The organism is Vibrio sp. 10N.261.55.F4 (assembly GCF_041470465.1).
Taxonomy (GTDB): domain Bacteria; phylum Pseudomonadota; class Gammaproteobacteria; order Enterobacterales; family Vibrionaceae; genus Vibrio; species Vibrio crassostreae_C.
The window spans coordinates 57,672-115,342 of sequence record NZ_JBFRMM010000033.1 but is presented as its reverse complement, the minus strand read 5'-3'; the positions used below and the strand labels follow the sequence as shown (position 1 = coordinate 115,342).

Below are 57,671 nucleotides of genomic sequence, written 5' to 3'. Positions count from 1 at the left end.
GCGATCAGTCGTTTGGCGCAAGATATTGAAAGCACGGGTCAGGTAGTAGAGCAACTGGCTTCTACAACTCAAGACATCGGTTCTATTCTGGGTGTTATTCGTGATATTTCAGAGCAAACTAACTTACTCGCATTAAACGCTGCAATTGAAGCCGCCCGTGCTGGTGAGCAAGGTCGTGGTTTTGCGGTTGTAGCGGATGAAGTACGTAACCTAGCAAGCCGTACCGCAGATTCAACGGAAGAGATTCAAAAGATGATCAACCAACTGCAAAGCGATGCTAAAGATGCGGTAACGGCAATGAGTGCGGGTAAGGTGATTACCCTTGAAGGTGTATCGGCTTCGGATGAAGCGGTAGACGTGCTGAGTGGCATTTCAGACCGTATCGTTGATATCACAGACCGTAACACTCAAGTGGCAACGGCAACGGAAGAGCAATCAACCGTAGTTCACACCATCAACCAGAACATTGAAGAGATTAACGCAATCAACGAAGTGACAACGGGCACGGCTGAGCAACTTGCTGAAGCGAGCCAAGAGCTTCGTGATCTATCGTCTCGTCTAGATAAGATGGTTGGTTCATTTAAGCTTTAATCCCTTTAAGCTGTAGCATGGCTTACAAAGATACATAAACTAAGAGCTGGATTCATTTAATCGTGAATTCAGCTCTTTTTATTTACGTGCTTGTTTTCTTCTAACTGACGTTCGCTTGATCTGGTTTCGGGCTTTGCACTCAATCGCCCTAGCATCATAGGGCGTAAATGAGTAAAATCTCGTTAGGTTTAATATTTAGGTAAGTATCATGAGCGATTTTGAAAAAGAACTAGAGCAGATGACTCAAGAGATGGGCGATGAGCCTGAGGTGAAACTGCCATCACTTGAAGAGCAAAAAGCAATTGTTGCTGAGTTCAAGCGACTAGAGGCGGAAGGCAAACTGACTCCTGAAGTGTTAGAGAAGCATTTTGGCCAGTTCAACAAACAGAATGATACGCCAATTCACTAAGTTGATTTAGACAGGTTTCATGTCTGAAAGAAGTGATATTAGCGGTTGGGTTCATAGCCTAACTAACAGATAAAGGTCTAGCGCTTGCTAGACCTTTTTTATTGCCGCTAGCGAAAGACCGAGTGGCTGACTCATGAACTATTCAATGTAAGTGAAACTCGTATCCAACACATAAAAATATCCAGCACATAAAAAAATCCCCCTTACTGAGTAAGAGGGATTCGATATGGGCAAGTTATATCCTAAAAGGCTAAGCGATTAGTCTGTGCCGTATTCTTTGTACAAACGACGACATGCGCGGCCATCGCTGTGGAACAGGTGACAACGGTGCGCTGGAATACCAATCGCCAACTTGTCACCTGATTCGATTTTCAACGTGTCTGGCTGACGATAGATAACATCAGCATCGGCACTTTCAAGGTTTAGGTAAACCTGAGTTTCGTTACCTAGCTTCTCTACCATCATCACGTCAGCTTCAATCGTCGCGTCACCTGATTCAGCAGACATCAAGTGTTCAGGGCGAATACCCAGAGACATACGATCGCCGGCATTAACCGTCGTACCATCAACAGGGATCCAGAAAGTCATACCGTTAGAAAGTTGAACTTGTACGCGTTCTGCTTCAGCTTGTTCAATGTGTACCGACATGAAGTTCATCTTCGGTGAACCAATAAAGCCAGCAACGAAACGGTTTTGAGGGTAGTGGTAAAGGTCAAGCGGCTTACCGACTTGAGATACATAACCACCATCAAGAACAACGATCTTATCCGCCATTGTCATCGCTTCCACTTGGTCGTGGGTAACGTAGATCATGGTACAACCCAGTTGACGCTGTAGCTTGGTGATTTGCGAACGCATTTGAACACGTAGCGCGGCATCTAGGTTTGATAAAGGCTCATCAAGTAGGAATACGTTTGGTTGAGAAACCAGAGTACGACCAATCGCAACACGTTGACGTTGACCACCAGAAAGCGCTTTAGGTTGGCGCTCAAGAAGGTGACCAAGCTGAAGGATTTCTGCAGCATGTTCAACGCGTTTGTCGATCTCAGCTTTATTTGCGTTTGCTAGCTTAAGACCGAAAGACATGTTGTCGTATAGGTTAAGGTGAGGGTAAAGCGCATAAGACTGGAATACCATACCTACGCCACGCTTTGACGGTTCAACGTCATTCATGCGTTGGTCGCCAATGTACAAATCACCAGACGTAATGTCTTCTAGACCTGCGATACAACGTAATAGCGTCGATTTACCACAACCTGATGGTCCAACGAATACTACGAATTCACCTTCGTTGATGTCTAAGGTTACGTCCTTAGAAATCTGTACATCACCATATGATTTATAAACGTTTTTTAACGTGACACTCGCCATCTAGCTTGTCCTCGATCGATCAAATTTTAAGTTTTACTGCTTATCATTATAAGAAATTTTTGGGTCAGCAGTAACTGTAGGAATTGGTAAGTATTGAGTGAGTAAGAAAAAAGTGGGTGAGACTTGGCTTCTTTAACCAAGCCCACCCGTCATAGCCAAACTGATGCCCATTTCCCCCACATCCAGCTAAACCTCCCCCGTGATTCAATCACAGATTTAGCTCGATGCTAATATAAGACACCAGCGGGCAGTGAAGCCAACTAAATGAATAATGCGTCAACGCATAACACTTGCCGGTAAAGGGTTCTTACTATCCACTCTTGGATGAATGCAGTTTCGGTGAATTGGCGTAAGGGTACATCCTCCTAATGGAAAATTAACTAGGGGGAGTAGGAGGGGAGGAGTAGATAAATGGGGTTATTAATAATTGGCGATCCAGTTCAAATAAATCCACCACGTAACGGTGATGTTGATCACGATGAGTATACGTTTTGTGATTGCAGTCTCTAATCTGACCGGATGGCGATCACGAATTTAAGCCATAATAGCTAGGGCGTAGTGGCTGGGATGATGAGCTAGGGTCTGTTTTCTCAGATCATAACCTCCGAAAACTGGCTCGTCTTGGTAGATGTGCCCTACGTATAAATATAAAAAGGATATTCACATGAAAAACGCTCTAAGCGCTGTAGCTCTAGGTACAATAGTTGCTCTGGGTTCTTTTGGTGCAAATGCTGCTATCGAAGAAGGACAACTAACAATCTGGGTAGGTGGTGACAAAGCTTATGAAGGCATGGCTGAAGTAGGTAAACGCTTCGAAGAAGATACTGGTGTTAAAGTAACCGTCGCTTTCCCTGACAAGCTAGAAGAGAAATTCCCTCAAGTAGCAGCAGCTGGCGATGGCCCAGACATGATCTTCTACGCACATGACCGTTTTGGCGGCTATGCAGAAGCGGGACTTCTTGTTGATATCAAACCTTCTAAAGAAACTAAAGAAGGTATCGTAGACTTCGCATGGGACGCTGTTTCATACGAAGGTAAAACAATCGCATACCCTGTTGCTGTTGAGTCAGTTTCGCTAATTTATAACAAAGCGCTTGTTCCTAACCCACCTAAGTCTTGGGAAGAAATCCCAGCACTTGATGCTGAACTTAAAAAAGACGGCAAGAAAGCGATCATGTGGCCTCTACGTGGCGGCGCTTACTTCACATGGCCTCTACTTGCAGCTGACGGCGGTTACGCATTCAAACAGACTGCAGAAGGTTACGACATTAAAGATGCGGGCGTAGCGACTGATGGTGTTCAGAAGTCTCTAGGTTTCATCGAGAAGATGGTACAAGACAAGGTTATCTCTGCAGACATGGATTACTCAGTTGCTGAGTCTGAATTTGTTGCGGGTAACGTTGCAATGACAATCAACGGCCCTTGGGGTTGGGAAAACATCAAGAAAGCTGGTGTAGATTACGGCGTAACAACACTACCTAAGTTCAACGGTAAAGCGTCTAAACCTTTCGTTGGTGTATGGGCAGGTGGTATCAGCACTGCGTCTCCAAACCGCGACCTAGCTGTTGAGTTCATGGAAAACTACCTACTAACAGATGAAGGTATGAAGAGCCTGAACGACGACAAGCCACTAGGCGCTGTTGCTCTTAACTCTTTCCAACGTCAACTAGACAGCGATACTCGTATTGCAGCAACAATGGACAACGCGATGAACGGTGAAATCATGCCTAACATCCCTCAGTTCACAACATTCTGGTACAGCATGGAAGAAGCGATCGGCAACGTAGTTGACGGCCGTCAATCAGTAGACCAAGCACTAAAAGCTGCTGAAGGTCGTATGGTTAAGTAACACCCAGGCACTACCTTTTAAGGAGAGGGTAACCTCTCCTTACTTTTCTATTTTTTTATCTATATCGCTAGCAGGTTCCTCTATGCAGTCAGTTCAAGGTACAGATGCTATCCCAGCACCATCAAGCCTTCCAGGCAGTAAAAGCGTCTTCATTAAATGGGGGTTGCTTGGTAGCGTTGGCTTAATAAACGGCTACGCTACAATTCTAATGTATTCTCGCGGTGAGCTCGCTTTTGCGCTGCTTACAGTGATCTTAACGGCTTTGGCACTTTACATTTTTGGTAGTAAAAAAACTTACGCCCACCGTTATATTTACCCAGGTATTGCCGGAATGATCTTGTTCATTCTTTTCCCATTGGCATACACCGTAGGGCTTGCGTTTACTAACTACAGCGCGAAAAACCAACTTTCTCTAGAGCGTACTCAAACCGTTCTTTTAGACCGTTCTTTCCAAAGCGGTGAGAGCTACCCATTTACTTTGTACAAGACAGATGACGGTCACCAGATCGTTGTAAAAGATGGCGATCAACTGTTAGCGACTGACGTATTTTCTCTAGACAATATGACAGAAACAGAGATGGACCTATCTGTTATTGAGTCTGCGCAAGGTGAAAAAGAGAAGATCAAAGCGATCATTCAAAACCGAGCAGCAATCAGTGGTGTTGATTTCAATCTACCTGACGGTGGTGACATCCGCATGAGTGGCTTACGTAAGTTTGCTTCTGTTGCTCCGCTTTACACGCTACAAGACGATGAAGAAACGTTAATCAACAATGAAACGGGTGAAGTTCTCAAGCCAAATATGGATGTGGGTTTCTACCAGCCTGTTGATGCAAATGGTGAGTTTACGGGTAATACCATCTCTCCAGGTTTCGTGGTTAGCATTGGTACGCATAACTTTGAGCGTGTATGGAAAGATGACGGCATTAAAGAACCGTTTATCAGCATCTTTATTTGGACGGTTATCTTCTCGGTATGTACCGTAGCGTTCACGCTAGTTATCGGCCTTGTATTGGCTAACATCGTGCAATGGGAAGAGTTGAAAGGTCGTTCTATTTATCGTGTTCTACTGATTCTGCCTTACGCCGTACCCGCGTTTATCTCGATTCTTATCTTTAAGGGTCTATTCAACCAAAGCTTTGGTGAGATCAACATGGTACTCGAGAATATCTTCGGCTTAAGCCCGAACTGGTTCTCAGACCCTATCTTAGCGAAAACCATGGTGTTGATGGTTAACACATGGCTAGGTTTCCCTTACATGATGATTCTATGTATGGGTCTGCTTAAAGCGATTCCTGATGATTTATACGAAGCGTCAGCAATCGATGGTGCGAACTTCCTTGATAACTTCAAGCGCATTACGTTCCCATTGATGATTAAACCGCTTACACCGCTATTGATTGCAGCGTTTGCCTTTAACTTCAACAACTTCGTAATGATTCAACTATTGACGAACGGTGGCCCGAACATGATTGGTACTTCTGAGCCAGCGGGTTACACAGACTTGCTTGTAAGCTACACGTACCGAATTGCATTCGAAGGCGGCGGCGGTCAAGACTTCGGTCTAGCAAGTGCTATCGCAACGCTTATCTTCCTATTGGTTGGTGCACTAGCGTTACTAAACCTTCGTTTCACTAAACTGTCTCAAGATTAAGGAGCACGACAATGGCTATGGTACAAGGTAAAGGCCTTAAATACCGAGTGTGGGCAACGCATGCAGTGTTGTGGTGCTTCTTGGCAATGATTATCTTCCCACTACTGATGATCATCGCGATCTCGTTCCGTGAAGGTAACTTCGCAACCGGTAGTTTGATTCCAGATAACCCATCATTGGAACACTGGAAGTTAGCATTGGGTATGTCAGTAACGAACGCAGATGGCTCGGTAACGTCACCTCCGTTCCCTGTGCTAACTTGGTTATGGAACTCAGTGAAGGTTGCAGGTATCACATCGATTCTGATTGTGACACTGTCTACGACATCGGCTTACGCGTTTGCTCGTATGCGCTTTAAAGGTAAGAACACAATCCTGAAAGCGATGATGATTTTCCAAATGTTCCCAGCAGTATTGGCTCTAGTAGCAATCTACGCGCTGTTTGACAAACTTGGTCAATACATTCCGTTCTTAGGCTTGAACACACACGGTGGTCTAATCTTCTCTTACCTTGGTGGTATTGCACTGCACGTATGGACGATTAAGGGTTACTTTGAGACGATTGATAACTCTCTGGAAGAGGCAGCAGCCCTTGATGGTGCAACGCCTTGGCAAGCATTCAGACTGGTTCTACTACCGCTGTCTGTGCCAATCCTAGCGGTTGTGTTTATCCTATCTTTCATCGCGACAGTGGGTGAGGTGCCAGTAGCGTCTATCCTACTTACAGATGTGAACTCTTACACGCTAGCAGTAGGTATGCAGCAGTACCTATACCCTCAGAACTACCTATGGGGTGACTTTGCGGCAGCGGCTGTACTATCAGCACTTCCGATTACTATCGTGTTCTTACTTGCTCAACGTTGGTTAGTTGGTGGTTTGACGGCAGGTGGTGTAAAAGGATAAGCTGTACTCTATAAGAAAGAAAAAGAGCGACCGTTAGGTCGCTCTATATTGGCATTTTTATTACATCATTTGGTTTGGCCGCCGATCAGTAATAAAAATAACCCTCAGGTTACGCATAGCTGGCTACTAATCAGGTTCCTTACGCTATTAATGATTAGTGGTTTTTGTAACTCTAACCCAGGTATTTACTTGGGTTTTTTTATGCCTGCTACTTTTTGTTTTTTGTGTCAGCGTTACTCGTTAACTATCGCGCTCATATCTACTTTAAAACCCAAAGTTTCGAGTTACTTCTCTCCTAAATACCGACCACTTCATTTTGGTTACTTGTAGAAATGAACTAGTCTCACAAATCAGACACTCAGTATAAGTGGCTGTTGTACTATTGATATGTTGTGAATATTCCAATGCGTGATACTTCAATGATTTGTATGCAACAAAACCTGAAATTGCACTGAAAATGTATGGGTAAGCGAGAGGTAGTTACAGAATATTCAAGTGACATTCATGAGGGTTATGGAGGTAGGTTTATTTATGCTTCTGGTTTTTGGTGGGACTTAGAAGTTAGAACTCTTTACTAGAAGGAGCACAACCTAAGTGTTGCAATAGCACATAGATGCTTTCTTGATCGAGTGCCACGCGACGAAATAGATCGGCAAATGTCGGATCTCCACCGAAACACGTTTGGATATAGTGGTTGATTTCATTGCTGTCGTAGCCTTCGACGTACAAAGTTCTAACCCATTGGTACTCAACAGCCTTTAAATTGTTCAGTGTAGACTCGCTAAGAGTGGGGCGTATGACGCTCAAGAGTGGCTCCAAGAAATTCAAATGCATCTATTATGATTGGCGGTATTTAATCAGAGCAAAATGACGACTTTATTACAGTCAAAATAAATCAGTGAACAAGTGCCGATTCATTTCAACCTTTGGCTGGGTATCACGCTCTTATCGTCTGTATTGGGTGTGCAGCGGATTTGGCTGTGTAGAGCACGAAGGTATCAAATAGATCAATGCCAAGCAGGCGCTTGGCATTGTAATAAGGTTTTGTAGGGGGAGGGCAGCTGGTGGACCTTACTTAAGGTACTTCACGTGAGCTTCCATCTCTTCACCAATCTGTTTTCGCATGTTCATTAGGCGAATAGCCGAATCTCGTAATTCGATGTCTTCTGGCGTCTCTGGTATCCACTCTGGCACTTTAGTCGGATTACCATTCTCATCGACAGCGACCATAATAACGATACAGTGAGTTGTTAGGCGGTTATTGAGCTCTTTAGGGTCGCTTGCTTGCACGTCGATAGCGATATGCATTGAAGATGAACCTGTGTAAATGACCTTTGCACTTACTTCCACAAGGTTGCCTACATGAATTGGGGCAACGAATCGAATTCCGCCTGCATAGGCTGTTATACAGTATTTACCGCTCCAACCTGCGGAACAAGCGTAGGCTGCTAAATCGATCCACTTCATTGCTGCACCACCATGAACTTTACCACCAAAGTTCACATCCCCGGGTTCAGCTAAAAAACGCAGAGTAACGTCTCGTTTACCATCTTGTCGGCTATTGCTACTGCTCATCTATCTTCCTTCATTATTATTTTGCTGCGTAACATGCTTGTTACTTGCTAGTAACAATATACTTAAGATGACATAAGTTAAAGCGGATAATCTCATGGTTAAGACTATTTTTTTCAAACAGATGATCAGTTGATGAATATTGGTGCTTAAAGGCGTATCAGGCGAATGGCAAACATGGATGAAGTGATATCAAGCAAGAGAATAGAAATACTGATTAAGTCACTAGATAGGTCGATTGCAAAAAAAACACCTAGCGTAATGCTAGGTGTTTCTAAGCCGTGTGGTACTCATGTCGGTACTTTTTTGTGTTAGCCAACCAACCGCTGTTGATTTGGTTTAGTTAAAGTGGCTGTATCTCAAATACCACTAAAGTGGTAGTGATTATTGTTTTCTTATCAGCTCACTTTTACTGTTTTAAAAAGTATAGATCCTTCGCGTAGATATTTCCTTTCGGATTATTGTTTGGGAAGCCTTTTAGTGTATTTCGCACTAATCGTGTGTGATTGTAATGATATAAAGGTATAACTGCTGAAGAATAGTTGAGTAACGACTCATCGTGCTGATATAAAGTAAAGCGTTTAGACTAATCTTCCGTTTTACTCGCTTGCTGTAAGGGCTCATCATAGTATGGATTACAGTAGCCACTCTCATTTGCTGTGTGAAACGTGAGTTTGAATTTTTACCCTAATGTGAGCGTTGGGTAATGCGTTTAGCTTTGTTGAGGGAGAGGAGCCTCAAGCCTTGGTTTTCTTTTGATTTGAGCAAGGATGACACCGGAAATCACCATCACACCACCAATGATGTGGAACTGGTTAATCTCTTCACCAAGCCATGTCGCGGCTAATACGATCGCAACAACCGGAAGCAAGTTCATGAACATCGCGCTTGAGTCAGCACCAATCGTGTCAATCGCCTTCACCCACATCCAAGGCGCTAAAATTGAAGCGGCAACTGCGGCGTAAGCTATCAATGGGATCGCTTGTTGTGGTGGTAAAAGCTGTTCGCTGGTAAGCCAAAGTGGCGTAAGCATCGCGACAGCAAACAGACCCTGAATGTAAATCACCACCCAGCTACTGATGGGCATTTTCCAGCGTTTCAAGAGCACACAGTAAGACGCATAAACAAAGGCTGCAATTAGCATATAACCATCACCTTGAGTCAATTCTTGATGCATGAAGAACAAAGGGTCGCCTTTACCTAACATCAGAGCTAAGCCTGACAGTGACAACACACCGCCAACAATACTCAAACTAGAAATCGACTTGTGCAACAAAGGAACGCTTAGAAACACGCTGATCAATGGGACTAAAGACGTGATCAAGGCCATGTTGGAAGCGGTTGTGGTTAAGCCTGCGTAGTAACCTAGAGATTGGTTCAATACCATGCCTAAAAATCCGAGGAACGCTAATTTCGATAGGTTTGGCTTAATGACAGCCCACTGCTTCATCACCGGGCGAATACAGAAAGGCGTGAGAATTAACATCGCAAAAAACCAGCGGTAAAAACTCATCGCGCTAGGTTCTATGGTGCTTGCAGCAAGCTTGTTGACGATTGCATTGGCGCCCCAGATACAGACTGTAAAAAATGGTAAGAGATAATGCATGTGAATTCCGTCGCAAATGAGTTGATGCGGCTAGTTTGACAGGTCGTTATACTTACAAGTATCTTTAGAAAGACATCAGGCGCGATAGGAAGACAAGTTTGAAAAAACACTCCAGAAACCTTCACCCATCCTTATCAATTGATAAGGCACCATCCAACGTATTTATGAATTTTGAAGCGTTTCTTTCGAACACTGAAACCCGAGTTCATAGCCACTCATGGGGACAGGTTCAATTGATCAGTGGCGGTATATTAGAGATGGAAGCGGAAAGCACCCGATTTCTAGCACCACCACATTTGGCGATTTGGGTACCGGCCGGGGTGATGCATTGCAGTTATAACCGTAAGCCTTTGGACTACTGTTCGCTAAATATCGCCCCAGAACTCACGCAACACCTGCCAGATAAAACTAGCCTTATAAAGATCACGCCGATTGTGTCTTCTATTATCGATGACTTTCGCGAGCGTGGAATCAATGTTGCAGAAAAAGAGCAAGATCAAAGGCTCGTTCAGGTACTGCTTGACCAACTTGCGCAGCGTGAGGTTGAACACCACTTCTTGCCTTCGACCGACAATAAGTACCTCGCGCCTATATTGGCTTCTGTTGAAGAAAACCCAACCGACGAAGTGACACTGAAAGATTGGGCTGAACGTGTCCACACTACGGAAAGAACCCTTTCTCGCCACTGCCAGACCGAGCTTGGAATGAGCTTTACAGAGTGGCGACTACGAGTGCGCTACCTGTACTCAATGGACTTGTTAAGAAACGGCCAATCGGTCAAAGAGGTCGCTCTTACATTGGGTTATAACCAAGCAAGCCCATTTATCACCATGTTCAAACGTTACGCGAACCAAACGCCAGAGCAGTATAAGAACCGTTTGTTGTAGCTAGCTCGTGTTCCCAAAAGAACGGATGTTTTCACTAGTTAGTGAGTAGATAGACCATAAGTGAATAGATAGACCATAAGTGAATACGTGCAGTAGGAGATTATGGAATCGCACCCAACAGCCCATATATTTCGCTCTGTTGTTCGGTGACATCCTCATAGTATTGATTCAATAGAGCACTGATGCTGCCGACCTTGAACAGTATGTACGTTTCTCCATCGACCTCGAACCAATTGAACGTTCCATGCTGGTTATACGTGGTCATTGTTTTGTTTATCTTCATGAGATATACATCAGCAGCGCAAGACATGCAGACGTACATAAGCCAAAGAAAGAAAAGAAAAACCACGAGCCTAATACTGTTTTTTCTTTTCCTACCTCTTCATTACTTTGCTGCCAACCAAGTTCACGAACCTGAGCCTTGGTAAGGTTTAAGTCTAGTCTTTCTATGTATCTGTTGAGTTCGTCATTGTGTACTGAGCTAATCATGTTCTATCTCCCCTAAGCATTTGATTGGTATTTTAGGGGAGCTCAGTGTTTGGTTAAATTAGATATTTTGTAACAAGCGTTTAGATAAATAGAACATGATGAATGGCAAAAAGCCTCCGTGGTAGAGGCTTTGGTTAAAAGTGGTTTAGTTGATGGTTATCGCGATGTATTTGTTGTCAGATTCCACCTTTATTAATACACGACTTAATACCCAGTCAACTCCATATAGCCAGATCCGGAATGAGAACCTTTAATCATGATTGGCCCCTCCCAATAAGGAACCGACAGCGGCATTTTTGCTTCTGGATTGAGCGCCGAGACGGTCAGTTCTATTTGCTGGCTTGGAATCGAAACTTGCCACTCTGTTGGGTAGTCACGCCCGTCGATTTTAGTTTGCTTGATGGCGGTTAAGCTGATGTCTTGCTGCTTAATCGTGATGCCGGAGCCATCTTGATTCATCAACCTTGCATGGGAATAATTGGCTTTGCCTGTTGTTGAGTTTCGAAGTTGAAATACCACCAAGCTGGTTTCATCACTCAGCCTCAGCGCAAACCAATCCCAACCTTGTTGTGAGTCGAGTAAAAACTGAGAGCTCCACTCTCTGTCTATCCAACCTTTACCAGACACCTGATGCGTGATGCCATCAATGGTTACTTCGCCCGATACATCGATGAATGGTTGGCTGTAGTAATAGGAAGCCACTTTGCCATCGCTACTTTTAGTGCTGTAGCCTTGTTCGCCTTGCTTTTGATAAGGCGCGTTGTTGGTTAACTTAAGCGAGTATCCAAATTGACCCGAGTTAGCGACCAATGTAGCTGGGAACAGGTCATCGGTCGTCGACGTCCATTGCCAGTCATCAAGATAGACACGAAATGGTGAAGCGCTTACTCCTGCCAGTTCTGCTTGGTTACGTGACCACTTTTCATCGGCGTAGTGTTTGTCTCCGGTCGTGACGGCACTATGTGCCATGTAGATCTGCTGACTTTGCCACGCGGTTTTCTTATTACCATTGCCACTGTCCTGTGGTGCAGAGGCGAAGCGGAATTGTGTCCATTGCACGCCTAACGCATTGCCTTCTTCATCAATCAAGTTTGCGGTTAAATACCACCATTCATGACGAAAATTAGGGTGTGCTTGATGGTCGGCAGGGAAGGTGATGTCGATACCTTTTACTACCGGGGTGAATTGCTCAGTCTCTTTTTGTACTTCATTCTCGGTTTGTGCTCCAGTACCGAGTATCGAACCCATATTTTGAGCTGATGGTTGTGTGGACTCCTCGCATCCTAAAAAGAATAAGGGGGTAAGCGTGAGAACAAAAACGCTTATTGCTCGATTCATCACAACACCTCGCTTTGCAAACTGGATACCACGGGTTTACTGACCAAACGCCACAGTGGAATCAAGGTCGCAATCACCGCCACTAAAATGGTGATGGCTGCGATGCTGAGTGCATCACTCCAATTCCACATATAATTTAAACTCCAACCAAAGGCGCGCAGGGTAACGATGTCCGTCAACACATAACCGACCATAGCGCCGAGTGGTAAAGCGATAACCAGAGTGAAGGCGACCAGAACTACGATTTGCCCGACCACCATCGCCATCAATTTTCGCTGACTAACACCGAGCGCGTACAACCTTGCAATAGCGGCTTTGCGTGCATCGAGCAACATGAAACAGGCGCAGAACAACCCTATCACCGCCACCATTAAAGTGACGCCATTAAGCGCCCGAGTGATGGCAAAGGTTTGTGAGAAGATATCTAAAGCGATCGATTTGATCTGTGCTTGATCGTAAAGCTGACTTGGGTGCAGATTGAGTTGCTGGCGTAGCTGTTCGTACACCACTTGTGGGTCGCCAGAAACTTTGATTCCCAAGCTGGTGGGCAAGTCAGTAAATCCACTTTCGAGCCATAAATTAGGTGCAAGCAACACTTCGCCATTCGGTGAGCCGTAATCGTGGAAAATCGCCCCGACGATGAGTGTTTTGTCTTGGATCGCGTCGAGCTTGAGTTGGCTTCCAACGGGCAAGCCGAGCTTCACCGCCGTAGGTTCGCTGATTGCCACGAACTCACCTTGGTAAAAGCGAGTCCAGAAATCATCAAGGTGGGATTGGAATACCATGGTTTGCTCAAGTGTGTCTTTGTCTTTGGTGCCGAGCAAAGTCGGTAAGCCCTGCAAGTTATCGTCGACATAATATTGCTTATAAACGGTTTCAACATTTTCAAACTGCTCTAACGCACGTTCCACATTCGCGATTTCACCTTGGGCAGGGCTAACGTAAATGTCTGCGTGTAATCGCTGTTCTAGCCATTGTTTCAAGGTGGATTCAAAGCTGCCGACTAAGGTATTCATTCCCATGTTAGCGGTGACGGCGAGAAGCAACGCCATCATGGCAAGGGAGAGAGGGGAGATAAGTTCACGCAGCTCAGCGAACAGATATTGTATCAACCCCGATTGGGTACGTTTTTCGCTCCAGTTCGCTAGCACGCTGAGTGTTTTGGGCAAATACAAAGGAATCGACACCACTAACACTCCGAGCCATGCTATGGTGAAGCGATGATGTTCGCTCAGCCATAACCCTGCTAACGCGACAATGGTTAATACTGACCCGATAACAAACAGCTGATTTTCGTTAGACGTTTCCGGCGCTTGATAGAAACCGCCATGGGAAGAGAGGGGTTGTCGCACTCGCTGTTTAAAGTGCTGCCAACACGCGACAAGCGTTGCGGCCAGCGTGAGTAGCAGTGCCTGCACTAACCATTGCCACTGCCATGTGCCGGGAAGCAGTGTTGCACCATAAAGTTGCTCAAGCGTTATCGCGACGGTTGGGTGTAGCCAATGGCTGAGTTGAATGCCGAGAATGAAACCAAGCGACGCGCCCATTGTGACTAAAAGAACCAGCTCGACTAGCAGAGCTGAAAATACGATGCTTGGCGCAATCCCAGCTTGTTGAATTTGCACCAACAGCCGATTACGTTTCAGCAAACTGTACTTCACGCCATTGTAAGCGATGAACAGGCCAACCAAAAACGCCAACAAACTCATGGCGGTGAGGTTGAGGTGAAAGCTATCGGTAATTGAACCGAGATCCGTGCTTTGGTTGTTGGAAATCCATTGCCCCTGTTTGCCGATAAGGCTTTGCCATTTATCCTGAGTATTGCTGTTCGTGTCGCTCTTAGTGTCAAAAATAGCGATGTAGCTCAGTTGCCCTTGCTTGTTAAGCAGTTGCTGAGCGAACCCAATATCCATCAACATTCGGCTACCGAGCTGCCATTCATCTGGCAATACCACGACTTTGGTGAGCACTTCATCCAAAGTGAGTGTGTCTACTTCGTCCAAACTCTGGTGCTGAGATTGGCTCATCATCACAATGGGTTCACCCGCTAAGAGTTGCGGCAAAGGTAAGGCGTTGTCGAACAGGGAAATGTTTGGTTCTTTGGTTTGAGTGTTGCTTTGTTCGTCGACGCGAGCGTGACGAGATCTTGAAGTGAGGGCGGCGATCAACTCACTGCCTTGAACTGACCAACGTCGACCTTGCTCGTCTCTTACTCGCCCTTCTATAACAGGCAGTGCTGCGCTTAATCCGCTTTGTCTTAAGCTGAAGTAGAGCGATTCCGACAAATAGTTTTGCCCTGCTGGTGGAATGATAAGGTTCTGCGCTTGGGCGCTAAGTTGCTCGGTCGATTCTGCATAACTGCGCTTGGCATTGAGGTTGATGGCTTGCACTGCGACAAACAAGGTGACCGCTAACACAATGCCTATCAGAATCGCTGCGGCTTGCAATGGTGATTGACGATAGTGTGCCGCGAATAGGTTCAGAGTCAGTTTGGTATGGGTGAGCTGGTTCTGAACGAAGCCAGTTTGCTTCATTGGATTACTCACAAAGTTGCTGCTCTTTGGTTTTGGTTCGATCTACGTTCTTTAAACAACCATCATCTAACACCAATTTTGTCTGCATAAAGCTGGCACATTCCGGGCTGTGCGTAACCAAAAGCACGGCAGTGTTGCCTTGTGTAGTGATTTCACTCAGCAGTTTCATAACCTCTAACCCTGCTTTGTGGTCGAGGTTGCCTGTGGGTTCGTCGGCAAGCAATAGTTTGGGTTTATGGGCTAGCGCACGCGCTATTGCGACTCGTTGTTGTTGACCGCCAGAGAGTGCAGATACATGCCTATCGAGCAATTCACTGATGCCTAACGCTTCCACTAAGTAATCGCACCAGTCGCCCCATTTTTGTTGATTTAAATGGAGAGGGAAGGCGATGTTCTGTTTTACGTTGAGTGGGGTTAACAAGTTGAACTGTTGAAAGACAACGCCCAAATTTTGATGGCGGAATCGGCTCCACTGTGGATCTTTCCAATCTAATGAGTTCTCGCCATCGAGCCACAACTCACCACCAGATAGAGGTTCAAACCCCGCAATGATGTTCAGCAGAGTACTTTTCCCGCTACCACTCGCCCCTGTCAAAGCCACGCTTGCCCCTGTTGCCAAAGCGAAGTCGACATTTTCCAACACGCTATGAGTGTCTTTACCATCAACAAAGCTTTTGCTGGCATGTGTGAGTGTGACAATTGGGCTTTCCATTTCCTTTCCTTATAAACAAAACCTACCATCAAAAGGTGTCGTTACTTGTGGCAATTACTGAAGCGACAAGCTCTATAAAACTGTAGACAACAATTTGAAAAAGAAAGCGATTTATATCGAATAATTAATAACTTGTACTGCGAAAAGAGAGAAATAGATCAGTGTGAGGAGGAATACAGGTGTTTGTGGGAGCTTAGAGTCACCTCAGAGGCTTTCGAATTTATCGTCAGACGGTTCGTGACCACGTTTAAGTGCAATAAATCATGGTTTAACGTGTTAAAGGTTTTCTTTATGAAAGTGTGTTGGGGGAGGGGGATAGTGCTGTTTCTCTAACTTGTTAATGCCCCCAAGTTTCTTAGAGTATTAATTCTCTTGTTTTTACCCACTTTAGTTAGCCAAGTTCAACTAATCATTGTTTCATGTTTACTTGGTGGATTCTTATTACTGTCTCTGTGCAGACATTTCGTGTCCTCCCCTCTCCTGAGTTATACGCTTTGGTCTAAATAGGCAAGTATTCGCAATATCATTCAATCTATGTAAGTGGTGATTACAAGCTGTTCTAACAATTATAATTCCTTATTAATGAATGACTGTTTTTATAAGTTTCGGGCATTTGTGTTTAATAGTCCACAATATCAGTCACAAATCGGTCAATAACGGGCTTGATGGCGATTTCGTCACAGTTTTGCCATTTTTTCATTGGTAAATTAATAATCAAGCAAGCGGGAGACCATTATGAGAAGCCTACAAATTGTTGAACTAATAAATGATCAAAGAAGTGCAACCGTCGAAGAAATAGCAGAAGCCTTTAATGTTTCTGTGGAAACCATTCGTCGAGATTTAAAAAAGCTTGATGAATCGGGCGCACTTAAAAGAGTTCATGGTGGGGCTATTAGTGTTCAAGAAATTGATGAAGGTCTTTCTTTTCATGCGCGTTCTAAGGACTATATAGAAGAAAAGGAATTACTGGTAAGCAAAGCGTTAGATTATATTAAAGAAGAAATGGTAATAGGTTTAGACGCAAGTTCATCAAGTTGGTGTCTCGCTCGAGAGATTCCAAATATCAGTTGCACTATTATTACCAATTCTCTTCAGAATGTTATTGCCCTTGAAGGTAAAAGTAATATTAATGTAATTTGTACTGGTGGCAGTTATTCCGATAAGTACAGTAGTTTCTATGGTCCACTAGCAGTGGAGACACTGGCTAATATGTCTTTGGACGTCTGCTTCTTTTCCTGCGTTGGGTTTGATTATGACTCAGGAGTTTGGGATTCAAATGAATATAACTATCAAATAAAAAGAAGTTTTATCGATATATCTGATCAAGTTATTCTAATTGCCGATAAATCTAAATACAAAAAAAGAAGTCTTCTTAAAATATGTGATAACGAATCGGTAGATGTAGTAATAACTGATTTGTAATAACGTGAAACAAAATAAACTTTAAAATAAAAATAAATAATTTAATTAATAAATAAGGATATCTTATGAATGATACTCTCAATATAAGTTCGTCTGAAACACAGAGGAATAATAAAGTAGAGGTAATACCAAAGGAAATTAAATTTGCTTTTTGGCTACTATGTTGTTGTTTTGCCATGTGGGGTTTGGCAAATAACATGACTGATGTACTTATTGCACAGTTTCGAAAAGTATTTACTTTAACCGATATGCAATCCGGTTTGGTACAAACGGCTTTCTATGGCGCTTATTTTTGTTTGGCTCTTCCCGCTGCGCTTTTCATACAGCGATACAGTTATAAAGCCGGAGTGCTTTTGGGCCTTGGATTGTTTGCAACCGGCGCACTGCTATTTTATCCCGCCGCGCAAGCAATGGAATATTTACCTTTCTTGCTGGCATTATTTGTTCTAGCTGGCGGTCTCTCCATTCTAGAAACAAGTGCCAACCCATACATATTAGCGATGGGTCCTGAAGAAACCGCAACTCGACGTCTAAATATTGCTCAAGCTTGTAACCCTATTGGTTCGATCACTGGGGTGTTAATTGGCAAATTTTACATCTTATCGCAACTAAACCCTGCAACGGATAGTGAACGTGCGGCCATGGCTGCTGACGAACTAGCGAAAATTCAATCTGACGAACTGTACGCAGTAATGATGCCCTATATGGGCGTAGCAGTTGTTATTGCTTTAATTTGGCTATTGATTCTTAAAACTAAGATGCCGGCCGCAAAGGACACAAGTACTACCGGTGAGTCTACATTTGGTCAGGCGTACCGCCGTATTGTCAAGCGAAGCCACTTCACCAAAGGCGTGTTAGCTCAGTTTTTCTATGTCGGTGCGCAAATTGGTTGTTGGTCATGGACTATTCGTTACGTGATGCAAGAAGTCGGCGGTACAGAAGCAGATGCATCAACATACCTACTGACATCTATTGTGATTTTCTCTGTCATGCGCTGGGTTTGTGTCGCGCTGATGAAACACATTGAACCACAAAAACTACTTGCTGCTTTGGCTGCGATCGCTGCGATTTTAGTCGCTGTAATCATGGTAGTGGGTGGGTTAGCAGGAGCTTATGCACTAGTCGGTGTGTCTGCATGTATGTCTCTGATGTTCCCGACTATTTTTGGGCTATCACTGAGAGATTTAGGGTCTGATTCAAAGTTTGGTGGAAGCTTCTTAATCATGGCAATCCTGGGTGGTGCACTGCTAACCGCCATCATGGGGCAAATCTCAGATGCAGCAGGCATTGGTGCCGCATTTGTTATCCCATTCATTGGCTTCGTTTACCTAGTGTACTACGGCGCAAAAGGTTACCAAGTTAAGTAAAGAATTATCCACAGGGGCAGCATTAACCTGCCCCCTGAATTAAAGAAATAATAAGGAACATCAATGATGTCACAGTTAGTTAAAATCGGTATTCGTCCTACCATCGACGGTCGTCAAATGGGTGTACGCGAATCTCTTGAAGATCAAACTATGGGAATGGCTCAGCGCGCAGCTCATTTTATTCAAGAGAATATTCGCCATGCTAGCGGAGAGAAAGTGGAGTGTGTCCTTGCCGACTCTTGTATTGGTGGTGTAGCAGAATCTGCTGCGACGGCTGACAAATTTAAACGTGAAAATGTGGGCCTTGTACTGACAGTAACACCGTGTTGGTGTTATGGCACAGAAACCATTGATATGGACCCGCATACACCAAAAGCCATCTGGGGTTTCAATGGTACTGAGCGTCCAGGTGCAGTATACCTAGCCGCCGCGATGGCAGGCCACTCACAAGTGGGTTTACCGGCATTCTCAATTTACGGCAAAGAAGTGCAAGACGCAGGAGACGAGTCAATCCCAAGTGACGTACAGGACAAGATTCTTCGCTTCTGCCGTGCAGGTTTAGCCGTCGCGTCAATGCGCGGTAAATCTTATCTCTCGATGGGCTCTGTATCTATGGGCATCGCGGGCTCTGTGGTTAACCCTGAGTTCTTCCAGAAGTATCTGGGCATGCGTAATGAATATGTCGATATGACAGAAATCAAACGCCGTTTGGATCGAGAAGTCTATGACAAGAAAGAGTTTGAACTGGCACGTGCTTGGGTACGAGACTGGTGTAAAGAAGGTAAAGATTATAACGGCACCCCTTTCACCGAAGAGCGTAAAGCAGAGGATTGGGATACCGTCATTAAGATGACCATGATCATGCGCGATTTGATGCAAGGCAACCCAAAACTTGCAGAGCTAGGCTTTGGTGAAGAATCGCTAGGACACAATGCTATTCTGGCTGGCTTCCAAGGTCAGCGTCATTGGACAGATCATTTGCCCAATGGCGATTTTTCAGAGGCCATCTTGAACTCCTCATTTGATTGGAACGGCATTCGTGAACCAATCTGTGTGGCAACAGAAAACGACGCGTTGAACGGCGTAAATATGATGTTTGGTAAGCTACTGACGGGTGAGGCTCAGGTTTTCCATGATGTTCGTACCTACTGGTCTGAAGATGCGGTAGAGCGTGTGACAGGGACCCGCCCAGATTCCGGTTTCTTGCACCTGGTTAACTCTGGCTCAGCAGCGCTCGATGGGGCAGGTAAAGCGAGAACAGCTGATGGTAAGCCGGCGATGAAACCGCACTGGGAACTGACACAAGCCGACGTTGAAGCGTCTCTAAATGCAACGAAATGGTGCCCAGCCATTGAAGAATACTTCCGTGGGGGCGGCTTCTCGTCTCAGTTCCTAACTGAAGGTGGTATGCCATTTACTATGCATCGAATCAACATTATCTCGGGTATTGGTCCAGTGCTGCAAATTGCTGAGGGGCACTCTATCGAACTGCCAGAAGATGTTCATAATACCCTAAATGAGCGCACTAACGCGACTTGGCCAACGACCTGGTTCGTCCCTCGCTTGACTGGCCAAGGCGCATTTAAATCGGTTTATGACGTTATGGCAAACTGGGGCGCTAACCACTGTGTTATCACTTCAGGCCACGTTGGCGGCGATTTAATCTCTCTCGCTGCAATGCTGCGTATTCCGGTATCGATGCATAACGTGGATAGCCAAGACATCTTTCGTCCGCATACTTGGTCTGCATTTGGTCAGGATGTTGAGGGACAGGACTATCGCGCTTGTCAGAACTTCGGCCCTATCTATAAGTAATTCAATAGGTAACTAATTTTGCCTGCCCCAACTTGGGGTAGGCCTTAAAGGGGTGAGTTATGTCGATTGCTATTATTCTTGATTGCGGAGCCACCAACGTCCGCTCTATTGCGATTAACCAGCAAGGTGAAATTGTTGCGTCGCACTATATTGCTAATGAAACGCTACAGAATGGCACTAAACATGTTTGGGATTTTCAACAGATTTGGAAAAAGCTTGTTGAGTGTTCAAAGCAGGTAACGGCTCAAATTAATTCGACGGATATTGTTGCCGTTTCTGTCACTACCTTTGGAGTGGACGGGGCGCCCTTCGATAAAGATGGAAAGCAGATCTATCCCATTATTTCTTGGAAATGTGCTCGTACCGCGCCTGTGATGAGCCAGATCTCGCAAGATATTGACCGCGATGAACTGTATTTGACCAACGGCATCGGGGATTATTCGTTCAATACCTTATTCAAGCTTAAGTGGTTGAAAGACAACGAACCAAAAGTCTATAGCAATATGGATAAGTGGGTGTTTATTTCGTCGATGTTGACACAAAAGCTGACGGGCGAATTAACAACCGATCGAACGATGGCTGGCACGTCGATGATGACGGACCTAGACAGCGGTGACTGGAATGAAGGGGTATTACAGTACCTAGAGCTGACGAAGGCGCACTTTCCTCCCATGGTTGAAGCGGGCGAAATAGTGGGTTGTTTAAAAGACGATGTCGCCTTCCTGCTTGGCATTCCAAACAGAGTTCCAGTGATTTCAGCAGGTCACGACACTCAGTTTGCTTTGTTCGGCTCTGGTGCCAAAGAGAATCAGTCTTTCTTAAGCTCAGGGACTTGGGAGATCTTGATGGCTCGTTCGCCACGTCCTCAGTTAAAACCTGACTATCTCAAAGAGGGCATGACAACAGAGCTTGATGCTAAAAATGATTTGTTTAACCCAGCAATCCAATGGCTCTCTAGTGCAGTAATGGAATGGGTCGCCAACACCTACTTTACGGATATTGCCGAGAGCAGCAGTAAATACGCGGTGATGGTTTCGGAAGGGGAAGCGGCCCCTATCGGTGCAAATGGCGTTAGGTTCGATCCATCCTTTTTACTTGGTGGTGACGGTAAAGGAAATGGTGCGATTACTGGCCTGTCCATTAATGCCACAAGGGGTGAGATATACCGCGCCGCTCTAGAAGGACTGGCCTTCAAACTCAAGAGCAGTCTGCACTATCTTTCCACGACTTGTCGCTTAAATACCGAGTGTTTAATGGTGGTGGGTGGTGGGTCTAAAAATAGACTGTGGAACCAAATAAGAGCTGACGTTGTTGGCATCCCTATCCATGTGGTTGAACAGCCTGAAGCCACAGTGACGGGGGCAGCGATGTATGCCTTTGCAGGGGCTGGGGTATTTATTGATGCCAATCATGCCCAAGAAAATATGAAGCCTGCTTACCAAGTCATCACCCCGTCTGAGAGCCGTGAACAATACGCCCAGTTATTGGAGGAAATACACAATGCTTAAAGGAATCCATCCGGCAATAAGCCCAGAACTGCTTGCCGTATTAAGTCGAATGGGGCATGGCGATGAAATTCTGTTTGCCGACGCCCATTTTCCTGCGGAGACGTTTGGAACGCATGTGGTGCTAAGAGCCGATGGCGTGAATATCGATACGCTGTTAGAGGGCACAATACCGCTATTTGAGCTCGACGTGTACTGCCAAAGCCCGCTGATCATGATGCAAGCAGTAGAGGGTGACCAGCTCGACCCAACAGTTGAATCGAAATACATGGCGGCAATCACAAAGACCACGAAAGACAAGCCTGCATTAGAACACATGGATCGTTTTGATTTTTACGACCGCGCCGAAAAATGCTTTGCAGTTGTACTGACGGGCGAAACCGCTAAATACGGAAACATCATTTTAAAGAAAGGCGTAACGCCAGCTTAAGGAAGTAATACGATGACAATAACAAGAAATGAACTAGCACAAGACATTATCGATACATGCTTAGAGATGACTAAGCTGGGATTAAACCAAGGCACCGCAGGTAATGTCTCGGTGCGCTATGAAGGTGGTTTATTGATCACTCCAACGGGTATTGAATATGAGAATCTGACACCGGAAAAGATCGTTTTTGTAAGCGAATCCGGAGAATTTGAGGAAGGCAAAATTCCATCAAGCGAATGGGCTTTCCACCTAACCTGCTACCAAGCGAGAGAGGATTGCCATGCCGTTGTTCACAACCACGCCATTAACGCGACAGCAGTGTCTATACTCAATCGTCCAATCCAGGCGATCCACTATATGGTTGCAGCATCGGGCGCGGCAGAAATACCTTGTGTACCTTATGCTACCTTTGGCTCTCCTAAGTTGGCTGATTATGTAGATGCTGGCATTCGTCAAAGTAAATCTATTCTTCTTCAACATCATGGCATGATCACCGTTGGTGAAAATCTGAAGAAAGCATTGTGGTTAGCACATGAAACCGAGGTATTGGCTGAGCTTTATCTCAAGTGTGCAGCGATTCAGCCAGACGTTCCAGTGCTTCCAAACCAAGAGATGGATCATGTACTCGATAAGTTCAAGACGTATGGATTGCGAGTTGAGAAGTAATTGATATCGGCCCGATCCGTCGGGCTCTTACCGTAAAGGAATGACTATGGTGTTTGCATTAAATTTACCAAAACTATCATTATCCGGCGTAGGTGCGGTGGCAGAATCTGTTGCAGTGTTGGACTGTCGACCCGTAAAAAAAGCAATGATAGTGACAGATAAAAACCTTATTGAATTGGGGATATTAGATTCTCTTTATTGTGCACTCGATGATAAAGGGTTCGATTATGTCACCTTTGATAAGGTCACCCCTAACCCGACCGTTAGTTTGGTTAATCAAGGTGCTGAGTTTTACCAACAGAGCGGGTGCGATTGTTTGATTGCGGTTGGTGGCGGTAGCCCTATTGATTGTGCGAAAGCGATTCGTATTGTCACATCAAATGAAGGCGAAATCACCGATTATAATGGGGTCGGCCTGGTTAAGAATAGCGGTGCGTTCTTTATTGCTATTAATACAACGGCGGGAACAGCGGCGGAGATGACGTCCAATTCGGTGATTACCGATGAGAAGAATCTCGTTAAGATGGTGATCGTCGACACCAAACAGATTCCAGATGTTGCGGTTAACGACCCATCATTGATGGTTGGTTTGCCTGCCTCTGTTACCGCTGCAACGGGTATGGATGCGCTGACCCATGCCATTGAGTCGGTTGTGACTCCTGGCGCCCATCGTTTAACACTTCCGACCGCACTCGAGGCGGTTAAGCTAATTGCCAAATGGCTGCCTATGGCAGTAAAGGATGGAGCGAACATAGAAGCTCGGTCGGCACTTGCTGATGCGCAATTTTTAGCGGGGATGTCGTTCAACTCAGCCGGATTAGGCGCGGTTCATGCGTTGTCACATCAGCCTTCGGCAACACACAACCTAGCGCATGGCGTTTGTAATGCTATCTTGCTGCCTGTGGTGAGCGCATTCAATGCTCAAACGGTTCCAAGTGCGTTTAGGGAAGTAGCTGAAGCGATGGGTGGGGATACGTCTCAGTTAGACGACACTAATGCAGCCCTATTAGCGGTGGACCTGATTTGCACGTTGTCTCGTGAAGTGGGTATCCCTTCTGGGCTGGCTCATCTTGGGGTTAAGCATGCGGATATTGATGGTTGGGTTCAAAAAGCCATGGATGATGTTTGTATGGGAGGCAACCCAAGAACGTTGACCAGTGAAGACGTTTATCACCTTTACGAGTTGGCGTTATAGCAACCGTGTAGTGGTACTGTAGTGGCTGAGTGAATTTGGCCACTTGATTGGAGGTTTGCAATACTTGAAGTGATTCATAATCACTAATTTAGGAAACTCGCTGAGAAGATTTTGTCCAACTATGAGTTGGCCTTTGCAGATCATTCATCCAATATTAACCGTTTTACTCAGTACAGATGTGGTGTTGGAAAATGGGAACAAAAACGACCTAACCACGCTCTAAGCGTCGTTAAGTCGTTATTGGTTTGAGGTCAGGGGTTAATTGAGTGCTTCGATCAGAGTGATTTCGCGTTTGATCTGCTTACTCTCTTGCTCAGTTGCCTGCGCCAGTTTCTTTTCGCGTGTGGTTATGGCTGCTTGTTTGGCTTCGTCAGATGTGAACATCAGTTCTTTTACGTTGATAGAAGCGATGTTTGTGTAGCGGCCATCGTCACTGGTCGGGATTGATATGGTTTCATCATTAATCAAAGACTTTACGATCTCTCGCTGTTCATTGTAGCGGCTCTCTAAACCAGAAAGAGCCCATCGCTGCTGAGTTTTACCTTCATACTGACCGTTCTTTTCTTCTTTAAGATACTTGATTGTCATATTACGGATCGTGCCTGCTTCTTCTCCATACTCTGCTTCCGTATCAAAGAGTACAGGGAATGATTCACCTTCTAGCACGCCGCCTTTCTTGGTTAGATGACCCATTCGATAGCTATTCATACCAATACGGATTTCTGTTTGATCAGTAACCGGTGTGCCATCTGCAAACGCGAGGTTGGTGATGCGTGTACCTGCAGGCTGAGTGAGGTCGATGGTATAAGTCACGCCCGCGAAGAAGTCATTAGTTGAGTATTTTGAAGCTCTGCGTTCAGGGTTAAAGCTGTAGGTCACATCACCGGGTTGCACTGAGTTGAAGTAGCCCGCAGACCATTCCATGTAGGTTCTTAACTCTTTGCCTGTCATCTGGTAGACAGTGATTTCGCCACCTGCGTATTGGTAGTTGTACGCGATGTCTTTGGCTTTGATTGGGCCAACATCGAGCTCTGCATTGTCGTTGTCTATTTGAAGTGCAATGACATTGGCTTTGGGTGCATAGAAGAAGCTCGCTTCTTGGTATAGCGCACTGATGCCTGTGTCTTGAACGTGGACTTGAGGGATACCGCGGATTTCATTTTCAGGGACTAAATCAACGCCGGTAAGCTGAGCGACAGGTCTGTTCGCCATTTCTCGGAGTTGTTTGTGATAAGGCTGGTATAGCTCGTCCATATTCTGATCAGAATCTATACCTTTAATTTTATAGGTGAAGCTGTCTTTGTTGACGAGAGTGAATGTGCCATCGCGCTCTTCAAATTGAAGATCAATACGAGATAGGGCGCGGCCATATTTGTCGGGTTCAGTAATAATAACGCCATTTACAACGGCTTTATCGATGCGAGTGTGCATGTGGCCAGCGACGATGGCATCAAGCTCTGGGTTTGCATTGGCAATGTCGGTGACACCGGTGTCGGCAATGTCATTCTCGTTCTCAATTCCCATATGGGCAACCAATATGATGGCATCCACTTTATCATCAATCTCTTTGACGATTTTCTTCACTTCCAAGGTTGGATTAGTGAAAGTGACGCCTTCTAAACGGTTGGTACCTTGCGCAAAGACCTCCGTCATTGGGGTATCCATTCCGATCACGCCGATCTTAATGCTACCGCGTTCTAGGATGGTGTAACCAGGCAGGAATGGGTTTCCGTTTTTGTTCTTGATGTTGCCACCGAGAGACTGCCCTTTAAATTGGGTAACGGCCCTGTTGAGGGTTTTGAGGCCAAAGTCGAATTCGTGGTTACCTAAAACCCACACATCGTATTTCATGTGATTAAAGCCAAGCATCATTGGGTCAAAGGGCTCGTCTTTGAAGGTTTCTACGAAGTTGCCTTGGATGGTATCGCCAGCGTCGACAAGGATAATGTTAGATTGCTCTTTGCGGATCTCACCAACTTTGGTCGCGATTTGGCTCAAGCTACCACGAGTGTTGAGTTTATCTGCCGCGTAATCCCACGCCATAAAATGACCGTGGATATCTGAAGTACCCAGTATCGTGACATCGTGTATATCGCCATCAGCTGCAAAGGTGGGAAAGGCTAGAGAGAGTAGGATGGCGCTTGATAGTATGTGTCTTTTCATAAGTATGTTCACATCGTGGTTTTAAGTATGACGCTACCATATAGAATCGAGGTTATCTTATGGGTGATCAGTATCATATTTCTAATGATATAACTAATTGATGTTTCAAATAAATGTGATTCATGACCATCTCGTAACCACTTAAGTTATGGAGAAATGCACCACAACTCTTCGCTATCTTTTCAATCTTCGATTTCTTTAATCAAACTTCCTAAGCGATGGTGTATTAACAAGCACGCTTGTAAGCTGTTGAACGTCTTGCCTGTTGAAATAAACAAGGTATATATCGTCCAACTCTCACTTACTGTGGCAGTAAGATGATCTTGCCCTCTAGGCGTGTGGTTTTCGATTCAATGAGATCAATCGCGGTTTGCACTTCATCGAATGGTAGATAGCGGTCAACGTCGAGCTGAATGTCGTTTGTGATGAAGTGATCTAGCATGGTCGTGAACTTATCACGGCGAACATCTTTACCTTCTGCTTCCTCCCAATAACGCAAGAAGAAGGTGCTGAAATCGATGTGTTGGTTTTTCGCGTACTCAAAGAAGCGTGGCTCGTAAAAATCCAACGACAGCGTCCCATAGTTGATAAAGCGCCCGTTGTTGCCAAGGGTGTGAACAAGATCGGTTCCGGGTGAGCCGCCAATCGCATCAAAGGCAACGGTTGGCATAGGCAAGCCTAATGCCTTAATTTGAGAAACTAGATCAGCGTTCGCATCTATCACCCAACAGGAAGTGGCAGGGTATTGTGTCTGCTGTGATGTAACGACAATGATGTTGAAGCCGAGTGATGCTGATAACTGGGAGAAGATCTTACCGATGGCTGAACTGCCCGCGTTGATGATCAACACATCCTCTTGGGTCAGCTTGGCTATTTCTGTCGTTAGCACCCATGCGGTTAGCGCATTAATGTACAACTGACAGGCGTAGCCATTGTCTAAATGTTGAGGAATTTGGAACAGATCATCTGGTGATACATCGACATAGTTCTGCCATGTTCCACTGGTTGCCACAAGCACTCGTTGATTCACTATAAACTCAGCACTGCTGGATTCTACAATCCTTCCTACCGCTTCAAATCCCGGTACTCTCGGCGGCTGATGGCTATGTTTGTATTGGCCCACACCATAAATCGACAACAGATCACTAGGGTTGATGTTAGTCGCTTCAATTTGTACGCGAACTTTATCTTTGTCTAGTACCCCTAAAGCGACATGTTCTAACTTGAGAGATTCTTTTGGCTGACCGAAACGGAACTGGCTAATTCGGGTATTTTGCTTAGTGTCAGTCATAGTTTGGGCACCTTTATGGATTATGAGTACTGCATTGATTTTAAGTGTAGCGTGTTCATAAACAACCTTGGGTCGCTAATATTGCTTAACATAGCTGGCGTCGGTAAACAGTCGTCATCAACGTAGTCGACATAGTCTGCCGCCGAATCGAAGATCAAAATATCCAAAGCCAAACGATCCAAGCCATATCGGCCTCGGTGGATCATATCCGCTGAAAACACCAATAAGTCACCTGCGGCTAACGGTATCTGCTTACCACCAGAGATGTCATCGCTGCTCACTTTGCCGTTTTCTTCTTGGCGAACATTGTACTCTTCTTCGTTATCCCAACGTTTGTGCGTGCCGGGGATAAGTTCCATGCCGGGCTCATCAAAAAGGGGCACTCGCAGATGCAATACTTGGGTTTCCATGATGACTTTCATCTGGTCATCAATGTCGTAGTCGTATTGACAGTCACGATGCCAGAAGTCTTTTTGCTGCGGGTTTACTGGGTTGAAAAACAGCTGTGTATTCATGAATGCCGGCTTGTTCGGAATCACCGCATCAACCACATCCATCACTTGTTTCGAGCTGATGAAGTCGAAAAGCACGCTTCTATCGTCGGCAGGCAAATACTCGCTTCCCGTAATTAAAGACGAGTTAAATGCTTCTTCTTTATAGAATTCTTCGTTGTCTGCTTTCCATGATTCATGAAATTTCAGCACGACTTTTCTAAGCGATGCAATTTGAGCTTCATTGAAATAATTTCTGATAACAAAGTAACCATGTTCGTCGTAACGGTCACTTAATTGTTGGCTGTTTTCTACCACTGGCTACCTTCGTTCATTCTTTGCTGTATAATAACTAAGGTCAACAGCCCCTAGAGATTTCTTGGGCGCATAATGCCAGACAGTTGTCATTCAACCAAGTAACGAGTGAAGAAGCCTATAGATTCGGTGATGTTATGAAGCAATATTGAGGGCGAGTGTTACATGCCTATCCACATCATGGACTCATGCGACAAAAATCTCCGCATATGTGATCTACCCCCTTTTTTTATAAAATGAAAAGATTCATATGGTGAATGTTTTTGTGGTTTGCATGATTATTGACCATGTTGAAATTTGGTTGCGTATGGAAGATAGAAAATCATGGATGGTTTTTCGCTGGATATGAGAACACTTAATTTTATTATTATTTTGTTCTCTTTCATTTACTGCATTGGCTTGTTGCTGTTCCAATTTACCCAACAGTCCATTAAAGGGCTTTCAATTTTTTCGATTTCAATATTTGTTATCGGAAGTGGGCCGTTGATGTTGAGCCTAAGAGGGGAACTCCCTGATTGGATCACTGTTATTGGCGCCAACATGGTCATTGCGCTTGGCTTTCATCTCGCTTTGTATAGCTTGTGCCTGTTTCGAGAATATTCCCTAAAATGCACCTACCTCAGCAGTCTGATGATGTTGGCTCTTTTGCTAGGTTTTATTCACTTCACGTACTATGAACCTTCCATCAAAGCTCGAATTATTCTCATTAGTTTATATTTGGCCTTTGTTACTCTTTGCACTGCCTTTGTGGTGTTAAAGGGTCAACGTGATGACTTGACCCTAGCAACTCGAATGATGGCCTTATCATTTTTGATATATGGTGGGTTTATGGTTTTCCGAGTACTGGTGACGCTATTTTCAACTGAGCTTCAGGATTTCATGGCAGCCGCACTCATTCATCAACTTGCCTTTTTAATGAGTATTGTTCTTATCGTGTCGATGAGCTTCACAATGCTCTGGTTGATTAATGCAAGGTTGCTTAGGTCTATTCATGACCTGTCTTACAGCGACCCTTTAACGGCACTTGGAAACCGCAGAGCTTTAGATGAAATGGTTTCAGTCGTCATGAAGCAGGCGGGGACTGCACCTGTTAGTGCCATTATGATGGATATTGATAACTTTAAGTCGATCAATGACCAACACGGACACATTGTGGGTGATCTCGTGATCAAGTCTTTTGCTGAAATGGTTCAAAGTGCAATCAAAACATCGCCAACAGCCAGTGCGTTTCGTTTTGGCGGAGACGAGATAATGATTTTATTGCCCAATGTTAATTTCCTACAAGCACAGGCTATTGCTTGTAAGCTGCGATTATCTATTTCAGAGATCTCAGCCGTACAAGGGAATGAGATGTTTCTGACGTCGAGTTTCGGTGTCGCTCAGCTTCACCCGCATGAGAGTTGGAATGGGTTTATTAGCCGAGCCGACAAAGCGTTATATCAAGCGAAAACAAACGGTCGCAATATGACTTCAATTTGTCCTAGTCATATTAACGAGCTCGTCACTGCCACATAACCAATACTGCTGCGATAGAAAGCAAGATGAGCGCAAGAATGTCTTTGCGCGCGATGCTTTGCCCTAACCAGAAATAGGATATCAACACCATGAAGATCACTTCGACTTGCCCGAGTGTCTTTACGTACGGCACGGCTTGAAGCGACATCGCGCTAAACCAACCCAGAGAACCGATAACACTCGCTAAGCTTGTCATGATGACTAGTTTCGACTTCTTGAATATCAGGCGCAGCGTGTCGCGTTCTCTGAAAAAGAGATACGTACAGATAATCACTGTCTGAAGGGAAATGACGAGGAACAGTACCCAAGCAGCGCTATGAGGGAAGGGTAACCCTATGCTCAAACTTGCTTCCCGTACCCAAAGAGACGTTAAAGCAAAGGCGGTGCTACACGCCATACCTAATAAGAACACTTTCGGGGACAAGCTTCGCCAGCCAGAAGCGCTACTCATGATTAGCACGCCTAAAGTACCAATAAGTACGCCGACCCAACCTGTTAGTGTCAAAGCAGTACCAAAAAACAATACGGATAGCACAGCAGATACGGGGGCTTCACACTTGGCTAAGCCTGCGCCTATCGCATAGTTTTCGAGCTTGAACAGCATCACCATTAAGCCGGTCGCGAGGATCTGCATGATGGCGGCAGCAACAATATAGAAAACAAACTCACCCGAAAAATCCGGTGCGGATACGGGCTGCCATTGATAGAGGGCGCAGAGGTAAATAAGGGCGATAGGGCTAGCCCAAATAAATCGCGCTAACGTTACGCCAGCCACGCTCATGGTGCCACTTAATTTACTTTGAAAGGCATTGCGCCAAGATTGGCTAAAGGCAGCAAGGAGAGTAAAGGCTATCCAACTAAAAGACATGACGCGTCCATGTGTTATGTAATTTGGTGGTGATACTAACAAAAAATCACTTGATAAGAAGTGTCATTATCTGTTTATAGCCACAGGCTCACCTTTATTCTCTATTCGGCAGTAGAGATATCTTCAACAGTTCGATGCTTTCTTCAGAAGATCGGCTGTTTATTGTTTTTGAAATAGAACAGCGCGCTGATCAAAACGAACAGTAAGGTGAAGTAATAGAAAAAAGAAGACAGTGAGGCCAAGAAGGCAAGGTTCTGTTCTATTTCTTGTTCGGTGTAGCCCTGAGACACCAACTTATAGTAGTAAGCGTACAAGATACCGATCAGACCGTATCCGAGGTTAAACATCAAACCTTTGAAACTAAGAACGGTGGCTCTGTTGTGTGATTCGGTTTTTTTATTCAGGTGGTAGCTGATGAAAATGTTCATCGTCATGATGATAAAGATTAATACTAGTGCCGGAATGACTCCGTAAATCGACCAACCTAAACTGATCCAGTAATAAGTCGCCATGCTTGCCAATCCCATAACCACAATGAAGGTTTTAGCCTCCATACTCTCTGCTAATCTTCGGCTTTGTCCTGCCAATATAATCTTAAGCAAGCTGATACCCGCACCAATAAAACCAAAGTAGATAATTGGAATATCAATGGCCAGATAGTATTGGCTGTTCATGGTTAGGAACATGCGTGAGGTGTGTTCGAATAGGCTGTAGTAGAGCAAGATGAACAGCACGTAAGGCGTAGCGAATACCCATTTACCTGCATCGATCGTCAATTTAAGACTTGAGATGGTGGTTGCCAATTTGGTTTGGTCGCTTGGCATCAGCTTTTTCTCTTCGCGCATATTAATCGCGGCATAGATAGCGATCATCGCTACAAATAGGGTGGCGAACACAGGAATACGCATCAGATCTTTGGTGCTTTCTGGTTCGGCTAGTCCAAGGAAATGAAAGATGTTCGTCATAAAATTCACGTCGTACATCGCCGCACCAATTAGTGTGACAAAGATACCGACCGTTGAGGCGACACGAAGCTGGATTTGCAGCACTCGAGGCCACAACTCTTCATTGCCTTGTTCTTTTAAGGTGTCGTAAGCCAATGCCTCGTCAGCACCGCTGGCCAGTGCCATCGCTAAGCCACTGAGAATCCGGTTAATCAGAAAAACAATGAACACCAAGTCTGGGTTTCCGGTTGGTACGAGCGCTATCATGGCGATCTCAACAAACATCACAATCGAAGACAGCACCACCAGTTTCTTGCGGCCTAAGGTATCGGCGAATGCACCCGACGGTACTTCAGCAAGCACAATGGTGGCCGCCCAAACTACATTGAGCATCGCGAATTGAGACAGGGTTAACCCGTAATCTAAATAAAGTAGGGTGAATATAGGGTAGTAAAAACGCGCAAAGTAGCTGCTTCTAAACATCAAGAAGTAGCGGACATTGGGAATGTTAAGGATCTCTTTGAGCGTCATGATAATTTCAGTAATTTAGATAACACATTATTATGTATAACCCTTTTACTCTTTTAAATCATGGAATTGTTGCCAAATCCCTAAAATATCTGGTTTGGGTGATCTTCGAACTCATTGTTCATAGTGGGTTATAGGTTTCTCGTCTTCAAATCACTTTCCCCTATTCATTTAGTTTGTGGTGCCGTTTCACTTGTTCGACTGATTTTGGTGCAAGATCGAACTTCTACAACGTCGCTCTCGTATTTACATCTTATTGTATGATTTAATTATTGGTAATAACGATACGCAATGAATCCAATGTAATTGAGGAAGCGAGCATGATCTTAGAGTCATTCAGTCTGGAAGGTAAAGTAGCGATAGTGACGGGCTGTAACACGGGGCTTGGGCAAGGTATTGCATTAGGCCTAGCGGAAGCAGGTTGTAAGGTTGTCGGTGTTAACCGAACAGAGCCTGAAGAGACTATTGAGAAAATGAGTGCAGCAGGTCATTCGTTCCTAAACGTGAGTGCTGATCTTCTCGAGCAAGCGTGCATTCCAGGGGTTATAGAGCGCACTTTGGCTGAGTTTGGCCAAGTCGACATTCTCGTGAACAATGCAGGAATTATTCGCCGCCAAGATGCTATTGAGTTCTCAGAGCAAGATTGGGATGACGTAATGAACGTGAACACCAAGACGGTGTTCTTTATGTCTCAGGCTGTTGCAAAGCAATTTAAGGCTCAAGGTACTGGCGGAAAGATCATTAACATTGCATCGATGCTCTCATTCCAAGGTGGCATTCGAGTTCCTTCCTATACGGCTTCAAAAAGTGCTGTGATGGGCGTGACACGTGCGATGGCGAACGAATGGGCGCGCGATAATATCAACGTGAATGCGATAGCCCCCGGTTATATGGAAACGAACAATACTCAAGCTCTGCGTGAAGATGCTGAGCGTAATCAAGCGATTCTTGAGCGTATTCCGGCTGAACGTTGGGGTAAACCGCAAGATATCGCAGGTCCTTGTGTGTTCTTAGCATCATCAGCATCGGATTACATTAATGGCTATACCATTGCTGTTGACGGTGGTTGGTTAGCACGCTAATTAGTTTTTTATTCTAAATTTTGAGTTTGCAGCAATCTTGCAGGAGAAGATAAATGAAAATCGCTTTAATGATGGAAAACAGTCAAGCAGGCAAAAATGCTATGGTATCAGCTGAACTAGAGTCAGTTGCTGGTGGTTTTGGTCACGATGTCTTCAACCTAGGAATGACAGACGAGAACGATCACCACTTAACGTATATTCATCTAGGTATTATGGCGAGCATTCTGATTAACTCAAAGGCTGTTGACTTTGTTGTGACAGGATGTGGCACTGGCCAAGGTGCTTTGATGTCACTGAACCTGCATCCGGGGGTGGTTTGTGGTTACTGCCTAGAGCCATCAGATGCTTTCTTGTTTAACCAAATTAACAACGGTAATGCTCTCGCTCTCGCTTTTGCTAAAGGCTTTGGCTGGGCAGGTGAACTCAACATTCGTTATATCTTTGAAAAAGCGTTCACAGGCGAGCGTGGTAATGGGTATCCACTAGAGCGTGCAGAACCACAGCAACGTAATGCAGCAATTTTGAATGAAGTGAAAGCGGCGGTGGTAAAAGATAACTTTATTGATTCTCTGAGAGCCATCGACCAAGATCTAGTGAAAACAGCGGTTGGCAGCGAACGTTTCCAACAATGCTTCTTTGAGCATTGCCAAAACCAAGAAATCGCTGATTATGTTCGTTCACTTTTAGATTAATTAGAGCGTTTAGTTCTGATAGAGCCAGCCTTGTTCGGCTGGCTTTTTGATGAATAATTAAAGCAATGTAATGAGACAAACAGTAATCAACTGGCTAAATTGCGATTCGTGTTTTCCTGCATCTACTCTTCATCTTCGGTTTCTTTGGAAGCATTTGAGGCACAGCCTTTCTCTAGCCAGTTATCGAGCACGCGTTGCAGTGCCTTCAAAGAGGTTGGCTTCTCTAAGCGACCATCCATCAGTTTGCTGATCATATCTAACTCGTGTTGTCCTGATTCGCCAGACAAAGCAATGATTGGTGTTTGAGGTGAGCGTGCCTTGATGATTTGGCTTGCGTCAAAACCATTCATTATCGGCATTTGTACGTCCATTAAGATCAAATCGACCTTGTGTGTTTTGAACAGCTCGACGGCATTCTCACCGTTTTTGGCTTGCAAGCTATTTACACCAAGTCGACTCAGGTACATCTGAACAAGCGTGCGTTGTACCTCTTTGTCATCGACGATAAGCACGGTTGGAGCCAAATGATTCTCTGGGGTTAGCGTACTTGTTGGTTCTGAACTTTGCGTTTCTGCTTGGTTATCTGGCTTAGCTTCAGCGTTGGTTTTGTTTTCAGTTGTGGTTTGATTACTTTTCCAATCATTGAAGTAAGGCGTACGAAGTGCGTCTGCTTTGGGTGCATTGGGTACTACCGGGAAGTACAGGTGGAACTCAGTAAACTCCCCAAGTTTAGAGTGGCACTCAACTCGGCCGCCAAATGAACGCATCACACGTTGGCAATAGCCAAGCCCTAGGCCGCTACCACCGCTTTTTTGGTAAGAGAAGAAGTCATCAAAGATCTTATGTGCAATGGCTTCGTCAATGCCAGGGCCGGTATCTCGGAATATCAGAACGTTCTCGTAAGGCCCTGTGTTGGTGCTGATCTCAATTTGGCTTTCTGGATAAGAATCAAAGTAATAGATTGCATTACGTATCAGGTTGAAAATGACGAAGTTGAATAAGGTTTCATTCAGCTTTGCCACAAAATCAGCATGTTGTGGTAAACGAATGCGTTCAATGATCTTTTCATTCTCAAAACCATAGTGGCTTACGGCTTGATCTACGGCTTTGTGGATAGAGGTCATGGCCACAGGGCCGTGTTCAGGCGTACTGTCACTGACTTCGCGCAGGATGATATCAATCAGTTGTCGCCCGCGTTGAATCGCCGCTTGGCCATTCTCAATATCCTTTAGGATTTGTTTAGCTGGGGCTTGGTTATCAATGTGCTGTTTTAACACCTCAAAATGCAGCTGCACTTGAGCCAGCGGGTTACGCATTTCGTGTGCGATAGAATTAGCAAGCGCGCGACTTTGGCGAATGCGTCTATCGGCTTCAATGGTGCTTTGTACACGAGTTAACAAGGTTTGCAGTGCAGAGATCTCTTCGTTAGAGAACATCTTATCGTTGCTCTTATGTGATGAGACCAATAAGTGCGTGACCGATTTCCCCTGACCAAATAAAGGCATCACCAAAGCGGTGTCGTTTGAGCTCATCTTGTCATATAGGGCTTTTATCGAGCGCTTGGCTGGTGCGGTGTAATCAAGCTCCTGAGACAGCTCATCGAACACTAAAACGGACTTGTTGGTAGACAGGTAATCTTCGTAGAAGGTTTCGTTGTAGTTGCTGTTCACCAGACGCAACTTGTCTTCGGGAATCTGCAATAGGCTACCTAATCGACGCATTGCATCATCAATCGACAGCTTGAAATCGTCTTCTAGTGAGAGGATCTGTTGTACTGGCGTTTTCTTGTTTCCGTAGACAAAGAACGAGGCGTAGTGGCTTACGCGCTTGTAGAGAACATGCCACGTGATGCCGATAATCGCGCAGATTGGGATAGCAACAAGCCATTGACTGTCGTCTGTCAGCGGGATAAATATCGCGCCAAAAGGGATCACCAAAATAGCACAAACCAACATCGCATTTAGGCTCATGTACGCCAGGTATTTCACGCTGTAGAAGCGCGAGGTCAGCAGGGCATAGCCAACGAACAACATTTCACTTATCGACAAAGCTGGTGGCAGCCAAGTGAGCGAGAAATCACGCAAGAAGTAGGTCATGCCTAGGTGGATCGTCGCAGTAGACAGCATGAAGACTAAAATGCCGGCGATCATATAGTTGGTTTTGGCTAAAGTTAGCTTGCTGCTGTTGGCGCGCATGGCCACCAGGTTGAGTAGTGTTAGCACTACAAAGCTAATCATCCCAATAAAGAAGTACGGCGTATGCGGGCCAAACTCAATCACGAACTGGCTTGGGCCTGCAATGGTGACGTGTTCAACGGTTAACCCCGGACTTAAATTGATAAAGAAGGAGTAGACGGTCAGGGTGACGAAAATGGCTTGCTGCCACACATGAACCTTACCATTACGTTGTTCAGCGGCGAGTTTGCACGAGAAGTAATAGGCAAAGGCAAACGCAAAGAACGAGGCGAGGTTGGCAAACTTTGCGGCGAACACGGCGGCCGAGGCCCCAAGTTCCGGTAATAAGTCGGTATGGAAATAAGCGTTACTGCTGATCCACGCAACAATGCAGATCGAATACGCGATGTAAGGGGCATGGTGTGTCCCTGCGATCACTTCGTTCTTCTGTTTCAGGCGATAGCAGTAATAGAACAACCACATGACAACCACAGCCACGGTTGCAAGCAGTGTGATTGCTTTTGCATAGATGATCGCCTCTAGGCCGAAATCAAACATGTTCATCCTTTTTCACCGAGCTAGTTTTTCCTGCCGAGCGCGACTTTTCTAATGACTTTCTGTTTTCTCGCACTGCGCGTTTGTAGCTTCGAAAATCGATATTATTGAACGCTTTTACCATCATCTCAAAATTCCAGAATCCACGATAAATTGTCGTGCCATCGTCATTTAATTCGCAATATCCAGAATGGAAGTATGCATTGGAATCAATGGTTTGATAAAACTGAAGCATGAAAGGTTGCTCGATAATAGTGAAGCCAATCTTATAGCCTATTTGGTGTAACACACTCATCAGCTCTTTTTGAGAAAGGTAGAGGAAATAGAGCTTTTGTTGGGTATTGCCACTGACTGTCAGACGTAACACCTCACACAGGGCATCTTTGTCGGACAATTGTAACTGGAATTGTTGGTCAAATTCTGGGAGAGAGTAACATTTTGACAGTGTAGGCGGTGTGAAAAGTTGTAACCCTGCGAGTTCATCGTAGCCGTAATTGGGTAAACAGTATTGCCATTGCTCATTGCTGAACGGCGGTGCGTAACTTAGCCAAGTGTCATTCTTAGACCAGTCTTGAATCAGCGCAGAGGAAACCAGTGTTGGAAAGGCTTCATCGACTGGATGCTTGAGCAGAATAAAATGCTTACCTGCCTGAGAAAGGTGTAATAAAGGCAGCATCTCAAACCATTTCTCGCCCTTGATGAACACCTCGAGATTGCTTAAAGCAATGGCATCGCTGATTGGCATTCCTTGTGGGTGACTCGGTGTTTGTACCAAAAGTGGCTCATGTTCTATCTGTTCGATGATCGCACCGTAATAAGCACTGTCATTGATAGGGAGGTCGACATGAGAAATGGAGCTTGGATTTAATGGAGATTTTGCTTTGATCGCAGCAATTTCACACTCACACCAGAAATCTAGCCAATGCATATAGCACTGCCCTACAGCCTGCTCTAGAAGAGCAATCTCTGCAGATAGTGTATTTGGATAGCGCAGAATCAGATCGCGGTAGTCCATCACCTCAAACAATACAGAGTAGCTTTTGTTTTGATGCTCTGGGAAAAGCAATTCTAACTGGCTTCTACGATATTCAGTCACGTTTTGAAAAAGCTCAGTGCGCTCATGTGGCTGATAAGTGTTGATGACGAGCTCTATCAGCGCTCGCTGTTTTATTTCGATAGACAGACTGCTAGCCAACAGTGAGCCTAAAGACGACGTTAATTTCATGTTTAACCTAGCCTAGGTTTATATAATTATTTTTATTTGATCTGCACTATCTATAGGACACTGATTTTAGGTATGTGTTTGAAGTTACGTTACTTTGAGAGAGCCAATCGTAACTTTACTTGTGTCCATGTTGTGAGAAGTAAGTTGCATAATCGGGTGAGATTTTACTACTTGCACCCACCCTTAACAATAAAGATTTTCCATATTTGAATGAATTCACAGATGAACAAAGTACATTATTATCAACAACTTGTAGGGATGGATCACAGTTTAAAATCAGACATGATTAAGCCGAGCATAAACTTTTGAATTTATAAAATAATCTCAAATATCTATTTTTTGAACCAATATCATAATCCAAATCAACATGAGCTCATCTTATTAATTACAGCGTGAATGTATTTGGTGTGAGATATGTAATTAACTGATGCATTATATCTGTCTTATACTCTCTTATTCTCTCGCTACTCATTTTAATGATTTAAATATCAGGTGGATAAAAGCAGAGCTCCAGTGCTCGTCTTGTTTTCCTGACAATCTCCTGTGTTTATAGAGTAGTTACACCATAATCTCTGATGAAGTGATGACATTCGAGGTTTAAGCTTGCCTGCATATGAAACATTATTGCGAGTAATCCCTCGTAAATGATTGAGGTAGAGAGAATTTATGAAGAACGTACGATTAACATCATTACTTGGAACAGCAACCTTGTTTAGTGTCGTGGCGTTAGCTGGGTGTAGTCAGAAATCAGAAGTACCAACTCAACCGCAAGAGAATGCGAACCCCATCTGCAGCACTAAAAACCTGACGGGTGGTTGGTCGAAAAGTGAGATAACACCAGAAGCCAAGCAAGCTTTAAACGCAGTTCTTAGCCAAATGAACACTTCAGCTGAGCTCAAGCAGATCTTGAGTGTTCGAACTCAGGTTGTCGCGGGTTTGAATTACGCTATTGAGTTTGAAATGGATAATGGTGAAGTGTGGAACACCATCGTTTACCGTTCTCTACAAGGTGACATCGAAATGACGCAACCTGCACAGAAAGGTCTTCTGTGCTCATAATCTAGATGCGTCTGTATCTTGTGAGATAGGCTTATAGCAAATAAAAATGGCTCCGTATTGGGAGCCATTTTTGTTTTTAAGAAGACTGATTTGTTGAACGTTTTCAGTCGGCCAACTCGGGCTCAGCTAACTCCTGAACACAAGCACGGCTGATGTCTTCATCAATGTAGGCCATACCGAGTTTATTGAGGTAGTCCATGCGATCAGCAGTGCGAAGCTCGATGTCGGGGCCTGCAATGTTATTGGCTTGATAAATTTCAGTGAGGTGGGACATGAATTGCTCGCCCACACTCATCATCAATAGACTCATTGCTCCTACGTCCGGTCTTACTTTGGCACGTTGCTTTTCAGATAAGTTTACCGCTAATACGATAGGCTGTTCTTCACCTTCGAAGCGAACGCCTCGCTCACGAACGGTTTGTTGAGCCCAGTAATATGCCAGTTCTTTGCTCTGGGTGAGAAACACTGGCTCAACCGATTCGGTGTAGTTGTTGCCGATGGTCGCCATAGTTTTTGAAGCTGCTTCGTTGAGCGCTTTGTCTCCAGAACGTTTTAAACCTTGGCCTTGAATAGAAGCCAATAAAGCGGAAGATGTGCCGTGATACCAAGTATCACCCGTCGCGAAACCATTCTCTGATAACAGTGTTTTTGCATCTTGTAGGTGTGTAGGTATTGAAGTCATAGGCACTCTCAAAAAATAAGAATCTTAACAAATAGGAATCTGAACAAATACGTATACAGTTAGCTTAAACAGAAGTTGTTCGGTTAACCGTGGTGTGGAACACAAATCTGAGGCTTTGAGATAAAGCTGGCAGAACAAGCTTTATCTCAAAGCCTTCCCCCGGATCTTACCTAAGTAAGAGAGAAGGACGGGGGAGGCTTTAGCGTTAGCGATTAATCAAATTGGTTCGATGTATTCGCTTCACCTGCAGCTTTTAGTGCGTTCTCACCAGCAAAGTACTCTTTGTGGTCATCACCCATGTCAGAACCAGACATGTTTTGGTGTTTAACACATGCGATGCCTTGGCGGATTTCTTTACGCTGAACATTCGCAACGTAACCTAACATGCCTTGGTCGCCGAAGTACTCTTTCGCTAGGTTGTCAGTAGACAGCGCAGCAGTGTGGTAAGTCGGTAGCGTAATCAAGTGGTGGAAAATACCCGCTTCACGTGATGCGTCTGCTTGGAATGTACGGATCTTCTCGTCAGCGCTTGCAGACAGTTCAGTTTCATCGTATTCCGCGCTCATTAGGCTTGCACGGTCGTAAGCTGAAACATCTTTACCTTCTGCTACCATCGCATCGTAAGCTTGCTGACGGAAGTTTAGCGTCCAGTTGAATGATGGAGAGTTGTTGTAAACCAGTTTCGCATTAGGGTGTACTTCACGTACGCCGTCCATCATCTCTTTGATTTGACCGATGTGTGGTTTCTCAGTCTCAATCCAAAGTAGGTCAGCACCTGCATTGATTGCTTCGATACAGTCAAATACACAACGATCTTCACCAGTACCTTGGCGGAATTGGTATAAACCTGAAGGTAGACGCTTAGGTCGAACTAGCTTGCCGTCACGGTTGAAACAAACATCGCCTTCAGCCATATCAGCAACATCAATCTCTTCAACATCTAGGTATGAGTTGTAGATGTCACCTTGGTCGCCCGGCTCTTTCACTACGGCGATTTCTTTTGTTAGGCCAGCACCTTGTGAATCGGTACGAGCAACGATGATGCCGTTGTCGATGCCTAGCTCAAGGAAAGCGTAACGAAGCGCACGAAGTTTTGCGTGGAAGTCAGCGTGTGGAACCGTTACTTTGCCGTCTTGGTGACCACATTGTTTCTCATCGGCTACTTGGTTTTCGATTTGTAGACAACAAGCTCCCGCTTCAATCATCTGCTTAGCCATTAGGTAAGTCGCTTCTGCGTTACCGAAACCAGCATCGATATCGGCAATGATTGGCACTACGTGTGTCACGTGGTTGTCGATTTTGTCTTGAATACGGTCTTGTAGGTTCACATCGCCTGCTTCACGCGCAGCGTCTAGCTCACGGAATAAACCACCCAGTTCACGAGCATCGGCTTGGCGTAGGAATGTGTATAGCTCTTCTACTAGGCCAGCAACGGATGTTTTCTCATGCATAGATTGGTCTGGAAGTGGACCAAAGTCAGAGCGAAGTGCAGCAACCATCCAACCAGAAAGGTATAGGTAACGACGGTCAGTCTTGCCATCAAAGTGCTTCTTAATAGAAATCAGCTTTTGTTGGCCGATGAAACCATGCCAGCAACCCAGAGACTGAGTGTATTGAGAGCTGTCTTCGTCGTAAGCCGCCATGTCTGCACGCATGATATCTGCCGTGTATTGCGCAATATCCAGACCTGTTTTGAATTTGTTTTGAGCTCGCATACGAGCAGCAGATTCAGGGTTAATTGCATCCCATGGAGCACCAGCAGCGCTTTTTGCAACTTCTATCATTTCGATATCTTGTGTAATTTGCGACATAACTATTCCTTAGTTTCACGTGGGGTATGGTTGCCAAATTGGCTTGGATTAAAACTTTGCTATGGACAAAGAATAACCACTCATGTGATAATTTTGTTAATTTATAGTTATTATATTCGGTATTTTTCTTATGAATATTGCTCGTATAGACCTTAATTTGCTTGTGTATTTAGACATGTTGCTACGTGAAAGAAACGTTACACGAGCAGCAAATCAATTGGGTATTACTCAACCAGCCATGAGTAATGGCCTTCGCCGATTGCGTGATCTGTTTGAAGACCCGCTATTAGTAAGAACAAGTGAAGGGATGATACCGACCGAACGCGCGCATAAGTTGCAGCCACTGATTCGAAACATCTTGGCGAATGTAGAGAAGACACTGCAACCGACCACAGAGTTTAATGCAGAAGACAGTGAACGCGTGTTTCGTATCATGGCGAGTGACTATGCAGAGTCGACCATTATTCAACCTCTTCTGAAAAGGTTAAGTGAGATAGCACCGAAAATACGACTGGATATCATGACGCCAAGTGACGTGAGTTATCAGGATGTAGAGCAAGGTACCGTTGATATAATTATCAACCGATTTGACGATATTCCTCAGTCGTTTCACCAGATGAGCCTCTGGCACGACGGGTTTTCTTGCCTATTTAGTTGTGACAACCCGATCGCCGACAACTTCGATATTTTGTCTTATTTAAAGGCACAACATATTTGGGTAAGTAAGACAGGTATGGGAACGGGAGTGGGAATAAACCCAAGTGAAGCACAAAAGCTTGGTTGGATAGATGAGGCATTAATGCGCATCGGTAAAACCCGTAACATCACGGTGTTTACTCGACACTATTTGTCGGCGATTCTCTTCGCTCAGCAGAAGAACCTTATCCTGACTATTCCTACCAAAGCAGCTCAACTGCAGCGCAATAATCCTAGATTGTTGATCAAGCCTGCGCCATTTGCGATTGAACCCTTTGAGGTGAAGATGGCGTGGAGTCCATTGTTACAAACCAATCCAGACCATCAGTGGATGCGTCGTTTGATTAAAAGTGTCGCTAACGAAATCGAGAGTGGAGTGACGGAATAACATAGTTTGTAGGGTATTTTTTATATGAATATCCAATATAACCGGCATAAATTAGCTAAATTCATGTCCGTTAAGTAAGTTTAAATCAGTAAAGTAAATTTGAGCTAGTCACGAAAATTTATTGAGTAGCCATCAATTAGTTTGAGAGAGATTTTATGAGCAGTCGTATTCAACAGGGAAGCTTGAGCATTGATAGCACCCTCTACCAATTAATTAATGAGCAGGTCATTCCTGGAACAGGCATTGTCGCAGAGGACTTTTGGCAATCTTTCGCAGCCATCCTTAAAGACCTGGCACCAAAGAATCGTGCTTTGCTTATCAAGCGTGAAGATCTTCAACATCAAATCGATGTGTGGCACCAAGAGCGTGCTGGTCAAATATTAGATGCTGCAGAGTACAAACAGTTCCTACAGCAGATTGGCTACCTAGTACCTGAAGGCGAAGACTTTCAAGTTACCACTGCAAGCGTAGAGCCTGAAATCGCAACACAAGCTGGGCCGCAGCTTGTGGTGCCTATTATGAACGCGCGATTTGCACTTAACGCAGCAAACGCGCGCTGGGGCAGTTTATACGATGCGCTCTACGGAACGGACGTGATCAGTGAAAGTGATGGCGCGGAAAAGGGCGGAAGCTTTAACCCTGCTCGTGGCGCTAAAGTAGTGACTTATGCTCGTGAGTTCCTTGATGATGCAGCGCCATTAAACGGTGTCTCTCATAAAGACGTGACCAAATACAGCATCAGTAACGCTAGCATCGGCAATAAGCTCATAGCGACACTCGATAACGGCGAAGAAGTCACTCTCATTGATAGCGACCAGTTCATTGGCTATCAAGGTGACGCAAGTTCCCCTTCGTGCATTCTTCTTAAACACAATAATCTGCACATCGAAATTCAAATTGACCCAAGCGCACCGATTGGTAGCGTTGATGTGGCGGGTATTAAAGATGTGTTGGTCGAAGCTGCCCTAACAACCATTATGGATTGCGAAGACTCGGTTGCTGCAGTTGATGGTGAAGACAAAGCATTGGCTTACCGTAACTGGTTAGGCTTGATGAAAGGTGATCTGCAAGAATCACTAGAGAAAAACGGCAAAACTATTGTTCGTAACCTTAATCCCGATCGCCAATACACCAGCGTGACGGGTGGTGAGATTTCACTAAAAGGCCGCAGCATGTTGTTCATCCGTAATGTCGGCCACTTGATGACTAACCCTGCCATTATTGATGCCGAAGGTAATGAAGTGCCTGAAGGCATTATGGATGGCATGATCACTTCGTTAATTGCGATGCATGATTTAAAAGGCAACAGCGCGTACCAAAACTCGACTGCGAACAGTATCAACATCGTAAAACCTAAGATGCATGGCCCTGAAGAAGTCGCCTTTACTAATGAATTGTTTGGCCGTATTGAAGATGCATTAGGGCTAGATCGATTCACGATAAAAGTCGGCATCATGGACGAAGAGCGTCGTACTTCGGTTAACCTTAAAGAATGTATTCGTGCAGCTAAAGATCGTGTTGTGTTTATCAACACAGGTTTCTTAGACCGAACGGGTGATGAGATTCACACCAGTATGGAAGCGGGGCCTTTTGCTCCTAAAACACAGCTGAAAACCATGACTTGGATTGGCGCATACGAAGATCAAAACGTTGATCTTGGCTTAGCTTGTGGCCTGCAAGGTAAAGCCCAGATTGGTAAAGGTATGTGGCCAGAGCCGGATAATATGGCGAAGATGATGGACGCGAAAATCGGACATCCACAAGCGGGTGCCAATACCGCTTGGGTTCCTTCTCCAACCGCCGCGACTTTGCACGCGCTGCACTATCATAAGGTGAGTGTACCAAGCCGTCAGAAAGAGCTTCGTGAGCGAGTGAGAGCCAATGTCGATGATATTCTTACTATCCCGTTACTGGGCGATCAAAAGCTTACCGCGCAAGATATTCAAAGTGAACTGGATAACAACACCCAAGGTATTTTGGGTTATGTGGTTCGTTGGATTGACCAAGGCGTTGGTTGTTCGAAGGTACCTGATATTAACGATGTAGGGTTAATGGAAGACCGAGCGACGCTGCGTATTTCAAGCCAGCATATTGCGAACTGGTTACGTCACGGCATTTGCGAGGAAGCTCAGGTAATGAAAACCATGAAGCGTATGGCCGCAGTGGTGGATGAGCAAAACGCTGGCGACCCGAGTTACCGTAACATGGCGCCTGATTTTGAAAACAGCATTGCATTTTCAGCGGCGTGTCAGTTGGTATTCGAAGGCTGTGCTCAGCCGAGCGGTTACACCGAGCCAGTGCTGCACGCGATGCGTCTAAAACTGAAAGCACAGGAATAGCGAAGCAACCGAATAACAAAAATAGAGAATGTAAAATACTAAAAAAAGAAACCCCCCTTTAACCGAGCCCAAGGTGCCGCGCTTTTATAGCGCGGCTTTTTTTTGATTCATTTTTGTGAAGGGAAAGGTGGAAGTGGGTCAGGTTAGTGATCACTAAGACTTAATTATTTCCGAGCCCTAATCACTGCCAGAACTTAGTTACTACCAACCTTATTTTCCGCCAAAGCAAAGATACTTAATGTCCATGTACTCATCGATGCCTTCTTTCGCACCTTCACGGCCAATACCTGATTGTTTCACGCCACCGAAAGGCGCGACTTCGGTTGAGATCAGGCCATCATTAATACCCACCATACCGTACTCAAGTGCCTCTGCGATGTTCCATACTCGATGAATGTTCTGACTGTAGAAGTACGACGCTAATCCATAAATGGTATCGTTGGCCATCTCGATAAGCTCTTCGTCCGTGTCGAATTTCATCACAGGCGCGACTGGGCCAAATATCTCTTGTTGAACGATGTCCATGCTGTGTTTTACATCTTTAAGAACAACAGGCTGAATGAAAAGCCCATTAAGCTCCTGAGTTGGCGTGACAGGCGCAGCACCTTGTTCAATCGCTCGGTTTATCAAAGCTTGGATGTTGTTCTTCGCATTCAGGCTGACAACAGGTCCAATCGTGACACCCTCATCTAAACCGTTACCAATCTTAAGCTGCTGAACCGCTTGATCGAATTTAGCCACAAACTCATCGTACACTTTACTGTGAACGTAGAATCGGTTCGCACAGACACATGTTTGACCTGCATTACGGAACTTCGACGCCATTGCGCCTTGAACGGCCGCGTCGATGTCAGCATCGTCAAACACAATAAAAGGTGCATTGCCACCAAGCTCCATAGAGGTGCGTTTGATGCCTTTTGCAGCTTGAGCCATCAAAATGCTGCCCACACGGGTCGACCCAGTGAAAGAGATTTTTTTGATCAACGGATGCGAAGTGAATAGGTTGCCCACTTGTTCAGGGCTTTCACCAAGAACGACTTGAAGTAGATCCTTAGGGATACCCGCTTGATAAGCCAGTTCAACCACAGCAAACGCAGACAGCGGTGTCTCATCCGAAGGTTTCACGACAAAGCTACAACCCGCAGCTAAGGCAGGAGCCGCTTTACGAGTGATCATTGCAATAGGGAAGTTCCATGGCGTAATCGCGCACGCCACTCCGATCGGTTGCTTGATGGTCACCAAACGTTTGCCTGCGACTGTGCTAGGAATGGAATCACCATAAGTGCGCTTTGCTTCTTCTGCAAACCACTCAATGAAGCTCGCGCCATACACCACTTCGCCTGCCGCTTCGGCTAACGGTTTACCTTGTTCAATCGTCATGATTCGAGCAAGGTCATTCTTGTTTTCGAGGATCAACTGGTGCCAGCGATGAAGTAGTGCAGCACGAGATTTAGCAGGGATTTTTGCCCACTCTTTTTGCGCTACATGAGCTCGTTCAATCGCGCTCGATAACTCTGTTTCTGATGATATCGGTGCGTGCCCGATGAGTTCACCCGTTGCTGGGTTTGTGACTGCAACTGCGTTGTTCGCTTCTGTCACCATAAAAGAGAGTAAGTGCTGGTTATCAATGTTTAGCATCGTGATTCCTTCTTGATGATTACTTAACACGTGTTGGTGCTGTTATTGAGTTGATGTCTATGCAGTGCTGATGATTCGCTTTAGCCTGCCAAGGTTATTCTTGCGCCCAGTTGTCTGCTTCTATCTTCGCTAATGCTTTTGCTGCTTTTTGAAGTGCGGGCAAGAATTTTATTGCTTCGTCCGGTTTCACTCGAATCACAGGTGCTTGTATCGCTAGGCCTAGGTTTGATTGACCTGTTGGTGAGGGTATCAGCACAGCGATACAGACTAAGCCTGGCAAAAACTCTTCATCATCAATCGCAAAACCTTGGATTTTCGCTTCTTCGATGTCTTTCTCTAGAGTCGAATAGTCGGTAATCGTGTTCACGGTGTATTGAGTCAGCGGCACGTTTTCAATTAATCGTCTGCGCTGCGACTTAGACATGTGTGCTAAAAACAGTTTGCCGGTAGCCGAGCAGTGCACGGGAACGCGAGAGCCGGGGTGCAGGTGAAAGCGAAGGGGGGCTTCAGTTTCGGCACGATCGAGATAGATGATTTCGCCACTTGAAAGAGCGGTCAGGTTACAACTCTCACCGACTTCTGCTCTCAGGTTCTCAAGGATAGTGCGTCGCGCGCTGTGCATGGTGCTATTCAAAAGTAGGTTTTCGGCAAGTTTTCTGAGTCGAATACCTGAGCTGTAGTGCTTTTCGTCGCCATCTCTTTGAATGATGCCCGCCGCTTCTAACTGTTGAAGCATTCGGTGCAGCGTGGGTTTTGGCAATCCAGTTTCTTCGACTAATCCTTGCAGAGAAATAAACTCGTCTTTTTGCGCTATCACCTCTAATAGTGCAAAAAGTCGGAGGGTCGGTGTATCCCCTTGAACTTGCGGTGTTTCTGTTTGCATACAGTGATTCATCCTTGCGATATGTCTATGCCTAAGAGTGTACATACCAAATCATTATTCTTCAATTATCTGAATAAAATTTGATCTTTTTTATTATTCCAATAATATAAATGTAAATTATGGAACAATTAATCTCAATAAATGGAATTTAAAGATGAAGGCGATTGAACGGATTATTGATAAAGCTCATTTAGATCGTAAGCGTGTTGTTTTGAGTGAAGCGGAGGACCCGCGAGTGCTAGCTGCTGCAAGAATGGCAATCGACAAACAGCTCGCTCACATCACACTCGTGGGCGATGAATCGGCGATCATCGCTGCTGCAGAACTGCATCACATTAACCTGGCTGGCATTCATATTGTTTCTCCTCAGGCGTCGTCACTCAAAGAGGTGCTCGCTGAGCGGCTGTATACATTAAGAAAAGCTAAAGGCATGACTTATGATGACGCCCTAGAGCTGGTTCAAGATCCACTTGTTTTTGCCAATTTGATGGTAAGGGAAGGACTGGTAGACGGCACAGTTAATGGCGCGGTTTATACCACGTCTGATGTGGTGCGAGCTGCGCTGCAGATTATCGGCCCTGCACCGGACAGCGAATTGGTGTCGAGTTTCTTCTTGATGATGCTGTGTGAGCCTTTCCATAATCTTAAAGGCGGTATGATTTTCAGCGATTGTGGTTTGGTGATTAACCCCACTGAAACCGAGCTGGCATCGATTGCCGTGGCCGCATCAAACAGTGCTCAAACGCTACTGATGGAAGAGCCTAAAGTAGCGATGCTGTCGTTTTCGACCAACGGCAGTGCCAAACACGAATCGGTCGATAAGGTTCGTAATGCTGCTCAACTCGTGAAACAACGTTGTCCCGGAATCGCCGTCGATCAGGACGTTCAACTCGATGCGGCGATTGTCACTGAAATAGCGGCGAAAAAGTTGCCTGATTCAGAGGTCAAAGGTCAATCTAACGTGTTGATATTTCCTAACTTAGAAGCGGGAAACATAGGCTATAAGCTTGCGGAAAGGTTAGGTGGTGCGGTTGCGATTGGCCCGTTGCTGCAAGGGCTGAATCAACCCGCGAATGACTTATCCAGAGGCTGCAGTACTGAAGATATCTTTAATGTTATTGCCGTTACCGCAGTACAAGCGCAGCAAGGGAAAGCGTCTGACTCTAAGGCTGACTCTGAAGCTGATGGTGAAGAGAGCGAAGAGTCGGAGTTTGAATTCCGGTATTAACACTCGTTGCTTAAACTAATGCGGAATCTTGCACTCATATTTACCCCCAAATAACCTAATTAGGATAGCTAATGGAGTTACCTGTTTTACTCGCCATTCTTGCCACCATTGCGGTAGGTACTTATTTCCAAACTGTCACTGGATTTGGTCTCGGTATCATTGTGATTGGGCTAACGGTCAGCCTTAATTTGGTATCCCTACCCGTTATAGCCGCTGTGGTCAGTATTGTGACCTTGTTCAATTGCTTGGTGGCGTTGATGGGTAAGCCACTGCTTGGGGAACTCAAGATTCTGGTGGTGTTAGTCATCGGTATTATTCCCGGCGTATCGATGGGCGTGTACTTGCTGGACGCGTTGAGCGAGTCGGCAACCCAAATCCTACGAGGGCTATTGGGTGCCATGGTGTTGTTCGCTGGTTTGAGCTTTATGTTTAAACCTAAAACTAGAACGGTCCGTTCGACAACCGTATCTTTCCTTGTCTCAGGATTTAGCTCTGGGTTAGCGGGGGGATTATTTGGGATGGCAGGTCCACCGATTGTTTATCATCTCTATCGGCAACCTTTTTCGCTCGATCTGGTGCGAAGCACACTGCTGATGGTTTTCGCTTGTACGTCGATGTCCCGTACGGTCAATGTCTATGCGGCGGGCGACATGGAACAGAGCATATTGTGGTTATCCGCTATTGCTGTTCCTCTGGTGGCGCTTGTCACAATGTTTGCTCGGCGTTTCCCATCGCCGTTGTCTAATGATCAACTCAGAAAGCTGGTGTTTACGGTGTTAATGCTGATAGGCGGATATTTGATGGCTGTCTCTGCATGGTCGTTGTTTGGCTCCTCGTAAAACCATTCTCGACAAAGGAGGCTAGTGATTCGCTAGCCTAAGCTTCCCTGTTTAAACACGCTTTAGCATCTCAAATATGCTCCTAGATAGCCCAAACAAGCAGCTCTCTTGTACATCTAACGTGATGTTGCTGCGATAGTACGGGCTCAAATCCACTCCCATTCCCACACCATGAATCTCAATACCGTTTTTGGTCGACTCACGTTCAATCACCTGTTTGAGATGGTTATCTAAATAGAACTGATCGTTGGCGGTACTGGTAGCGGTATCCATCGGGCAGCCGTCTGAGAACACAATCAAAACCTTTCGCTGGGCGGTGTGCTGCTGCAATCGATGACTCGCGAACTGAACCGCTTCGCCATCAATCCCTTCTTTAAAGATGTCGGCTTTACGAAGACTCGCAATGCCAAGTCGAGAACGTCTCCAATGGGTATCAAAATCTTTAAACACGATGTGCCGAACTTCGTTTAAGCGGCCCGGGTGCTTTGGTTGGCCTTGTTTAAGCCACTGCCGATAGACCTTGCCACCGTTCCAGTTATTGGTCGTAAAGCCAATAATCTCGAAAGGGATGTTGGCCAGTCCAACGGATTTGAGAATTGTATCAATCAGTAGGCTTAGCTTGTGACTGTGCTTTTGCATTGAGCCAGAGCAGTCCATCAAAAATGTGGTGGCACATTGATGAGATGTACCGATGTCAGGTTGATAAAAGACAGTGCTATCCAATGGCGATGTGACGAGCTTGGTGATGGTGGTGGCGTTAACAATGCCTTCTTCTAAATGGTCCTGACGTCGGTTCCTCTGTGGTGTGGCAACAAAGCTAGTAAGCATAGCGGCTAAACGGCGAGTGTTGACTTGTCTCGCCATGATGTCATCGGTTAGCTTTTGTCTCAGTTCGAGTAATAGGGTACGCCTGACGAGTTTGTCTGCGGCGATGACTTGATCAAATTCTGAATTAAAGACCTGATAATTGGCGCCCGACAACTCGAATACCTTGCTACTGCCTGTGATGTCGGTATCGACGTCTTGATCTTGAATGTCACCATCAACAATCAAGGCAAGCTGTGCAAGGATCTTGATGTCTTCTTCAACGGTTGGTGTGGGTGAGTTATCACTTTCCTGTTCTTGGATGATTAACTCTTGTGCAAGGGCTGCAAGCTCATTGGCACTGTGTGCAAACTGTTCTTGGTCTGTTCTATGTTGCTTTAAGCGTTTAAAGCTGTGACCGAAGGTAGGCACGATGCCGGCGCGAGTCGATTCAATGGTCTCAGCAATGGGTTCCGAAACCGGAACACCGGTTAAGCGGGTGTGGATGACTTGCATCAGAGTAAACAGCAACATGCCTATTCGTGATTCGGTGAAGCCATTCTGATGATATTGGTCGCTCCAATACGCAAAGTTGAACTGAATGCTGGTGGTAACGCCTTTTAGATAAGATGGAACTTGCGATTCAATTCGCACCTGCTCGCAGAAGTCATATAACAGACGTTCGACCTCGTTTTTCGGTCGCAATGAGTAGTGAAGATCAGCATCTGAAAGCAAGAGTCGTAATGCCGATGAATCGATCTTGCCTTGCATCGAAAGCTTACTGTTTTTCAGCTCGTGGCGAGATACAAAGGTGAGATCGTTGGTGTGGGCAGACTGGTAATAACAGGGCTTATTGCCTTTATAGAGTCGTTCTCCCCGATAGTTCAGATCGAGTTCACCACTGATTGCTCTGGCGACAGACACACCAATATCGAGGCTCTTTTTCTGCTGAGAAGAAATATTGGCCATGGTTTACGACTCCGAGTGCGAATAATTTTGAGTATGCGCTTCCAAGGCTTCACCAAAGCAACGGAAATAGTATTCGCTAACCAGTTCTTTCTCTTCGTCTTCGCAGCGATTTAAGAATGAAAGCCTAAATGCCGTCGCTACATCGTCGAATATTTGGATGTTTTCAGCCCAAGTGAGCACTGTTCGCGGAGACATCACAGTCGAAAGGTCGCCAGCCCGAAACCCGTTACGCGTTAACCCTGCGGTCGCGATCATTTTCTCTACTAACTGCTGGCCACTTTCATTATTCAGCTCTGGAAGTTTGGATAACACTATCTTGGTTTCATGTTGTGGGTCTAAATAGTTGAGCGTAGCGATGATGTTCCATCTATCTAACTGACTGTGGTTAAGCACTTGAGTACCCGAATACAAACCTGAAAAATTACCCAAGCCAAGCGTGTTGCAGGTAGCAAACAGGCGGAAAGAAGGGTGGGGAGTGATCACGCGGTTTTGCTCGAGAGAAGTGTATTTGCCGTCTTGCTCTAAGAGTTGCTGAATCACAAACATCACATCAGGTCGACCCGCGTCGTATTCGTCCAATACCAATGCGATGGGTTGCTGGATACTTTGTGGAAGAATGCCTTCCTTAAACTCTGTTACTTGCATTCCGTCTCTAATGACGATGCTGTCTTTACCTATGAAATCCAAGCGACTTAAGTGTCCGTCTAGGTTGATCCTCAAACACGGCCAATTCAATCTTGCGGCAATTTGCTCAATGTGAGACGACTTACCCGTTCCGTGTGTGCCTTGTATCAATGTGCGACGATTGGAGGTGAACCCCGCCAATATAGCCAACGTCACTTCAGGATCAAAACAGTAATTTGGATCGACTTTAGGAACATATTCGCCCGCATGTTCAAATGCCATCACGGTTAGGTTGCTGTCGATCCCAAAGCGTTCTCTCACGCTTACTGGTTGCGTTGGTATCAATTCCGTCTCTTTCATCATATTTCTCTCTATATAGCTCATCACTTGTCGCTGCTATCGCGATATGACATCGATTATTAACAGTTCTTCTTAAGTTAATGGCACTTTTTGTACGAAAAACTACCAATAATGTGATCAAGTTTTATTAATTAGAATGAATTGTTCCAATTTAATATAAAAAGTTGACGCGCAAAAATTCTACTACTAAGGTGAAAATGAATTCGAAAAAGAGACAATTCATTCCGAAAAATGAAATTTTGGTTAACTCAAGGAGAATGGAAGAATGAGCGAGCAAGAAAAACGTACGGTTGTTTCCGGCACAGTAACAATGACACCATCAGAAGCGTTCGTTGAAACTATGGTTGCTAATGATGTTACCGATATGTTCGGCATCATGGGGTCGGCATTTATGGACGCAATGGATATCTTTGCTCCTGCTGGCATTCGATTGGTCCCAGTAGTACACGAGCAAGGCGCTGCTCACATGGCAGATGGTTACTCTCGTGTATCGGGTCGCCATGGCGTGGTTATTGGGCAAAATGGCCCTGGTATTAGTAACTGTGTGACTGCGATTGCAGCGGCGTTCTGGGCACATAGCCCTGTCGTGATTGTGACGCCAGAGACAGGTACAAAAACAATGGGCTTAGGTGGTTTCCAAGAGTGTAACCAGCTTCCAATGTTCCAAGAGTTCACTAAGTATCAAGGACACGTAACGCACCCAGACCGTATGGCGGAATACACGGGTCGATGTTTTGACCGCGCGATGAGTGAAATGGGTCCAACTCAACTGAATATTCCACGTGACTACTTCTACGGCGAAACTCAAACTGAGATCCCTAAACCCGCGCGTTTAGACCGTGGTCCAGGTGGCGAGAAATCTCTAAATGAAGCGGCAGACCTGATTGCTGAAGCGAAATTCCCAGTCATAATTTCTGGTGGCGGCGTGGTAATGGCAGATGCAGTTCAAGAGTGTGCAGCGTTGGCGGAAAGACTGGGGGCACCCGTTGTGAACAGCTACCTGCACAATGACTCGTTCCCTGCTAGTCACCCATTATGGTGTGGTCCTTTAGGCTACCAAGGTTCGAAAGCAGCAATGAAGTTGATGGCTCAAGCGGATGTGGTTATCGCTTTGGGTACACGTCTTGGTCCATTTGGTACTTTGCCTCAACATGGCATGGACTACTGGCCGAAGAACGCGAAAATCATTCAGATTGATGCAGACAACAAGATGCTAGGTCTGGTTAAGAAGATTTCGGTTGGTATCTGTGGTGATGCGAAAGCAGCTGCGGTTGCTCTATCTGAAAGATTGGAAGGCCGTGCATTGTTGTGTGATGACAATAAAGGCGCTCGTCAAGACACGGTCGCAACAGAGAAAGCACTTTGGGAAAAAGAGCTTGATGAGTGGACACACGAACGTGACTCGTTCAGCTTGGATATGATTGAAGAAAACTCACACGAGACTCCGTTCTCTGGTGGTGAATACCTTCACCCGCGCCAAGTATTGCGTGAGCTAGAAAAAGCGATGCCAGAAGACGTAATGGTCTCAACCGATATCGGTAACATCAACTCGGTGGCAAACAGCTACTTACGCTTTGAAAAACCACGTAGTTTCTTTGCGGCAATGAGTTTTGGTAACTGTGGTTACGCGTTCCCGACCATCATTGGCGCGAAAGCAGCAGCACCTCATCGCCCAGCTATCTCTTATGCAGGCGACGGTGCGTGGGGCATGAGCCTGATGGAAACCATGACATGTGTTCGTCATAACATTCCAGTGACAGCCGTGGTATTCCACAACCGTCAATGGGGTGCAGAGAAGAAGAACCAAGTCGACTTCTACAACCGACGCTTTGTTGCCGGTGAGCTAGATAACCAAAGCTTTGCTGAAATCGCACGAGCAATGGGCGCTGAAGGTATCACGGTTGATAAGCTAGAAGATGTAGGTCCAACCTTGCAAAAAGCCATCGACATGCAGATGAACGAAGGCAAAACAACCATCATTGAAATCATGTGTACTCAGGAGTTGGGCGACCCGTTCCGCCGAGATGCGCTATCAACACCGGTTCGTTTCCTAGATAAATACAAAGATTACGTATAAGTCGTAGGAAGTTTGTCCGGCCACGGTATTTTCGAGAGTGTTAGAGAAAGTGCAATCGAGAATGTGGTCGGGCAATATTAACGGGTATTGGCAATGTACTTAAGTGAATACCGGCAACCCGTATTTCAATAATCCTTAGTCAAACGTTAGAACATGAATTAAATGGCTGTTGTACATATAAGTGGTTTTAGTTATATAAACTTTGTCGTTCCTTATTAATCGACCCTTAGCTAATTGCTCCTTAGTTAATGGTTTTATAACTGTTAGTTATTGATGAGGATATATGGCCATTGATAAAGACATATACCTATTGTCATTTTTAAAATCATTCGTAACGATACTGATTAACCATGATAGTTAATTTTTAATTGTAATAAATTTAAATTAAGTGACCTATTACATGCATGCTGTGAACAATAAACGTTATATAAGCTCACTCGAAGAGCTGTATAAAATAATTAATTCATTAATGAATGAATGCAGTGACCAACGTGGTTTGATGTATAACGTGTGTGATTATGAAAACAGTAATCTAATGCCAAGTTTAGGCCGTTCCAATCGTAAGAACATACGCCGTGTCGAACAAGAGTTGCTTTCAACAGTGAGAGTTTACGGTGGTCACTCGCTGAGTTCTAACGACATAAATGACTGGTTATTGATGTGTTTAGCCAAAAAGCAGGGCTTTCCCACCCGTTTACTGGAATGGACCGATAACCTGTTAAATGCGCTTTGGTCGGTGTGTCACAGCCAAAGTAAAGACTGCATAAACATAATTAAAGCTATTGATTATCAGCGGGTTAGTGTTTTTAGCTCGCCGTGTAATATCAACAAAACTCAGATATTTAATGTGGCGGATTGCGATCAGCAAGAGCCGCGCAAGGACAAGTGGTATTCCATTCACCCATTTAAGGAAGGTGGCAATGATGCCATTCAGCCTCTGTACGATGAGAAAGAATATTCAAACGGTCTAGTGTCCGTTCATATTCTTCCATCAGTAAAAGTAAACCTGATAAAGGAGTTAATATCCATGAACGTTTTAAATGAACCGACTGATTATATCGAAGAGAAGCTAACCGATATAAAAAATGAAGCCCATATAGATAACAATCAAGTTATTAATAAAGGTGAGGGGAATATTGAATTACAAGTGAATACCCATAACCGTAAACTTGAGCAGTATGGCCGAAAGTACCATCAAGATTTTGACTTCGACTAAAGTCTAATATTTCTACTGATTTTATTTAGAGCTCATATAGATCTAGTGATTACGAGATAAATAAAATTAGAACACCAATTAATTTATAAAAAGATGAAATCTGTGAGCTTAAAGATTGTTTATAAAGTAACTCGAAGTTAGAGTGATGAATCTTGTTATCAAGTTGTTAAATTTTTACAAATCTAGTTTAAACACTCTAATAAAAAAGTGGCGCAAAGCTACTGAAATTTAAACCAATAACGAAAACATAAAGGATTCTGGAATATGAATATGCAAACCAATGCATCGACATTCGTGCTGGAAAACCAAGTCGACACCGCCTTTTTACAGTCATTCAGTGATGCGTGGAATAACCATGATATTGAAGCGCTGATGTCTTTCATGACAGAAGACAGTGTATTCCACACGGTGGCAGGAGAAGGCTTGCTTGGAAACACTATCGAAGGGTACGAAGCGGTTCGAAATAGCTTTGAATTGGTTTGGCAGAACTTTCCAGATGCAGCTTGGAGCGACCCTGTCCACTTTGTGTGCGGTGACCGCGCGGTGAGTGAATCAACGTTTTCTGCTACGAACCCGGATGGCAGCATCATCGAAGCTCGCATGGTCGACGTGTTTACTCTGAAAGATGGAAAAATCAGCGTAAAAATCTAAGCCCAGACGATAAGCCAATTCTCACTGAGATGTTAAATCGAGCCAAAGAAAATGGTCGTGGCGTTTACACCTATCGATGGTTAAATCCGCTGTCGAGCAAAGTGGAAACTAAGCACACTTACTATCGAATTATCGACAATAAGTTGGTTGGGGTGGGTTATTACACAAATTCAAACAACACGTAAACGCGTTTCTACGGAACCCTCAACCCAGTTAAATAAAGGGCTGGGGGCTCGAAATGCCGGTTTGTGTAAAAAAGCAATTTAGTAAAATTCACACTGTGTAATTTTTGTTGTGAAATTGTTTCAAAAATAACAGTAGTATGAAAAACATGGAAACCACACAGTAAAGAACAATTTTGAAAAGGGTCAATTGGGATGTTTGACCTTAATGAAATTTAAAGCCGTACGAGGGATAGACTATGAATATGCTGACACTAGACAAAACAGAACTTCACAGAAACCATTCAACTTTTATTGCTGAAGCTGTCTTTGCCGTCGAAATGGTGAAAGCAGACAAGCAACTCGAAAAGCAGAAAATGGCGAAACAGTTGCTTGATACTCTATTCCCTCTCGAGTCTGGTTCTCACGAAGATGTAGTGAGCTACGAGATTGACTACCGACACGTTCAGGTTTATTTCAAAAACGGTGAACACACAGGTTTGAAACGCGCTAAACACTTTGTGGCTTACACAGGTGATAAATCTAAGCCTTCAGCAATCCTATTCCGTGATGAAAGCGGTACGCACGTTGAAGTGACAATCGGTGCTCGTAAAGGCACTGGCCGCCTGGAGTTGGTTGATATTCAAGATATCCAATTAGAGACGTGCACCACGTTTGGTCAAACTGAGGCGAGCCGTTCTTCTGGCATCCGTCACTGGGTGAGCTTAGTAAAAGGCGATGAAAGTGGCCGCCCGAATGCATCAAGTGAAGACAAAGAGTTCACTGCGAAAAATGGTGAAGACTATAACCTAGGTTTTTGCTTCGCAATCTAACGAACTGTCTTTGAAATGTGCAGTGCTGATCTGTGAGATGCAGCACTGACATTTGAGCACTGATTTCTCTTTTACCTTTGGTAACTTTCCCCGCCCCTATAGCGGGGCTTTTTTATTAGAGCTATAAGTAAATTGGGTGATTATTAAAATTATCTGCAAAAAGTTTGGATGTGATTTTACGGTGCGTCATTTTAATTTAAATTGTTGTATTTGAAGGTTTTTATTTTTTTGTTTTATTCTGTTTTTATTGGGTTAA

At 44.9% G+C, this 57,671-nt stretch carries 47 protein-coding genes and 2 pseudogenes (1 of these 49 only partly in view); 26 read left to right on the top strand and 23 right to left on the bottom strand.

Features of this window, described 5'->3' with window-relative positions; genetic code table 11:
* Together AB4249_RS16115 and AB4249_RS16110 are read left to right on the top strand one after the other, a co-directional pair.
* Positions 1-591: the 3' end of a methyl-accepting chemotaxis protein gene (locus AB4249_RS16115; RefSeq protein WP_372103919.1), read on the top strand. It extends 1,326 nt beyond the left edge of the window; only the last 591 of its 1,917 coding nucleotides appear in the window; the start codon falls outside the window, past its left edge; it ends in the stop codon at positions 589-591.
* 208 nt (positions 592-799) lie between these two features.
* A complete protein-coding gene (locus AB4249_RS16110) occupies positions 800-1,000 on the top strand; it encodes a hypothetical protein (protein WP_010431457.1) in 201 nt (66 codons plus the stop codon).
* 258 nt (positions 1,001-1,258) lie between these two features.
* On the opposite strand, the gene malK is transcribed toward AB4249_RS16110, so the two are convergent.
* A complete protein-coding gene (gene malK, locus AB4249_RS16105; RefSeq protein ID WP_081229370.1) occupies positions 1,259-2,371 on the bottom strand; it encodes a maltose/maltodextrin ABC transporter ATP-binding protein MalK in 1,113 nt (370 codons plus the stop codon).
* Positions 2,372-3,035: 664 nt separating this feature from the next.
* Between malK and malE the strand changes: the two genes are divergently transcribed.
* The 3 genes from malE to malG all read left to right on the top strand — a co-directional run bounded on the left by malE (position 3,036) and on the right by malG (position 6,776).
* Positions 3,036-4,220, top strand: coding sequence for a maltose/maltodextrin ABC transporter substrate-binding protein MalE (gene malE, locus AB4249_RS16100; protein WP_017060048.1), 1,185 nt, complete (start codon positions 3,036-3,038; stop codon positions 4,218-4,220).
* 82 nt (positions 4,221-4,302) lie between these two features.
* Positions 4,303-5,874: a maltose ABC transporter permease MalF gene (gene malF, locus AB4249_RS16095; protein ID WP_017060049.1), complete on the top strand. Its 1,572-nt coding sequence runs from the start codon at positions 4,303-4,305 to the stop codon at positions 5,872-5,874.
* Positions 5,875-5,885: 11 nt separating this feature from the next.
* Positions 5,886-6,776, top strand: a complete 891-nt coding sequence (malG, locus tag AB4249_RS16090; RefSeq protein ID WP_017060050.1) for a maltose ABC transporter permease MalG — start codon at positions 5,886-5,888, stop codon at positions 6,774-6,776.
* Positions 6,777-7,337: 561 nt separating this feature from the next.
* Here malG and AB4249_RS16085 read toward each other — a convergent pair.
* The 4 genes and pseudogenes from AB4249_RS16085 to AB4249_RS16070 all read right to left on the bottom strand — a co-directional run bounded on the left by AB4249_RS16085 (position 7,338) and on the right by AB4249_RS16070 (position 9,954).
* Positions 7,338-7,610, bottom strand: coding sequence for a hypothetical protein (locus AB4249_RS16085; RefSeq protein WP_019822928.1), 273 nt, complete (start codon positions 7,608-7,610; stop codon positions 7,338-7,340).
* A gap of 237 nt (positions 7,611-7,847) precedes the next feature.
* Positions 7,848-8,351, bottom strand: a complete 504-nt coding sequence (locus tag AB4249_RS16080; protein WP_019822926.1) for an acyl-CoA thioesterase — start codon at positions 8,349-8,351, stop codon at positions 7,848-7,850.
* A gap of 406 nt (positions 8,352-8,757) precedes the next feature.
* Positions 8,758-9,012: pseudogene (locus tag AB4249_RS16075) on the bottom strand (peptide ABC transporter substrate-binding protein); the annotation flags it as partial.
* A 48-nt stretch (positions 9,013-9,060) separates the two neighbouring features.
* Positions 9,061-9,954 carry a DMT family transporter gene (locus AB4249_RS16070; protein ID WP_004732002.1) on the bottom strand — a complete coding sequence of 298 codons (894 nt, stop codon included), beginning with the start codon at positions 9,952-9,954 and terminating at the stop codon, positions 9,061-9,063.
* 98 nt (positions 9,955-10,052) lie between these two features.
* Between AB4249_RS16070 and AB4249_RS16065 the strand changes: the two genes are divergently transcribed.
* Entirely contained in the window at positions 10,053-10,841 is a 789-nt protein-coding gene (locus tag AB4249_RS16065) for a helix-turn-helix domain-containing protein (protein WP_065608445.1), read from the top strand.
* A gap of 100 nt (positions 10,842-10,941) precedes the next feature.
* Here AB4249_RS16065 and AB4249_RS16060 read toward each other — a convergent pair whose 3' ends face one another.
* From AB4249_RS16060 to AB4249_RS16040, 5 genes are all read right to left on the bottom strand, one after another.
* Positions 10,942-11,106, bottom strand: coding sequence for a hypothetical protein (locus AB4249_RS16060; protein ID WP_372103916.1), 165 nt, complete (start codon positions 11,104-11,106; stop codon positions 10,942-10,944).
* 14 nt (positions 11,107-11,120) lie between these two features.
* Positions 11,121-11,330: a hypothetical protein gene (locus AB4249_RS16055; RefSeq protein ID WP_017090299.1), complete on the bottom strand. Its 210-nt coding sequence runs from the start codon at positions 11,328-11,330 to the stop codon at positions 11,121-11,123.
* A gap of 204 nt (positions 11,331-11,534) precedes the next feature.
* Positions 11,535-12,668, bottom strand: coding sequence for a lipocalin-like domain-containing protein (locus AB4249_RS16050; protein ID WP_372103913.1), 1,134 nt, complete (start codon positions 12,666-12,668; stop codon positions 11,535-11,537).
* On the bottom strand, positions 12,668-15,202 hold the full coding sequence (locus AB4249_RS16045; protein WP_372103978.1) for an ABC transporter permease: 2,535 nt from the start codon (positions 15,200-15,202) through the stop codon (positions 12,668-12,670). The genes AB4249_RS16050 and AB4249_RS16045 overlap by 1 nt, the downstream gene beginning before the upstream one ends.
* 4 nt (positions 15,203-15,206) lie before the next feature.
* Complete coding sequence (locus tag AB4249_RS16040; protein ID WP_108192246.1) at positions 15,207-15,914, bottom strand: ABC transporter ATP-binding protein; 708 nt, start codon at positions 15,912-15,914, stop codon at positions 15,207-15,209.
* A 735-nt stretch (positions 15,915-16,649) separates the two neighbouring features.
* Between AB4249_RS16040 and AB4249_RS16035 the strand changes: the two genes are divergently transcribed.
* The 7 genes from AB4249_RS16035 (at position 16,650) to AB4249_RS16005 (ending at position 24,314) form a co-directional block, all read left to right on the top strand.
* The gene (locus AB4249_RS16035) at positions 16,650-17,336 is read left to right on the top strand and encodes a DeoR/GlpR family DNA-binding transcription regulator (protein WP_102332710.1); all 687 of its coding nucleotides are present in this window, start codon (positions 16,650-16,652) and stop codon (positions 17,334-17,336) included.
* A 197-nt stretch (positions 17,337-17,533) separates the two neighbouring features.
* On the top strand, positions 17,534-18,703 hold the full coding sequence (gene fucP, locus AB4249_RS16030; protein ID WP_372103910.1) for an L-fucose:H+ symporter permease: 1,170 nt from the start codon (positions 17,534-17,536) through the stop codon (positions 18,701-18,703).
* A gap of 66 nt (positions 18,704-18,769) precedes the next feature.
* Positions 18,770-20,518, top strand: coding sequence for an L-fucose isomerase (locus AB4249_RS16025; protein WP_029236428.1), 1,749 nt, complete (start codon positions 18,770-18,772; stop codon positions 20,516-20,518).
* Between the two features lie 59 nt (positions 20,519-20,577).
* Positions 20,578-22,026, top strand: coding sequence for an L-fuculokinase (gene fucK, locus AB4249_RS16020; RefSeq protein ID WP_017059997.1), 1,449 nt, complete (start codon positions 20,578-20,580; stop codon positions 22,024-22,026).
* On the top strand, positions 22,019-22,453 hold the full coding sequence (gene fucU / locus AB4249_RS16015; RefSeq protein ID WP_372103907.1) for an L-fucose mutarotase: 435 nt from the start codon (positions 22,019-22,021) through the stop codon (positions 22,451-22,453). The genes fucK and fucU overlap by 8 nt, the downstream gene beginning before the upstream one ends.
* A gap of 18 nt (positions 22,454-22,471) precedes the next feature.
* Positions 22,472-23,119: an L-fuculose-phosphate aldolase gene (locus tag AB4249_RS16010; RefSeq protein ID WP_029236427.1), complete on the top strand. Its 648-nt coding sequence runs from the start codon at positions 22,472-22,474 to the stop codon at positions 23,117-23,119.
* A gap of 46 nt (positions 23,120-23,165) precedes the next feature.
* Entirely contained in the window at positions 23,166-24,314 is a 1,149-nt protein-coding gene (locus AB4249_RS16005) for an iron-containing alcohol dehydrogenase (RefSeq protein ID WP_121602281.1), read from the top strand.
* Between the two features lie 258 nt (positions 24,315-24,572).
* On the opposite strand, the gene AB4249_RS16000 is transcribed toward AB4249_RS16005, so the two are convergent.
* The 3 genes from AB4249_RS16000 to AB4249_RS15990 form a co-directional block, all read right to left on the bottom strand.
* Positions 24,573-26,477: a bifunctional UDP-sugar hydrolase/5'-nucleotidase gene (locus AB4249_RS16000; protein WP_372103905.1), complete on the bottom strand. Its 1,905-nt coding sequence runs from the start codon at positions 26,475-26,477 to the stop codon at positions 24,573-24,575.
* 301 nt (positions 26,478-26,778) lie between these two features.
* Entirely contained in the window at positions 26,779-27,768 is a 990-nt protein-coding gene (locus AB4249_RS15995) for a zinc-dependent alcohol dehydrogenase family protein (protein ID WP_017059992.1), read from the bottom strand.
* A 20-nt stretch (positions 27,769-27,788) separates the two neighbouring features.
* Entirely contained in the window at positions 27,789-28,577 is a 789-nt protein-coding gene (locus AB4249_RS15990; RefSeq protein ID WP_017059991.1) for a phytanoyl-CoA dioxygenase family protein, read from the bottom strand.
* A 321-nt stretch (positions 28,578-28,898) separates the two neighbouring features.
* Between AB4249_RS15990 and AB4249_RS15985 the strand changes: the two genes are divergently transcribed.
* Positions 28,899-30,089: a GGDEF domain-containing protein gene (locus AB4249_RS15985; RefSeq protein ID WP_017064270.1), complete on the top strand. Its 1,191-nt coding sequence runs from the start codon at positions 28,899-28,901 to the stop codon at positions 30,087-30,089.
* Here the strand turns inward: AB4249_RS15985 and AB4249_RS15980 are convergent.
* Both AB4249_RS15980 and AB4249_RS15975 read right to left on the bottom strand, forming a co-directional pair.
* The gene (locus AB4249_RS15980; RefSeq protein ID WP_372099890.1) at positions 30,076-30,957 is read right to left on the bottom strand and encodes a multidrug transporter; all 882 of its coding nucleotides are present in this window, start codon (positions 30,955-30,957) and stop codon (positions 30,076-30,078) included. The two genes, AB4249_RS15985 and AB4249_RS15980, sit on opposite strands and share 14 nt — an antisense overlap.
* 143 nt (positions 30,958-31,100) lie before the next feature.
* Positions 31,101-32,432 (bottom strand): MFS transporter, encoded by a 1,332-nt coding sequence (locus AB4249_RS15975; RefSeq protein WP_372103902.1) that lies wholly within the window; start codon positions 32,430-32,432, stop codon positions 31,101-31,103.
* A gap of 317 nt (positions 32,433-32,749) precedes the next feature.
* On the opposite strand from AB4249_RS15975, the gene kduD reads away from it, so the two are divergent.
* On the top strand, positions 32,750-33,511 hold the full coding sequence (kduD, locus tag AB4249_RS15970) for a 2-dehydro-3-deoxy-D-gluconate 5-dehydrogenase KduD (protein WP_017067926.1): 762 nt from the start codon (positions 32,750-32,752) through the stop codon (positions 33,509-33,511).
* A 53-nt stretch (positions 33,512-33,564) separates the two neighbouring features.
* Positions 33,565-34,203: an RpiB/LacA/LacB family sugar-phosphate isomerase gene (locus AB4249_RS15965; RefSeq protein ID WP_017067927.1), complete on the top strand. Its 639-nt coding sequence runs from the start codon at positions 33,565-33,567 to the stop codon at positions 34,201-34,203.
* A gap of 122 nt (positions 34,204-34,325) precedes the next feature.
* Here AB4249_RS15965 and AB4249_RS15960 read toward each other — a convergent pair whose 3' ends face one another.
* Positions 34,326-36,935 (bottom strand): response regulator, encoded by a 2,610-nt coding sequence (locus AB4249_RS15960; protein WP_372103899.1) that lies wholly within the window; start codon positions 36,933-36,935, stop codon positions 34,326-34,328.
* Entirely contained in the window at positions 36,928-38,157 is a 1,230-nt protein-coding gene (locus AB4249_RS15955) for an acyl-homoserine-lactone synthase (RefSeq protein ID WP_372103897.1), read from the bottom strand. The genes AB4249_RS15960 and AB4249_RS15955 overlap by 8 nt, the downstream gene beginning before the upstream one ends.
* A 666-nt stretch (positions 38,158-38,823) precedes the next feature.
* On the opposite strand from AB4249_RS15955, the gene AB4249_RS15950 reads away from it, so the two are divergent.
* Positions 38,824-39,216, top strand: coding sequence for a cystatin domain-containing protein (locus tag AB4249_RS15950; protein ID WP_017064277.1), 393 nt, complete (start codon positions 38,824-38,826; stop codon positions 39,214-39,216).
* A gap of 103 nt (positions 39,217-39,319) precedes the next feature.
* Here the strand turns inward: AB4249_RS15950 and AB4249_RS15945 are convergent, their stop codons facing one another.
* A complete protein-coding gene (locus AB4249_RS15945; RefSeq protein WP_017067975.1) occupies positions 39,320-39,898 on the bottom strand; it encodes a hypothetical protein in 579 nt (192 codons plus the stop codon).
* Between the two features lie 212 nt (positions 39,899-40,110).
* Positions 40,111-41,709: an isocitrate lyase gene (locus AB4249_RS15940; protein ID WP_012600243.1), complete on the bottom strand. Its 1,599-nt coding sequence runs from the start codon at positions 41,707-41,709 to the stop codon at positions 40,111-40,113.
* Between the two features lie 130 nt (positions 41,710-41,839).
* Between AB4249_RS15940 and AB4249_RS15935 the strand changes: the two genes are divergently transcribed.
* Positions 41,840-42,793, top strand: coding sequence for a LysR family transcriptional regulator (locus AB4249_RS15935; protein WP_012600244.1), 954 nt, complete (start codon positions 41,840-41,842; stop codon positions 42,791-42,793).
* A gap of 155 nt (positions 42,794-42,948) precedes the next feature.
* Positions 42,949-45,132 carry a malate synthase G gene (locus AB4249_RS15930; protein WP_372103894.1) on the top strand — a complete coding sequence of 728 codons (2,184 nt, stop codon included), beginning with the start codon at positions 42,949-42,951 and terminating at the stop codon, positions 45,130-45,132.
* Positions 45,133-45,342: 210 nt separating this feature from the next.
* Here the strand turns inward: AB4249_RS15930 and AB4249_RS15925 are convergent, their stop codons facing one another.
* A complete protein-coding gene (locus tag AB4249_RS15925) occupies positions 45,343-46,770 on the bottom strand; it encodes an NAD-dependent succinate-semialdehyde dehydrogenase (protein WP_065585104.1) in 1,428 nt (475 codons plus the stop codon).
* A gap of 94 nt (positions 46,771-46,864) precedes the next feature.
* Positions 46,865-47,653, bottom strand: a complete 789-nt coding sequence (locus tag AB4249_RS15920; RefSeq protein WP_017064281.1) for an IclR family transcriptional regulator — start codon at positions 47,651-47,653, stop codon at positions 46,865-46,867.
* Between the two features lie 154 nt (positions 47,654-47,807).
* On the opposite strand from AB4249_RS15920, the gene pta reads away from it, so the two are divergent.
* Positions 47,808-48,881: a phosphate acetyltransferase gene (gene pta, locus AB4249_RS15915; RefSeq protein ID WP_372103891.1), complete on the top strand. Its 1,074-nt coding sequence runs from the start codon at positions 47,808-47,810 to the stop codon at positions 48,879-48,881.
* A gap of 71 nt (positions 48,882-48,952) precedes the next feature.
* On the top strand, positions 48,953-49,720 hold the full coding sequence (locus tag AB4249_RS15910; protein ID WP_372103889.1) for a TSUP family transporter: 768 nt from the start codon (positions 48,953-48,955) through the stop codon (positions 49,718-49,720).
* A 51-nt stretch (positions 49,721-49,771) separates the two neighbouring features.
* Here the strand turns inward: AB4249_RS15910 and AB4249_RS15905 are convergent, their stop codons facing one another.
* Complete coding sequence (locus AB4249_RS15905) at positions 49,772-51,493, bottom strand: cobaltochelatase CobT-related protein (protein WP_372103886.1); 1,722 nt, start codon at positions 51,491-51,493, stop codon at positions 49,772-49,774.
* Positions 51,494-51,496: 3 nt separating this feature from the next.
* Positions 51,497-52,480 (bottom strand): AAA family ATPase, encoded by a 984-nt coding sequence (locus tag AB4249_RS15900; RefSeq protein WP_372103884.1) that lies wholly within the window; start codon positions 52,478-52,480, stop codon positions 51,497-51,499.
* Between the two features lie 262 nt (positions 52,481-52,742).
* Between AB4249_RS15900 and xsc the strand changes: the two genes are divergently transcribed.
* From xsc to AB4249_RS15875, 5 genes and pseudogenes are all read left to right on the top strand, one after another.
* The gene (gene xsc, locus AB4249_RS15895) at positions 52,743-54,554 is read left to right on the top strand and encodes a sulfoacetaldehyde acetyltransferase (RefSeq protein WP_017057935.1); all 1,812 of its coding nucleotides are present in this window, start codon (positions 52,743-52,745) and stop codon (positions 54,552-54,554) included.
* Between the two features lie 400 nt (positions 54,555-54,954).
* Entirely contained in the window at positions 54,955-55,770 is an 816-nt protein-coding gene (locus AB4249_RS15890; RefSeq protein ID WP_372103881.1) for an FRG domain-containing protein, read from the top strand.
* Positions 55,771-56,034: 264 nt separating this feature from the next.
* On the top strand, positions 56,035-56,421 hold the full coding sequence (locus AB4249_RS15885; protein ID WP_372058748.1) for a nuclear transport factor 2 family protein: 387 nt from the start codon (positions 56,035-56,037) through the stop codon (positions 56,419-56,421).
* Positions 56,415-56,606, top strand: a pseudogene (locus tag AB4249_RS15880) (cache domain-containing protein); the annotation flags it as partial. The gene AB4249_RS15885 and the pseudogene AB4249_RS15880, both read left to right, overlap by 7 nt.
* 236 nt (positions 56,607-56,842) lie before the next feature.
* Entirely contained in the window at positions 56,843-57,415 is a 573-nt protein-coding gene (locus AB4249_RS15875; protein WP_017059967.1) for a malate synthase, read from the top strand.
* Positions 57,416-57,671 lie beyond the last annotated feature (256 nt).

Excerpts from the sequence above, each read along its gene's own strand:
- AB4249_RS16110 (WP_010431457.1), top strand. The coding sequence starts at position 800 with ATGAGCGATTTTGAAAAAGAACTAGAGCAGATGACTCAAGAGATGGGC.
- malK (WP_081229370.1), bottom strand. The coding sequence starts at position 2,371 with ATGGCGAGTGTCACGTTAAAAAACGTTTATAAATCATATGGTGATGTA.
- malE (WP_017060048.1), top strand. The coding sequence starts at position 3,036 with ATGAAAAACGCTCTAAGCGCTGTAGCTCTAGGTACAATAGTTGCTCTG.
- malF (WP_017060049.1), top strand. The coding sequence starts at position 4,303 with ATGCAGTCAGTTCAAGGTACAGATGCTATCCCAGCACCATCAAGCCTT.
- malG (WP_017060050.1), top strand. The coding sequence starts at position 5,886 with ATGGCTATGGTACAAGGTAAAGGCCTTAAATACCGAGTGTGGGCAACG.
- AB4249_RS16085 (WP_019822928.1), bottom strand. The coding sequence starts at position 7,610 with ATGCATTTGAATTTCTTGGAGCCACTCTTGAGCGTCATACGCCCCACT.
- AB4249_RS16080 (WP_019822926.1), bottom strand. The coding sequence starts at position 8,351 with ATGAGCAGTAGCAATAGCCGACAAGATGGTAAACGAGACGTTACTCTG.
- AB4249_RS16070 (WP_004732002.1), bottom strand. The coding sequence starts at position 9,954 with ATGCATTATCTCTTACCATTTTTTACAGTCTGTATCTGGGGCGCCAAT.
- AB4249_RS16060 (WP_372103916.1), bottom strand. The coding sequence starts at position 11,106 with ATGACCACGTATAACCAGCATGGAACGTTCAATTGGTTCGAGGTCGAT.
- AB4249_RS16055 (WP_017090299.1), bottom strand. The coding sequence starts at position 11,330 with ATGATTAGCTCAGTACACAATGACGAACTCAACAGATACATAGAAAGA.
- AB4249_RS16050 (WP_372103913.1), bottom strand. The coding sequence starts at position 12,668 with ATGAATCGAGCAATAAGCGTTTTTGTTCTCACGCTTACCCCCTTATTC.
- AB4249_RS16045 (WP_372103978.1), bottom strand. The coding sequence starts at position 15,202 with ATGAAGCAAACTGGCTTCGTTCAGAACCAGCTCACCCATACCAAACTG.
- AB4249_RS16040 (WP_108192246.1), bottom strand. The coding sequence starts at position 15,914 with ATGGAAAGCCCAATTGTCACACTCACACATGCCAGCAAAAGCTTTGTT.
- AB4249_RS16035 (WP_102332710.1), top strand. The coding sequence starts at position 16,650 with ATGAGAAGCCTACAAATTGTTGAACTAATAAATGATCAAAGAAGTGCA.
- fucP (WP_372103910.1), top strand. The coding sequence starts at position 17,534 with ATGACTGATGTACTTATTGCACAGTTTCGAAAAGTATTTACTTTAACC.
- AB4249_RS16025 (WP_029236428.1), top strand. The coding sequence starts at position 18,770 with ATGTCACAGTTAGTTAAAATCGGTATTCGTCCTACCATCGACGGTCGT.
- fucK (WP_017059997.1), top strand. The coding sequence starts at position 20,578 with ATGTCGATTGCTATTATTCTTGATTGCGGAGCCACCAACGTCCGCTCT.
- fucU (WP_372103907.1), top strand. The coding sequence starts at position 22,019 with ATGCTTAAAGGAATCCATCCGGCAATAAGCCCAGAACTGCTTGCCGTA.
- AB4249_RS16005 (WP_121602281.1), top strand. The coding sequence starts at position 23,166 with ATGGTGTTTGCATTAAATTTACCAAAACTATCATTATCCGGCGTAGGT.
- AB4249_RS16000 (WP_372103905.1), bottom strand. The coding sequence starts at position 26,477 with ATGAAAAGACACATACTATCAAGCGCCATCCTACTCTCTCTAGCCTTT.
- AB4249_RS15995 (WP_017059992.1), bottom strand. The coding sequence starts at position 27,768 with ATGACTGACACTAAGCAAAATACCCGAATTAGCCAGTTCCGTTTCGGT.
- AB4249_RS15985 (WP_017064270.1), top strand. The coding sequence starts at position 28,899 with ATGGATGGTTTTTCGCTGGATATGAGAACACTTAATTTTATTATTATT.
- AB4249_RS15980 (WP_372099890.1), bottom strand. The coding sequence starts at position 30,957 with ATGTCTTTTAGTTGGATAGCCTTTACTCTCCTTGCTGCCTTTAGCCAA.
- AB4249_RS15975 (WP_372103902.1), bottom strand. The coding sequence starts at position 32,432 with ATGACGCTCAAAGAGATCCTTAACATTCCCAATGTCCGCTACTTCTTG.
- kduD (WP_017067926.1), top strand. The coding sequence starts at position 32,750 with ATGATCTTAGAGTCATTCAGTCTGGAAGGTAAAGTAGCGATAGTGACG.
- AB4249_RS15965 (WP_017067927.1), top strand. The coding sequence starts at position 33,565 with ATGAAAATCGCTTTAATGATGGAAAACAGTCAAGCAGGCAAAAATGCT.
- AB4249_RS15960 (WP_372103899.1), bottom strand. The coding sequence starts at position 36,935 with ATGTTTGATTTCGGCCTAGAGGCGATCATCTATGCAAAAGCAATCACA.
- AB4249_RS15955 (WP_372103897.1), bottom strand. The coding sequence starts at position 38,157 with ATGAAATTAACGTCGTCTTTAGGCTCACTGTTGGCTAGCAGTCTGTCT.
- AB4249_RS15950 (WP_017064277.1), top strand. The coding sequence starts at position 38,824 with ATGAAGAACGTACGATTAACATCATTACTTGGAACAGCAACCTTGTTT.
- AB4249_RS15945 (WP_017067975.1), bottom strand. The coding sequence starts at position 39,898 with ATGACTTCAATACCTACACACCTACAAGATGCAAAAACACTGTTATCA.
- AB4249_RS15940 (WP_012600243.1), bottom strand. The coding sequence starts at position 41,709 with ATGTCGCAAATTACACAAGATATCGAAATGATAGAAGTTGCAAAAAGC.
- AB4249_RS15935 (WP_012600244.1), top strand. The coding sequence starts at position 41,840 with ATGAATATTGCTCGTATAGACCTTAATTTGCTTGTGTATTTAGACATG.
- AB4249_RS15930 (WP_372103894.1), top strand. The coding sequence starts at position 42,949 with ATGAGCAGTCGTATTCAACAGGGAAGCTTGAGCATTGATAGCACCCTC.
- AB4249_RS15925 (WP_065585104.1), bottom strand. The coding sequence starts at position 46,770 with ATGCTAAACATTGATAACCAGCACTTACTCTCTTTTATGGTGACAGAA.
- AB4249_RS15920 (WP_017064281.1), bottom strand. The coding sequence starts at position 47,653 with ATGCAAACAGAAACACCGCAAGTTCAAGGGGATACACCGACCCTCCGA.
- pta (WP_372103891.1), top strand. The coding sequence starts at position 47,808 with ATGAAGGCGATTGAACGGATTATTGATAAAGCTCATTTAGATCGTAAG.
- AB4249_RS15910 (WP_372103889.1), top strand. The coding sequence starts at position 48,953 with ATGGAGTTACCTGTTTTACTCGCCATTCTTGCCACCATTGCGGTAGGT.
- AB4249_RS15905 (WP_372103886.1), bottom strand. The coding sequence starts at position 51,493 with ATGGCCAATATTTCTTCTCAGCAGAAAAAGAGCCTCGATATTGGTGTG.
- AB4249_RS15900 (WP_372103884.1), bottom strand. The coding sequence starts at position 52,480 with ATGATGAAAGAGACGGAATTGATACCAACGCAACCAGTAAGCGTGAGA.
- xsc (WP_017057935.1), top strand. The coding sequence starts at position 52,743 with ATGAGCGAGCAAGAAAAACGTACGGTTGTTTCCGGCACAGTAACAATG.
- AB4249_RS15890 (WP_372103881.1), top strand. The coding sequence starts at position 54,955 with ATGCATGCTGTGAACAATAAACGTTATATAAGCTCACTCGAAGAGCTG.
- AB4249_RS15885 (WP_372058748.1), top strand. The coding sequence starts at position 56,035 with ATGAATATGCAAACCAATGCATCGACATTCGTGCTGGAAAACCAAGTC.
- AB4249_RS15875 (WP_017059967.1), top strand. The coding sequence starts at position 56,843 with ATGAATATGCTGACACTAGACAAAACAGAACTTCACAGAAACCATTCA.